This is a genomic window from Vibrio sp. 1F255, from assembly GCF_041439145.1.
GTDB classification, from domain to species: domain Bacteria; phylum Pseudomonadota; class Gammaproteobacteria; order Enterobacterales; family Vibrionaceae; genus Vibrio; species Vibrio crassostreae_C.
The window spans coordinates 1-57,671 of sequence record NZ_JBGONQ010000002.1 but is presented as its reverse complement, the minus strand read 5'-3'; the positions used below and the strand labels follow the sequence as shown (position 1 = coordinate 57,671).

At 44.5% G+C, this 57,671-nt stretch carries 42 protein-coding genes and 1 riboswitch (1 of these 43 running past the window's edge); of the genes, 10 read left to right on the top strand and 32 right to left on the bottom strand.

Annotation, left to right across the window (positions count from 1 at the left end; all coding sequences use genetic code 11):
• Both ACED41_RS01835 and ACED41_RS01830 read left to right on the top strand, forming a co-directional pair.
• Nucleotides 1–1,851 carry the 3' portion of a TRAP transporter permease gene (locus ACED41_RS01835; RefSeq protein WP_371724389.1) on the top strand. It extends 729 nt beyond the left edge of the window, so the window shows 1,851 of its 2,580 coding nt (coding positions 730–2,580); its start codon lies beyond the left edge, outside the window; the stop codon is at nt 1,849–1,851.
• Nucleotides 1,852–1,955: 104 nt separating this feature from the next.
• Complete coding sequence (locus ACED41_RS01830; RefSeq protein ID WP_004740830.1) at nt 1,956–2,393, top strand: universal stress protein; 438 nt, start codon at nt 1,956–1,958, stop codon at nt 2,391–2,393.
• A gap of 84 nt (nt 2,394–2,477) precedes the next feature.
• Here ACED41_RS01830 and ACED41_RS01825 read toward each other — a convergent pair whose 3' ends face one another.
• Both ACED41_RS01825 and rluA read right to left on the bottom strand, forming a co-directional pair.
• Entirely contained in the window at nt 2,478–3,440 is a 963-nt protein-coding gene (locus ACED41_RS01825) for a D-2-hydroxyacid dehydrogenase (protein ID WP_371724388.1), read from the bottom strand.
• A gap of 36 nt (nt 3,441–3,476) precedes the next feature.
• Nucleotides 3,477–4,211 carry a bifunctional tRNA pseudouridine(32) synthase/23S rRNA pseudouridine(746) synthase RluA gene (gene rluA / locus ACED41_RS01820; RefSeq protein WP_371724387.1) on the bottom strand — a complete coding sequence of 245 codons (735 nt, stop codon included), beginning with the start codon at nt 4,209–4,211 and terminating at the stop codon, nt 3,477–3,479.
• Between the two features lie 158 nt (nt 4,212–4,369).
• On the opposite strand from rluA, the gene ACED41_RS01815 reads away from it, so the two are divergent.
• Entirely contained in the window at nt 4,370–5,647 is a 1,278-nt protein-coding gene (locus ACED41_RS01815) for an NRAMP family divalent metal transporter (protein ID WP_017061369.1), read from the top strand.
• Between the two features lie 92 nt (nt 5,648–5,739).
• On the opposite strand, the gene rapA is transcribed toward ACED41_RS01815, so the two are convergent.
• The gene (rapA, locus tag ACED41_RS01810; protein ID WP_017062952.1) at nt 5,740–8,649 is read right to left on the bottom strand and encodes an RNA polymerase-associated protein RapA; all 2,910 of its coding nucleotides are present in this window, start codon (nt 8,647–8,649) and stop codon (nt 5,740–5,742) included.
• A gap of 466 nt (nt 8,650–9,115) precedes the next feature.
• Here rapA and ACED41_RS01805 point away from each other — a divergent pair, with 466 nt between their 5' ends.
• On the top strand, nt 9,116–10,495 hold the full coding sequence (locus tag ACED41_RS01805; RefSeq protein ID WP_017062953.1) for a PhoH family protein: 1,380 nt from the start codon (nt 9,116–9,118) through the stop codon (nt 10,493–10,495).
• Nucleotides 10,496–10,603: 108 nt separating this feature from the next.
• On the opposite strand, the gene tldD is transcribed toward ACED41_RS01805, so the two are convergent.
• From tldD to ACED41_RS01675, 26 genes are all read right to left on the bottom strand, one after another.
• Nucleotides 10,604–12,049, bottom strand: coding sequence for a metalloprotease TldD (gene tldD, locus ACED41_RS01800; protein WP_017061366.1), 1,446 nt, complete (start codon nt 12,047–12,049; stop codon nt 10,604–10,606).
• Nucleotides 12,050–12,068: 19 nt separating this feature from the next.
• Nucleotides 12,069–12,881: a carbon-nitrogen hydrolase family protein gene (locus ACED41_RS01795; protein WP_017061365.1), complete on the bottom strand. Its 813-nt coding sequence runs from the start codon at nt 12,879–12,881 to the stop codon at nt 12,069–12,071.
• Nucleotides 12,882–12,975: 94 nt separating this feature from the next.
• Nucleotides 12,976–16,851 carry a YhdP family protein gene (locus tag ACED41_RS01790; protein ID WP_102393505.1) on the bottom strand — a complete coding sequence of 1,292 codons (3,876 nt, stop codon included), beginning with the start codon at nt 16,849–16,851 and terminating at the stop codon, nt 12,976–12,978.
• 10 nt (nt 16,852–16,861) lie between these two features.
• A complete protein-coding gene (gene rng, locus ACED41_RS01785) occupies nt 16,862–18,331 on the bottom strand; it encodes a ribonuclease G (protein ID WP_017061363.1) in 1,470 nt (489 codons plus the stop codon).
• 20 nt (nt 18,332–18,351) lie between these two features.
• Complete coding sequence (locus tag ACED41_RS01780) at nt 18,352–18,975, bottom strand: nucleoside triphosphate pyrophosphatase (RefSeq protein ID WP_017066953.1); 624 nt, start codon at nt 18,973–18,975, stop codon at nt 18,352–18,354.
• A gap of 7 nt (nt 18,976–18,982) precedes the next feature.
• Complete coding sequence (gene mreD / locus ACED41_RS01775; protein WP_017061361.1) at nt 18,983–19,471, bottom strand: rod shape-determining protein MreD; 489 nt, start codon at nt 19,469–19,471, stop codon at nt 18,983–18,985.
• The gene (gene mreC / locus ACED41_RS01770; RefSeq protein WP_004735927.1) at nt 19,461–20,348 is read right to left on the bottom strand and encodes a rod shape-determining protein MreC; all 888 of its coding nucleotides are present in this window, start codon (nt 20,346–20,348) and stop codon (nt 19,461–19,463) included. Before mreC ends, mreD begins: the two co-directional genes overlap by 11 nt.
• A 94-nt stretch (nt 20,349–20,442) precedes the next feature.
• Nucleotides 20,443–21,486, bottom strand: a complete 1,044-nt coding sequence (locus tag ACED41_RS01765) for a rod shape-determining protein (protein WP_017062957.1) — start codon at nt 21,484–21,486, stop codon at nt 20,443–20,445.
• Between the two features lie 150 nt (nt 21,487–21,636).
• Nucleotides 21,637–26,052 (bottom strand): DUF6701 domain-containing protein, encoded by a 4,416-nt coding sequence (locus tag ACED41_RS01760; RefSeq protein WP_371724386.1) that lies wholly within the window; start codon nt 26,050–26,052, stop codon nt 21,637–21,639.
• Nucleotides 26,053–26,054: 2 nt separating this feature from the next.
• The gene (locus ACED41_RS01755) at nt 26,055–26,483 is read right to left on the bottom strand and encodes an MSHA biogenesis protein MshP (protein WP_371724385.1); all 429 of its coding nucleotides are present in this window, start codon (nt 26,481–26,483) and stop codon (nt 26,055–26,057) included.
• Nucleotides 26,473–27,219, bottom strand: coding sequence for a prepilin-type N-terminal cleavage/methylation domain-containing protein (locus ACED41_RS01750; protein ID WP_371724384.1), 747 nt, complete (start codon nt 27,217–27,219; stop codon nt 26,473–26,475). Before ACED41_RS01750 ends, ACED41_RS01755 begins: the two co-directional genes overlap by 11 nt.
• Nucleotides 27,219–27,788: a prepilin-type N-terminal cleavage/methylation domain-containing protein gene (locus ACED41_RS01745; RefSeq protein ID WP_371724383.1), complete on the bottom strand. Its 570-nt coding sequence runs from the start codon at nt 27,786–27,788 to the stop codon at nt 27,219–27,221. Before ACED41_RS01745 ends, ACED41_RS01750 begins: the two co-directional genes overlap by 1 nt.
• Nucleotides 27,785–28,276, bottom strand: a complete 492-nt coding sequence (locus tag ACED41_RS01740) for a prepilin-type N-terminal cleavage/methylation domain-containing protein (RefSeq protein ID WP_371724382.1) — start codon at nt 28,274–28,276, stop codon at nt 27,785–27,787. Before ACED41_RS01740 ends, ACED41_RS01745 begins: the two co-directional genes overlap by 4 nt.
• Nucleotides 28,277–28,418: 142 nt before the next feature.
• Nucleotides 28,419–28,913 (bottom strand): type II secretion system protein, encoded by a 495-nt coding sequence (locus ACED41_RS01735; protein WP_171732390.1) that lies wholly within the window; start codon nt 28,911–28,913, stop codon nt 28,419–28,421.
• Nucleotides 28,914–28,948: 35 nt separating this feature from the next.
• Entirely contained in the window at nt 28,949–29,524 is a 576-nt protein-coding gene (locus ACED41_RS01730; protein ID WP_102332739.1) for a prepilin-type N-terminal cleavage/methylation domain-containing protein, read from the bottom strand.
• Nucleotides 29,525–29,603: 79 nt separating this feature from the next.
• Nucleotides 29,604–30,059 carry an MSHA biogenesis protein MshF gene (locus tag ACED41_RS01725; RefSeq protein ID WP_371724381.1) on the bottom strand — a complete coding sequence of 152 codons (456 nt, stop codon included), beginning with the start codon at nt 30,057–30,059 and terminating at the stop codon, nt 29,604–29,606.
• A gap of 3 nt (nt 30,060–30,062) precedes the next feature.
• The gene (locus ACED41_RS01720; RefSeq protein WP_371724380.1) at nt 30,063–31,286 is read right to left on the bottom strand and encodes a type II secretion system F family protein; all 1,224 of its coding nucleotides are present in this window, start codon (nt 31,284–31,286) and stop codon (nt 30,063–30,065) included.
• A gap of 12 nt (nt 31,287–31,298) precedes the next feature.
• Complete coding sequence (locus tag ACED41_RS01715) at nt 31,299–33,023, bottom strand: GspE/PulE family protein (RefSeq protein ID WP_017061350.1); 1,725 nt, start codon at nt 33,021–33,023, stop codon at nt 31,299–31,301.
• Entirely contained in the window at nt 33,013–34,188 is a 1,176-nt protein-coding gene (locus ACED41_RS01710) for a tetratricopeptide repeat protein (RefSeq protein WP_371724379.1), read from the bottom strand. The genes ACED41_RS01715 and ACED41_RS01710 overlap by 11 nt, the downstream gene beginning before the upstream one ends.
• Nucleotides 34,189–34,190: 2 nt before the next feature.
• On the bottom strand, nt 34,191–35,030 hold the full coding sequence (locus ACED41_RS01705; protein ID WP_017061348.1) for an ExeA family protein: 840 nt from the start codon (nt 35,028–35,030) through the stop codon (nt 34,191–34,193).
• A gap of 53 nt (nt 35,031–35,083) precedes the next feature.
• Nucleotides 35,084–36,730, bottom strand: a complete 1,647-nt coding sequence (mshL, locus tag ACED41_RS01700; RefSeq protein WP_059021616.1) for a pilus (MSHA type) biogenesis protein MshL — start codon at nt 36,728–36,730, stop codon at nt 35,084–35,086.
• A gap of 15 nt (nt 36,731–36,745) precedes the next feature.
• Entirely contained in the window at nt 36,746–37,078 is a 333-nt protein-coding gene (locus ACED41_RS01695; protein WP_017061346.1) for a hypothetical protein, read from the bottom strand.
• Nucleotides 37,071–37,718 (bottom strand): type 4a pilus biogenesis protein PilO, encoded by a 648-nt coding sequence (gene pilO / locus ACED41_RS01690; protein ID WP_017061345.1) that lies wholly within the window; start codon nt 37,716–37,718, stop codon nt 37,071–37,073. Before pilO ends, ACED41_RS01695 begins: the two co-directional genes overlap by 8 nt.
• Nucleotides 37,718–39,160 (bottom strand): MSHA biogenesis protein MshI, encoded by a 1,443-nt coding sequence (locus ACED41_RS01685; protein ID WP_017065934.1) that lies wholly within the window; start codon nt 39,158–39,160, stop codon nt 37,718–37,720. Before ACED41_RS01685 ends, pilO begins: the two co-directional genes overlap by 1 nt.
• A 2-nt stretch (nt 39,161–39,162) precedes the next feature.
• A complete protein-coding gene (gene csrD / locus ACED41_RS01680; RefSeq protein ID WP_371724378.1) occupies nt 39,163–41,178 on the bottom strand; it encodes an RNase E specificity factor CsrD in 2,016 nt (671 codons plus the stop codon).
• A gap of 161 nt (nt 41,179–41,339) precedes the next feature.
• Nucleotides 41,340–41,891 carry a single-stranded DNA-binding protein gene (locus ACED41_RS01675; RefSeq protein WP_371724377.1) on the bottom strand — a complete coding sequence of 184 codons (552 nt, stop codon included), beginning with the start codon at nt 41,889–41,891 and terminating at the stop codon, nt 41,340–41,342.
• 278 nt (nt 41,892–42,169) lie between these two features.
• Between ACED41_RS01675 and ACED41_RS01670 the strand changes: the two genes are divergently transcribed.
• The 4 genes from ACED41_RS01670 (at nt 42,170) to ACED41_RS01655 (ending at nt 48,688) form a co-directional block, all read left to right on the top strand.
• Nucleotides 42,170–42,817: a LuxR C-terminal-related transcriptional regulator gene (locus ACED41_RS01670; protein WP_029235092.1), complete on the top strand. Its 648-nt coding sequence runs from the start codon at nt 42,170–42,172 to the stop codon at nt 42,815–42,817.
• A gap of 157 nt (nt 42,818–42,974) precedes the next feature.
• The gene (gene galU, locus ACED41_RS01665; protein ID WP_048609613.1) at nt 42,975–43,847 is read left to right on the top strand and encodes a UTP--glucose-1-phosphate uridylyltransferase GalU; all 873 of its coding nucleotides are present in this window, start codon (nt 42,975–42,977) and stop codon (nt 43,845–43,847) included.
• Between the two features lie 149 nt (nt 43,848–43,996).
• Nucleotides 43,997–46,828, top strand: coding sequence for an excinuclease ABC subunit UvrA (uvrA, locus tag ACED41_RS01660; protein ID WP_017061339.1), 2,832 nt, complete (start codon nt 43,997–43,999; stop codon nt 46,826–46,828).
• A gap of 96 nt (nt 46,829–46,924) precedes the next feature.
• Complete coding sequence (locus ACED41_RS01655) at nt 46,925–48,688, top strand: PglL family O-oligosaccharyltransferase (protein ID WP_371724376.1); 1,764 nt, start codon at nt 46,925–46,927, stop codon at nt 48,686–48,688.
• 112 nt (nt 48,689–48,800) lie between these two features.
• Here ACED41_RS01655 and ACED41_RS01650 read toward each other — a convergent pair whose 3' ends face one another.
• Nucleotides 48,801–49,940, bottom strand: coding sequence for an alanine--glyoxylate aminotransferase family protein (locus ACED41_RS01650; protein ID WP_017061337.1), 1,140 nt, complete (start codon nt 49,938–49,940; stop codon nt 48,801–48,803).
• 176 nt (nt 49,941–50,116) lie between these two features.
• Nucleotides 50,117–50,294: riboswitch (Lysine riboswitch) on the top strand.
• A 108-nt stretch (nt 50,295–50,402) separates the two neighbouring features.
• On the opposite strand from ACED41_RS01650, the gene lysC reads away from it, so the two are divergent.
• A complete protein-coding gene (gene lysC, locus ACED41_RS01645) occupies nt 50,403–51,770 on the top strand; it encodes a lysine-sensitive aspartokinase 3 (RefSeq protein WP_371724375.1) in 1,368 nt (455 codons plus the stop codon).
• Nucleotides 51,771–51,884: 114 nt separating this feature from the next.
• Here lysC and metH read toward each other — a convergent pair whose 3' ends face one another.
• Nucleotides 51,885–55,562, bottom strand: a complete 3,678-nt coding sequence (gene metH / locus ACED41_RS01640; protein ID WP_371724374.1) for a methionine synthase — start codon at nt 55,560–55,562, stop codon at nt 51,885–51,887.
• Nucleotides 55,563–55,731: 169 nt separating this feature from the next.
• Here metH and ACED41_RS01635 point away from each other — a divergent pair, with 169 nt between their 5' ends.
• Nucleotides 55,732–57,012, top strand: coding sequence for a sodium:proton antiporter (locus tag ACED41_RS01635; RefSeq protein WP_017061334.1), 1,281 nt, complete (start codon nt 55,732–55,734; stop codon nt 57,010–57,012).
• A 514-nt stretch (nt 57,013–57,526) separates the two neighbouring features.
• On the opposite strand, the gene ACED41_RS01630 is transcribed toward ACED41_RS01635, so the two are convergent.
• The coding region (locus ACED41_RS01630; protein ID WP_371724424.1) for a transposase at nt 57,527–57,671 on the bottom strand (145 nt) is incomplete at its 5' end.

Genomic DNA, 57,671 nt, shown 5'->3' with positions numbered 1-57,671 from the left:
GTTGTCGCATCAGGTCTGTCTGGTTTGGTATCAGGTTCATCTATCGCGAACGTGGTAACCACGGGTACCTTTACTATCCCGCTAATGAAGCGTGTTGGTTTCCCGGGCACTAAAGCAGGCGCAGTAGAAGTCGCGGCTTCAACCAATGGTCAATTAACACCACCTATCATGGGTGCAGCAGCCTTCTTGATGGTTGAGTATGTGGGCATTTCGTATGTAGAAGTAATCAAAGCCGCGCTACTGCCCGCTCTGATCTCTTACATCGCTCTGATTTACATTGTTCATCTAGAAGCATGTAAAGCAGGTATGACTGGCCTACCTCGTCGCCACACACCAACTATCGTACAAAGCTTACTGTCTTTCACGGGTACCATTTTAGGTCTGTGTGTTATCAGTGCCGCAGTTTACTACGGTGTCGGTTGGACGAAAGATGTCTTTGGCGATGCTGCAACACCAATCGTAACGGTGGCTCTATTAGTCGCTTATGTCGCTCTGGTTCGTGTATCAGCAAAATACGCATCTGAAGGCGGCATGGAAATCGATGCGGATCTCAAAGAAGTTCCGGATCCAGGTCCAACAATTAAGTCTGGCCTGCACTTCCTATTGCCTATCGTGGTGCTTGTTTGGTGTTTAACAGTTGAACGTTTCTCTCCAGGTCTGTCGGCATTCTGGGCGACCGTGTTCATGATCTTCATTCTGATCACTCAGCGTCCGTTAATGACTCTGATGAACAAATCAGACGATCTTGCAGAGCAAACTAAAGCTGGCTTCGTTGATCTCGCAGAGAGCTTGGTTTCAGGCGCACGTAACATGATTGGTATCGGTGTCGCGACAGCGGCTGCAGGTACGGTTGTAGGCGTGGTGACTCTAACGGGTATCGGTCTAGTAATGACGGACTTCGTTGAGTTTATCTCAGGCGGTAGCATCATTCTTATGTTGCTATTCACTGCAGTAATCAGCTTGATCTTAGGTATGGGCTTGCCAACAACGGCGAACTACATCGTTGTATCAACGCTGATGGCTCCGGTAATCGTGACCCTAGGCGCAGCGCACGGCTTGATCATTCCACTGATTGCGGTTCACTTATTTGTGTTCTACTTCGGTATTCTTGCGGATGATACACCTCCGGTAGGTCTCGCGGCGTTTGCAGCAGCGGCAATTGCGAAATCAGATCCGATTCGTACTGGTATCCAAGGCTTCACCTATGATATCCGTACCGCAATTCTACCTTTCATGTTCATCTTCAATACTCAACTACTACTGATGGGCATTGATTCTTGGTGGCACTTAGCACTAACGATTTTCTCATCTGTGACTGCGGTGCTTATCTTCGCAGCTGCAACACAAGGTTGGTGGTTCACCAAGAACAAGTGGTGGGAAACGGTGCTGCTTATTGCATTAACCTTCACTTTCTTCCGCCCTGGCTTCTGGTGGGACATGATTTACCCAGAGAAAGTTCTTTCACCTGGAGTTGAGATTGCTCAAATCACGGAAAAGCTGGATGTGGGACAATCACTTGAACTTAGAGTGGGTGGCGAAAACTTAGAAGGTGACTATTCTGAAAAGACAGTTCGCCTGCCGTTTGAAGATTCTGCGACCTCAAGTGAAGATCGTATTGCCTCTATGGGTCTAATGCTGACTGAATCAGAAGGCAAGATGATTGTTGATATGGTTGAGTTCGGTAGCCCAGCAGAAGCGGCTGGTATTGATTTCGATTGGGAAATCAAATCCGTTATCCAAGATGCAGATCGACCAATGAAAGAGTGGGTATTCTTACCAGCTCTGATCATTTTGATTGGTTTAGCGATGAACCAAAGAAGACGTGCTCGTAAGGATGAGATTAGCGCGTAATGGATAAGGCTGAGTAGTGCTTAGCGCTATTTGGCTTTATTACATGGAAAGGATAATTACAGTGCTAAGTGAAAGCTTAGCGCTGATTAAAAAGAGACGAATACATGTATAAACAAATCCTTGTTCCTGTTGATCTTAATGACAAAGGCTTTTCTGATAAGGCAGTCGAACTGGCGGTATGGCACGCAAAACACAGCAATGCTGAAATCCACATTCTGAACGTACTACCAGGCATTCACATGTCGATGGTGGCGTCTTACTTCCCGAAAGATGCAGCGAACCAAATGAAGCTTGATGTTAAAAATCAGCTCAAAGAGTTTGCCGACAAACACATCGACGATGAAGTGGTTTACAAAGTTCATGTTGCTGAGGGTAAAACCTACGCGACGATTCTTGATTACGCAGAAAAGCTTGGCGCCGACCTTATCGTGATGCCTAGCCATAAGCGTTCAAAAATCGACAAAGTGGTACTTGGCTCGGTTGCAAGCAAAGTAGTACAGAACTCACCAATCAATGTATTGGTGGTTAAACCGCAAGGTTAAGTCATTTAATCGACACACAATCTAAAAAGGTTGGCCTACAGGCCAACCTTTTTTGTTTTGCGTTCGCACCATTTAATTCTTTAATCAACTCACTAAGTTCTGCGGATTACCCTCAACAAACCCATCAATATTATCGATTAAGATATCAGACAGTTTTTGAATCGAGCTGTCGCTGCCCCACGCCACATGTGGAGTGAGTAATAAGTTCGGTAAGTGGCTATTAGCCAATAGTGGATTTGAGTTGTCGGCTGGCTCTTGTGTAAACACATCCATACCTGCGCCTGCAATCTCATGTTTTTTCAAAGCCTCAACTAGGGCTTGTTCATCTACTAGACCTCCGCGCCCGGCATTAATTAATACCGCGCTCGATTTCATCATTGTGAGCTCTCGCTCTGAAATCAGATTTTGGGTCGCATCAGTCAATGGGCAATGTAGACTGATCGCATCCGCTTGCTTCAATACCGTATCAAAAGGTAGATACCCTTCTCGACAAGACTCTGCTCCTTTTCGCTCGGCAAACATCACCTTCATACCAATCGCTTTGGCTAACATTGCGTTGGCTTGACCTAAGCTGCCACTCCCCATCAACCCCAGTGTGCTGCCAGCCACATCTTGAATCTGATGAGTAAAGAAGCAGAACTGCTTGTCCTTTTGCCACTCGCCCGCCTCAATGTCTTTATGATAACCAACAAGGTTTCGTTTAAGTGCAAACAGCATTGCGATGACATGTTCAGGAACCGATTGAATCGCATAGCCTTGCACGTTTGTCACTGCAATGTTTTTAGATTTGCAGTATTCCACATCGACATTATTGACACCGGTCGCTGAAACCGCGATCAACTTGAGTTTTTTCGCACCAGCGAGATTCGACTCATTGAGCACTACCTTGTTAGTGATCACCACATCAGCTTCTTCAACTCGCTCTGATACTTGCTCAGGAGCTGTGAAATCATACTCTACCCATTCATGCTCAAAGCTCAGAGGCTTTAAATGAATTTGAGATGGGATAGTCGCTCTATCGAGAAACACAACATTCAGCGTTGGCATTCTTCTTCCTTGGTTAGATCTATGAATCAGTCCATTCTAAGCTTTTAGCTTACTGTAGTCTGGAAGCTCAAGCGCAATTTCAAAGTGCTGTTCGATTTGTGGGGATGCTTGAGGATAAAAGTCACAGGGAACAAAGGCTTTAAACAATTGATTATTCGCTGGATGATAAAAGCTCAGCTCACACGCATGCAAAGCCAACCTATCACTGTATTCAAATGCTTCTGATGTTGCGTAAAACTCGTCGCCTACAATTGGATTCCCTAGCGCCATGCAGTGCACGCGTAACTGATGGGAACGACCCGTAATAGGAAGTAACTTCAACAGTGTGGTTTGAGGCTCTTGTTGTTCGACGATATAACGAGTCTGAGAGGGTTTTCCATCCTCGAAGCACACTTTTTGTCTCGGTCGATTTGGCCAATCACAAATGAGTGGCAGATCAATCAAACCTTCTGCTTTTTCCAATCGGCCCCATACTCGCGCGTAATAGAGTTTGTGTGTCAGTCGATATTGAAACTGCTTCTTCAAATGACGCTCAGCTTGTTTGTGTTTAGCGAGCAGCATCAAGCCTGATGTCGACATATCCAAGCGATGCACCACCTGAATATCTGAAAAATCCACGACTAGGCGACTCCACATACTGTCGTAATGCTCTGGTAACCTCCCAGGAACTGAAAGTAAGCCAGCAGGTTTATTCACCACAAGAATATCGTCATCTTGATACACAATATCAATCCACGGTTCACGTGGTGGTGTGTACTGTTCTAACGCCATTGAAGCCTCTTAATTGCTAGTGAACAAATAATTCACGGTTGATTCGTTTATAAATAAATACAATTTTCAATATTTTCGTACATAAAAGTTGACGGCTTTACAAAACATGGTATTGATAGGGTAACAGATAATAAGAAGTCAGCATCAAAGGAAAAACGATGGACAGTACGGTTAAAACCACCAACACAAAAACACCAACCTCAGCTCCCCTATCAAGTTTAATTAAGTCTCTTGGCCCAGGCATTATGATGGCCGCAGCGGCTGTAGGTGGTTCTCACTTAGTCGCCTCAACCAAGGCGGGTGCGATTTATGGTTGGCAGCTTGCCGCTCTCATTATCCTCGTTAACGTATTTAAATATCCATTCTTCAGAGCCGGCATCCAATACACGCTAGGAACGGGTCAAAGCTTGGTGGAAGGTTACTCTAACCTAGGCCGCCCATACCTTGTGATCTTTTCGATCTTGAGTGCCATATCTGCGGTCGTGAATACCGCTGCCCTGCTATTATTCAGTGCAAGCCTACTCAGTTACTTTGTTCCTTTCGATTTAGCCACTAGCACCTTGTGCATGATCGTTTTAGCGACCTGTTTGATCATTCTGTTTGCTGGCCATTATCGTGCTCTAGATACACTATCTAAAGCGATCATGGCGATCTTAACCATCACAACCTTAGCTGCAGTCGCCATTGCTATCGGCTCTCCAGTCGAACCTGATGCTGCTTTTGTTCCACCGTCGCCTTGGTCATTGGCTGCTATTGGTTTTATCGTGGTGACCATGGGTTGGATGCCTGCGCCTATCGAAATATCAAGCATCACCTCTATGTGGCTAAAAAGCCAAAAAGAGAAGCAGGAAGTGACCGCACAATCAGCGCTGTTCGACTTTAACGTTGGCTACATTGGTACGGCGCTGCTTGCTTTAGTATTCGTTGCGTTAGGCGCGCTAGTACTTCACGGTTCGGGAGTTGAACTGTCTCGCTCCGGTGTTGGCTTTACTCATCAATTGGTCGGCATCTACGCTTCGACAATTGGTGAATGGTCTCGCCCGTTAATCGCTCTTATCGCTTTCTTCTGTATCTTTGGTAGCACCATTACCGTTATCGATGGCTACTCACGCGTGCTTGCTGAATCACAACGTCTATTATTCAAAAAAGATTCAAGCCCAAGAATGCTGCAAGGCTGGATAATCATTGTCTCTATCGCGGCACTCGCGATTGTGATGTTCTTTAGCGCAGCACTGATGCCTATGCTCGATTTCGCAATGGTACTCGCGTTTGCAACAACGCCATTCTTCGCTCTGCTTAATTTCATCTTGGTCAACAAAGCTAAGCTTCCAGAAGCGCTAGCCATTGGCAGCAAACTAAAATGGTTGTCTGTAGCAGGTCTTGTTTACCTATTTGGTTTCCTAGCGGTATTTGTTTGGTGGAAGTGGTTAATGTAACCAGCTACTTGAATTGTTAATTAAGCTACAGATACAAATAAGGCCTTCATAATGAAGGCCTTATTTCGTTGAAGCATTTCGCTAATTCAAAACTAGTTGTGAGAAACCACAATCAAGCGTAATGAATCTAGCTGAACCTGAGCTTTGCTGATGTAACCGGTCAGTTCATTGATTTGAGCTTCGATTACCTCTAGCTCTTCATCACGAATATTAGGATTCACGGCTTTAAGCGCTTGTAGACGCTCTAATTCACCGTTCAGGTTAGTCTGCATATCTCGTTGAGCTTGTTCACGCACTTCTTCCACTTTAGGAAGTACGTGCGTCTCACCCGCTTCGATTAGCTTGTGAATTTCACCTTGTACCGAGTTAACTAGCTTGCTCGCTAGGTGACGGTTTACAGGGCTTAATTGACGGTTAAAGCTGTCGAACTCAACCTGAGCTGATAAGTCATTACCACGGCCATCCATCATCAAACGAATTGGCGTCTTAGGCAAGAACTGGCTGATACCGCTGCGTTTCGGCGCTTGCGCATCCACAAGGTAAACCAGCTCAAGCAGGATAGTACCCACTGGCAGCGCTTTGTTTTTCAGTAGTGATACCGCTGATGCACCAACACCTTCACTCAGTAGCAGATCGATACCGCCCTGAATCATTGGGTGTTCCCAGCTAATGAAGTTCATGTCTTCACGAGAAAGCGCAGTATCACGATCAAACGTGATGGTTGCGCCTTCGTATGGTAAGCCTGGGTAGCTTGGCACCATCATGTGCTCAGACGGCGTTACAACCAGAGCATTCTCACCCTTGTCGTCTTGGTTCAAGCCAATCGTATCGAACAGGCTTAGTGCAAACGTTACTAGGTTAGTGTCGCCGTCAGTCGAGGCAATCTTCTCTGCAATTTCATGCGCTTTGTCGCCGCCGTTTGAGTGCATTTCTAATAGGCGATCACGGCCTTTTTCTAGATCTGATTTCAGGCTTTGATTTAGCTTGGCAGACTCTTCAATCACTTCATCAAGTTGCTCAGTGTTACCAGAAGCCAGCATCTCGATAAGAACATCTGAGTACTTATCGTAAACCGTGCGACCCGTTGGACAAGTTTCCGCAAATGCATTCAGACCTTCATCGAACCAACGCGCAAGGATCGCCTGTGATGTGCCTTTTAGGTAAGGAACATGAATGTCGATATCACGCAGCTGACCGATACGGTCCAAACGGCCAATACGTTGCTCAAGCAAGTCTGGGTTGAATGGAAGATCGAACATCACAAGTTGGTTAGCGAACTGGAAGTTACGACCTTCAGAGCCGATTTCACTACAGATAAGAACCTGAGCGCCGCCCTCTTCTTGAGCAAAGTAAGCCGCAGCTTTATCACGCTCTAGAATCGACATGCCTTCGTGAAATACGGTTGCACGCACACCTTCACGCTCACGCAGTGCTTGCTCTAATTGAAGAGCCGTACTTGCACGAGAGGCGATCACTAGGATTTTCTCGCTGCGCTTGTCTTGGATCTTTTCAATCAACCAGTTAACGCGTGAGTCGAACTGCCACCAGCTTGAATCTTCACCTTCAAACTCTTGGAAGATCTCTTCTGGATACAGCATCTTCATTGCACGAGCTTCGGGAGCCATTTTGCCACCGATCATGCCAGATACACGCATTGAGGTTGTGTACTGCGTTGGAATCTCCATCGGCAGTAGGTTTACATTACGCTTAGGGAAGCCTTTGATTGCAGCACGTGTGTTTCTGAAAAGAACACGGCCGGTACCATGGCGATCCATAAGGTTATCAATCAGTTCTTGGCGAGCTAACGCTTGCTCTTCTTCGCTGCTATCACCTTCAATCACACGGAACAGAGGCTCAACATCTTGCTCAGAAAGCAGTTCCGTAATCTGGTTCTTCGCGCTGTTTTCAAGCTTCACTCCAGAGAACAGAGCCGTTACTGCATCAGCAACCGGTGCGTATTGGTCTTCTTCTTCAACGAATGCTTCGTAATCGTAGAAGCGATCAGGATCAAGCAGACGCAGACGTGCAAAGTGGCTCTCACGACCAAGCTGTTCAGGCGTTGCTGTTAGTAGTAGCACACCAGACGTATTTTCCGCTAAGCCTTCAACCACTTGGTATTCACGGCTTGGTTTGTCTTGGCTCCACTCAAGGTGGTGCGCTTCATCGACAACCAACAAGTCCCACTCGCCTTCAAGTGCTTGCTCGTAGCGTTTACGGCTCTTACGTAGGAAGTCCAAAGAACACAGAACGTACTGCTGGGTATCAAACGGGTTGTCTGATTCAGCAAACGCTTCAATACAACGCTCTTCATCGAAGATAGAAAAATGCAGGTTGAAACGGCGCATCATCTCTACTAACCATTGGTGTTGTAGAGTTTCAGGAACCACAATCAGAATGCGTTCAGCACGGCCAGACAGCACCTGTTGGTGGATGATCATGCCCGCTTCGATGGTTTTACCTAGACCCACTTCATCAGCCAGTAAAACGCGCGGAGCGTGACGACGACCCACTTCATGAGCGATGTATAGCTGATGAGGGATCAAGCCAGCACGCATACCACACAAGCCACGCATCGGGCTCTTGTGTTGTTGGTACTGGTTGCTTAGCGCACGGTAACGCAACACAAAGTTATCCATACGGTCGATTTGACCTGCGTATAGCTTATCTTGTGGCTTGTTAAAGCGGATCTGGTTGCTTAAGAAGATTTCACGCAGAGTGACTTCTGTTTCTTGGGTATCTTCGCGAGTACCTAAGTAGGTTAGCAGCCCTTTGTCTTCGATAACTTCTTCGACAGACAGAGACCAACCTTCTTGGCATTCGATGACATCGCCTACATTAAACGTTACTCGGGTTACGGGAGCATCAGTACGTGCATAAACACGGTTTTCTTCTGACGCTGCAAACATTAGTGTCACTGTGCGAGCATCCATTGCTACAACGGTACCTAAACCTAAATCGCTCTCCGTATCGCTTATCCAGCGTTGCCCCAAAGCAAATGTCATGAATCGACTACCTCAATCTTATAGTTGGAATTTGGTCTTCTTAACTGCAGTTTTAAACAAGAACATTATCGCTCCTGAACTAAAAATATAGCCAAAAATGTCTAGTTTGCAGCCACTTTTTAAGTGCGCTCTCAATAATAAATATCTCGAGAAAATGGTGCAGAAAAAGGTCGCTAATCTTACTCGATGCTGTGATTTAGGTCACGCCTAAAGGAGATGATTTCATGCTTTTTTTCTGTTTTCGCCAGTGCAATCAAACTGTCAAAAATTCATGGTTAATCTATAGGTAGCAGATTGCTGCTCTCAAACGAATACACCATATTCACTCGTAACGATATGGTGCTGTTCCTCTAGATGAAGTTTAGGTGAGTAGTTGACTATCACCAGAATCAGATACTAATCTTTATATGAGCTTTATCTACGTTCAATGAATGCAAGGCAAGCCGCACGTCGGCAAGGAGATGCTATGGGCGAGACCAACCGGAAGCTATTTGTTTTAGACACCAATATCCTACTTCACGAACCCTTCGCTATATTTTCTTTCCAAGAGCACGATGTCGTTATCCCCATGACAGTGCTAGAAGAACTCGACAGAATCAAAGACAGTAAAAGAGACGTTGCTCGAGATGCGAGAATTGCGATTCGAACGCTCGAAGACCTGTTCAGGGAAGCCACACCAGACCAAATATCGGAAGGCATCCCTTTTTCTAAAGACATAAATGCATCTGGCAGTATTTCAATACTCGCTGACTACGAACTTCAAGAAAGCATCAAAGCCTTTGCCGATGACAAGGCGGGCGATAACCGAATCCTCAACGCTGTCCTCTATCTTCAAAATAAACGCGCACCACGCGAAGTGGTTCTCATCACCAAAGACATCAATATGCGTTTACGAGCAAAAGGCGCCGGTGTACGTTTTGTTGAAGACTATCAAACTGACCAACTGATTGATGATATCCAATACCTCACCAAAGGCTTCCAACAACTGGAAGGCTCATTTTGGGATGGTATCGATAATGTCGAGAGCAGAAGTTTAGGCGGCAAGACGCTGCACACCTTAGCAAGAGCGCCGTTCGAGCCAACCTTCCTCAACCAATATGTGATTGACGAAGAAAGTGACTTTGCCGCTCGAGTCGAGGAGATTGAGCCGGAAAGCATTACCCTGAGAGACCTCAGCCGCGAAAGATTGATGAATCGCAGAGCATGGGACATCACACCAAAGAACGTCTATCAAGGCATGGCGATTGATGCGCTGCTCGACCCTGATATTGATCTTGTGATTCTCACTGGCGCCGCAGGTAGTGGTAAGACACTGCTTGCTATGGCTGCTGCACTTGAACAAACCATTGAACGTAAGCAATTCGATAAGATCATCGTAACCCGCAACACCCCTGATATTGGTGAGTCGATAGGTTTCCTTCCGGGTACAGAGGAAGAGAAAATGTTGCCTTGGTTAGCCGCAGTGACCGATACACTGGAAGCGCTGCACAAGAACGACCACTGCACAGAAGGCTCGATGAAGTACATCTGTGACAAAGCCAATATCCAGTTCAAATCAATCAACTTCATGCGTGGCCGCTCGATTCAAAATGCCTTTGTGCTTTTGGATGAGTGTCAGAACCTCACCGCTTCACAGATAAAAACCATCATCACCCGTTGTGGTGAAGGTACTAAGATCGTCTGCTCAGGTAACTTAGCGCAGATAGATTCTTCTTACCTAACCCCTGTGACTTCAGGCTTAACCTACATGGTTGAGCGTTTTAAAAACTTCGAAGGCAGTGCCAACATCCACCTCAATGGTGTGGTGCGTAGCCGACTAGCTGAGTTTGCGGAAGAGAACATGTAGTGACTCTATACGCTCACTGAATCAGTAATCTAAAAACAAAAAGCGCCTCACATTGGAGGCGCTTTTCAATTTAATATTTTGAAGTAAGTCGGCAGAGGTTAGTCTGAATTACTCAGTACCACCAACGGTTAGCGAGTCTAGTTTCAATGTTGGTTGACCAACACCCACTGGCACACTTTGACCAGCCTTACCACACACACCCACACCACGGTCGATGCTTAGGTCGTTACCCACCATAGACACCTGCTGCATCGCTTCGATACCAGAACCGATTAGCGTCGCGCCTTTCACTGGGTGAGTGATCTTACCGTTTTCAATCATGTACGCTTCAGACGCTGAGAATACGAACTTACCTGATGTGATATCGACCTGACCGCCACCGAAGTTCGGTGCGTAGATACCTTTCTCAACCGTCGCGATGATCTCTTCCGGTGTGTGTTCGCCCGGTAGCATGTATGTATTCGTCATACGTGGCATTGGAAGATGCGCGTATGACTCACGACGACCATTACCTGTCGGTGCTACACCCATTAGACGAGCGTTCAGCTTATCTTGCATGTAACCTTTTAGGATGCCGTTTTCGATTAACGTATTGTACTGACCGTTAACACCTTCATCATCGACGTTCAATGAACCGCGTAGATCCGTTAATGTACCGTCATCGACAATCGTACATAGGCTTGAAGTTACTTGCTCACCAACTTTGCCAGAGAATACTGACGACTCTTTACGGTTGAAGTCGCCTTCTAAACCGTGGCCTACCGCTTCATGCAGCAGAACGCCCGGCCAACCAGAACCAAGAACCACAGGCATGGCACCAGCAGGCGCTGCAACCGCTTCAAGGTTAACTAATGCTTGGCGAATCGCTTCATCCGCAAATTGGTAAGCAACTTGAGTGCCTTTGTCATCACTTAAGAAGAAGTCGTAACCAAAACGGCCACCACCACCAGCGCTACCACGCTCACGACGATCACCCTTCTGTGCAAGTACGCTAATAGACAAGCGAACCAGCGGACGAATATCACCAGCGTAAGTGCCATCAGTCGCAGCAACCAGCATCTGCTCATGCACACCACTTAAACTCACCGATACTTCAGTCACCATCGGCTCTTTAGTGCGAATGTAAGCATCTAATGATTTTAGTAATTCTGTTTTCTGCTGTTTTTCCCAACTCGCAAGCGGGTTAACTGCATCATAGTAAGCTTGATTAGAGTTGCGTTTGAACGCTTGAACCTTGCCGTTTTGACCTTGTTTAGCAATACCACGAGCCGCAATTGCGCTCTGCTTAAGACCATCCAATTGGATTTGGTCAGAGTAAGCAAAACCAGTCTTTTCACCAGATACTGCACGAACGCCAACACCGCAATCGATATTGAAAGAGCCGTCTTTAATAATGCTGTCTTCTAGCACTAAAGATTCGTGCCAGCTTGACTGAAAGTAGATATCAGCATAATCAATTTGGCGGGTAGCAATACTCGCCAATGTATCTGCGATATTTTGCTCCGTAAGCCCTGTCGGGTTCAGTAGCGCTTCTTCAATTTGATTAATGCTCATAGATGGCTCTTGTTTGTAATTAAAATTGATTGGTAAATCGAGAGTGTTGCGCGATGGGCATATTTTGCCTAATGGACTCGCAACTGGATGTGTCTATCTCAACCACCATACTTTTAGGATCTTGGTCTAACTGTGCGACCACTCGTCCCCATGGATCAACCACCATTGAGTGTCCCCATGTTTCTCTTTGGCAAGGGTGTTTTCCGCCTTGACCTACCGCGACAATCCACGACTGTGTTTCAACCGCGCGGCATCTTAATAGTACTTCCCAGTGCGCTTGACCCGTTACCGCTGTAAAAGCCGCAGGCACCACAATGATTTGTGCCCCTTGCTTACGTAACTCTGAATACAAGTGTGGAAAGCGCACATCATAACAAATACTCAAACCTAAGCGACCAAAAGGCGTTTCCGCTGTCACAACTTGGTTGCCCGGAGTGAAAATATCCGACTCTCGATAGCACTTATGGGCGTCAGCGACATCCACATCAAACATGTGTAGCTTGTCGTAATGAGCAACGAGGCAACCAAAATCATCAATCACCAAGGTGGTGGTCGTCACTCCGTTAGTTGTGCTTATCGGCATACTGCCAATGACGATCCAAATTCTGTGAAGCTTTGCTAGCTCAGAGATTTTCTTTTGCAGTGGGCCATCATTAAAAGGCTCAGCACACTGGTGATAGTCGGCTTTACTGCCAAAAACTAACGCGTTTTCAGGGCAAACAACCCACTTAGCCCCCAACTCTTTGCACTTTGCAACTTCTTGAGCAAGGTACTCAAAGTTCAATTCAGGGCTGGGGCCAGATGTCATTTGAATCAACCCAACACAATCCATGTGTATCGCTCCTCCATTCATTATGATTCAGAAATCAGCATTTCACCGTATATTCGCTGACTCGGGCATAAGGTCTTTTCGGCTAATTTAAGGCCTATTCGGCTAATTTTCTCAGCTTCTCTGGCAGCTGAAACTCGCCAGAGCTACGAGAAAGTTCGCTCACCGTTGGTGAATCCAATGGTCCTTTCACCGAATAATTTACTTGGGTAAAGACTTCCACAACTGGCGAGATAACCGTGGTCACCGCCAATACGTACAGCGCCGTTTGAGGGGTTACCGCAAAGGCCGTTAATACGGGAATACCCGAGGTAATATCTGGGGTAAAGTTCACCTCAGCATCAACCTGACGCGTGTTGAGGTTAGCGATACCTTTGATTTTCATCTCACCTGCGACCGCATCCATGTTCAGATCATTGGTCAGGAAGATACCATTTTGAATCTCGCCCGTTCCGGTGATGCTGTTGAAGGCCATACCTTTATCAAACACATCTGAGAAATCGAGCTGCATCTTACGGATGATCGAATCTAGGCTAAACAGGCCAAGTAATCGAGCTGCGCCGCTCACATCCGAGATAATGCCTTTACCAAACTTGGTTTTAACGTTGCCATCAAGGGTATCCATTTTGATTCCCCAAGGCGAACCATCCCAATTTAGTTGACCTTCCAACGCGAATGGCGCTTTTTGAATCCCGGAAGTAATACCAAAGCGCTCCATGAGCTCGCTGTTGTTTTCACCTTCAACATCAACGGTTAACGATGAATGACTCTTGTCACCTTGCAGTTCCCACCAGCCACTCACATCCGCTTTGTTACCGCCGCTTCGCACCTGGATTTTGTTCCACTCGATACGATCTTCGTTCCTCGTCATTTCAACATCGACCTTACCCACCTTGTAGCCTTGCAGCCAAAAGTCGTTCAGCGTCAGGGTCAGGTTTGGCATCGCATCGTGGATCTCTCTATCCAATTTGGATATCAATGGCGCAGCTTGTTCTTTACGTTGCAGCAGTTGCTGATCTTGGTTGTTCTTATCACTCCACTCAGGAACAAACAGATGCAGACGATCCAGTGAAACTGTCAAATCATAAGGAGGCAGGTAGTTAATATCCCCTTCTAGCTCTTGGCTAGACACTTCCATTTGCCACGCCTGTTTGTTCTTACGAGCACTAAAATCGACGTCATTCCAAGAGATACCACCCAAGATCAGCTCTTTACTCTCAAAGGTAATACGGCTTGGCGCAGGTATGGTTGGCGTGTTCATTTGACTAAGTACAGCCGTTGAAGGCTTTACCGGTTCCATTACAACCGATAACCAATCATCGGCATTGAATTTGTCTGTACGAATCAGTGCGTGATGGCCCACCACCGGGCTAATTTTGTAGCCACCGCGACCAAGCACTAAGTTGGTCGCCGTTAACTCAGGCACGTCGCCTGTGATATCAATCTCAGCTTGGTACTTGGTGTTTGGCAATTGCAGGCGCGCGGTAATCGTCTCTTGGTTACCCGATGCCTGTAGCCTTGCAGAACCACTTTCTAGTGATTTTTTCGCCAATGGATATGGGTAATCACTCGCCAAGTATTTTAGGTCTGACTGTAAGTCTAGTTGGTAGGTAAAGCCGATATCATTCAGCTGGATATCAATCTGGCTTTGCCATTGCGCATGACCTGATAAGCGGCTTAACCATTGCTCACCGATGTAAGGTTCTAGAGGCTTGACGTCCCAATCACCTAACACATCAATATCAACTGCATAGCCAGGACCATCATTAAGGCCCTTAAAATCAAGCGAGATACCTTGGTTAAGCAGATCCGCAGCGAGGCCATTTGCCGTCACTACGTCATTATCAAATTCAATTCGACCCGTGGTGTTCTCGAGCACCATTGGCGGCGCTTCAATCTCAACATGGTTGCCACTTAAGTCGGCGTAACCCCATGCTCTTGCTTCTTTTTCAGAATCAAACGGAATATTCAGCTGGAACTCAGAAGAGACATCACCACTCACTTGAAGTGCGGTTAAGGCTGCGCCTACCGAGCCCACCAGTGGCGAAGACGTCATGTAATCGCGTACTGCGTTGCCAGACGCCGTCGCTTTAGCTTCAATTTCAATATGGCCGCCTTCCCCTAAATAAGGAATGCGTCCTGTGATTCGATCTGCCGTCACATCCATCAGTTGAGCTGAGCGAGAATCCAGATGCATCGCATCATTTTCAAACAACAGATCAAGCTGAAGATCAGTAATCAGTGGCCACGCGGTATCAAAGCTGAATTTCGCATCTTCTAAGCCAACCCAAACCTGGAAAATACCATCGTGGTTAGTGTATGGATATTGAGACAAATCACCATGCCACAGCAGTTTTACGGTATCCGCTTTACCGGCTTGAATCGCAGTTGAAAGGTAGTCTGTTAGATCTTGCCCAAGAGCCAGTGTAGGTAAGTAGCGCCATGTTTCACCGACATTGTAAGCGTCCGCTTCGCCGTAGAACGATAAAAACGGGCTCGCATCTTTTGGGAAGTCTAAGCGGAATGCGCCTAGTACTTGTAAATCGGGCGTGGCAGCTGTGATTTTGTCTGACCACAGCTTCCAGCCGTTTTCATCTTGCTGCCAAACAATATCAACCTGACCTTGTTTGATATTCAAAGGCGCTTGGAATACGTCACCATAAGGGAACACATCGTCAATAACATGCAGGCTAGCTTTCGCTTCCGAGGCCGAACCAAACACACTACCAGACACTTGGCTAAAGCCAGGGACGAGTTCCCACTGCTCGATAGCAAGATCAGAAAAACTGGCTGAATAACGTAAACTGTCAATTCCCGAACCCATGGAAACACGGATATCAGAAACAGAGCCGCCCGGCGCCAATACGTTAATCATTTTGGTTGATTGTTCAGAGTCAGGCAGCAGCTTAATCAACGGAGTAATAGTCGCAATATCCAGCTCAGAAATGTTGAGTTGCCATGGACCTTGATTCCACTTGAACGCTACGTCGAGTTCCGGCCAAGGTGTGTCATCCGTTCTAAGGTTTAGTGAGTGACCATTTACTTGCCAACCATCATCAGTCGGCGACAACTTAAAGACACCGGACTCAAGCATGAGGTCATGCTCGCCATCTTCGTTCCACGCCAGTTCTGAGGGTAAAACCTCAACATAAGCGCTCACTGGCTTGCTATTTCGCAGCGTAAGCCAGCTATTCAAGCTCACAGTACCCGTTTCAATGCCGGATTCCGCCTGCATATAATGCGTAAGCCATGGCTTAACAGAAATGCTGTCGGCACTGACATAAAACTCACCAGTCACATCAGTCAGTGACCCACCATCAATAAAGTTAGCACTCACTGACAGAGAGTTTAGATTGGCATCTTTGATACTCACCACACCTTCAGCAAGGTGATGTTTGTCTGAATTTTGCCATTTTAAGGTTTCTATATCGAGCTGACGTTCTTCACCCGAAACAGAGTGATAAAGAATAGAAGAATCTTTTGCAGTTACATCGACGAGTGTTTTTAGCAGTAAATTATCGAGCTCTTGTATCACTCGCTTGGAAGACTCGGGATCTGTAGGTTCGTCTTTGCCATTTTGTCCGGCAAACAGATCAATTGAGCGGATATCAAGATACATTTGATTCATGACTAGATCGGCCACAACCGGGCGCATCTGCACGAGCGATTGAATCAAGTCAAACTCGACTTCAACACGCTCAACAGAGAAGGTCACATCTTCTGCATTGGGGAGGCTAGCTTTAACGCCTTGCAGAGCAATAGAGGGGTGAGTGTTACGCCAAAAACCGCCCACATCTTGAATCGAAAAATCAAAACCGGAGTGTTGGTTTACCCAAAGCTCAATTTCAGATTGATACTTGTTTAAATTGGGCAAGGCTACACGCAGTGTAGTAACGGCAATGGCTAGCGTTACTAAGAGAGTAACCACTAACCATAAACATGCACGTAGAATCAGAGTAACGCTTGAGCTCACAAAATTTCCATTACATCATAACAACATCAAACTGCTCTTGTATGTACAGAGGCTCAGCCTGGATTTTAACTTGCTTACCAATAAAGACTTCAAGCTCCGCAAGCGCATGAGATTCATCGCCCTCTAACGCCTCAGCTACGGCAGCTGCCGCATAGACCACAAATTTATCGGCGTCGTACGCACGATTCACTCGCGTGATCTCTCGAAGAATTTCATAACAAACGGTTTCAACTGTCTTCACACTGCCGCGGCCTTCACAAGCAGGACAGCTCGAACATAGGATATGCTCAATACTTTCACGAGTACGTTTACGAGTCATCTCAACCAACCCAAGCTGCGTGAAGCCATTAATATTGGTTTTCACACGGTCTTTGTCGAGCGCAGCCTCTAAAGAAGTTAGTACTCGCTTACGATGTTCCTCAGACAACATATCAATAAAGTCGATAATGATGATGCCACCTAAGTTACGTAGACGCAGCTGACGAGCAATCGCTTGAGTCGCTTCTACATTGGTGTTGAAAATCGTCTCTTCTAGATTACGGCGACCAACAAACGCGCCAGTGTTGATATCAACCGTGGTCATCGCTTCAGTTTGGTCAATAATCAAATATCCACCAGACTTTAATTCGACTTTACGATCCAATGAACGCTGAATTTCGTTCTCGGTATCGTACATATCAAAGATAGGTTTATCACCTTCATACAGCTCAAGCTTGTCTGTCAGCTCTGGCACGTATTCAGAGGTAAACTCTTTTAGGTTTTCATACTCTAGACGAGAATCGACCTGAATCTTACTCAGCTCAGTACCGACAAAATCACGCAAGATACGTTGGCTTAGGCAAAGTTCACCATACAAGCGAGTGCGCGCTTTGTGTTTACCACGACGCTCAAGAACCTTTAGCCAAAGTCGCTTCAAGAAAGCGGCATCTTGTGCAAGTTCATTCGAGTCAGCGCCTTCAGCCGCAGTACGGATGATGAAGCCACCGTGTTCGTCACAGTAACGAGACACGACTTTTTTAAGACGGTTACGCTCAGACTCGCTGTCGATTCGTTGGGAAACGCCGACATGACTTGCGCCCGGCATAAACACCAGATAACGAGACGGTAGAGTGATATCCGTGGTTAGGCGGGCACCTTTAGTTCCAAGAGGATCTTTGACCACTTGCACCACAATGTCTTGCCCTTGACGGACAAGCTCTGAAATATCACGAACCTGAAATTGTTTCTTTTCGTTTTCAGCGACACATTCAGTGTGTGGAACAATATCAGAGGCGTGTAAAAAAGCTGCTTTCTCAAGGCCTATATCCACAAAAGCCGCCTGCATTCCCGGAAGAACACGGCTTACACGTCCTTTATAGATATTTCCTACGATACCGCGTCGAGCATCTCGTTCGACATGGATCTCTTGAAGAGCCCCCCCTTCAATCATGGCCACACGAGTTTCACTCGGGGTCACGTTCAGCAACAATTCAGCACTCATGGTGCACCTCAGGTTAGTAATTATAAGAATTCTTGCAGTAGCTGGTCCGTTTCAAATAAAGGTAAGCCGACAACGGCGTAATAACTACCTTCGATTCGGGTGACAAAGCGTCCGCCCAAACCTTGGATCCCATAGCTACCGGCTTTATCGCATGGCTCCCCTGTTTGCCAGTATTGTTCTATTTCTTTTTCACTGAGGGGTTTAAACCATACGTCGGTAATAATGATTTCTGTTCTTTGTTTTTCTTCTGAAACCACAGAAACCGCCGTCATCACTTGGTGACGTTCATTCGCTAACTGAGTAAGCATGCGCTTAGAGTCAGCAAAATCGGTGGGTTTCTCAAGCACTTGCCCTTGGCTTACGACGACTGTGTCAGAACCAAGAACGACTATATCAGAGCCATGATCTACAGTATCAGAACTAGGAACGACATGCTGCCTTTCAGAAGGGTTATCTTTCAATAAAGACAACGCAGCTAAAGCTTTATCTAAAGATAGTCGCTTAACATATTCTTCGGCGGTTTCTTGAGCGTGTTTACACTCTTCAACATCGGTTACGAGGACAGAAAACTCATAACCGAGTTGAGATAGCAATTCTTTGCGGCGTGGAGAGCCGGATGCCAAAACTAAATGTTTCTTTTCCATCGTCACGCTACCTCACATGCCAATGGCGACGCACGCGTCTCATTAATAAAAACATCCAAGGCCAAAGTATACAGTTTATCAATGCGCTCCATAACGATAACGGATTGAAAACAACATCTTGGATCAAATATTCACCAAAGAAGATCAACACCTCAAACAAGACCGTTAACGCGGCAATGATCATCGCTTGCTGCCATAACGCCATGTTACGAATGACGAGGAAGTTCATCGCAATAATGTACATCACTATTGCCATCATCATGCCTCGAATACCCAGAGTAGAGCCGATCAAAAGGTCCCACAATAAGCCTAAAATCAAAGCACTACCCACGTTAACACGATGCGGTAGAGCCAAAACCCAGTAACACGTAACCAGCAGTAACCAAGATGGTCTAAATAAATCTAAGCTACCAGGCCAAGGGATCGTCTGCAGAATCAGTGCTATTAAAAATGAGCAGAAAATTACTACCTTGCTTCTCAAAACGCTATTGGCCATCTTCGCCCTCTAACAATGCTTGTTCTATGCTCGATTGATCCGCTTGCATCTGTTTGTTTTCATCAGGCCATACAAGCAGCAGGTATCTGAGCTTATCGAACTCAACCACAGGCTCTGCTTTAATCACAGCGAACTCACGTTTCGGGTCGTAATCAACGGCCGTAACATAGGCGACTGGATAACCTTCTGGATATACCCCACCAAGACCTGATGTCACCAACAGATCTTCTTCTTGTATATCGGTACTGGTTGGAATGTGCTCTAGCTGGATCTCATCAATCATGCCATTGCCCGAAGCAATCACACGGATGTCATTACGAATAACCTGAACAGGAATCGCATTGTTTGCATCAGTGAGTAGTAATACACGACTATTATGAGCAGCAACGAAAGTGACTTGGCCGACAATGCCTTTTTCGTTGATCACCGGCTGACCTTCATACACCCCATCAATCTGACCTTTGTCGATCACGACTTGATGGCGATATGGTGAAGTGTCTACCGCCATAACTTCTGTGACGACTTTCTTCTCATCACGGATAAACGGCGAGCCTAACAGCTTACGAAGGCGCTTGTTTTCTTCTTGATATTGCTCAAGCAGAATCAGCTCGCTCTTCAGACGCAAGACTTCTCGTTTAATATTATGGTTAGATTCAATTAACCCTTTGCGAGTGCTAAAACGGTCGTAAACACCATCGAACATAGTGCGAGGCAAGTTGGCTGCATATTGAATAGGCGCAACCATGCTGTTTAATAGATAGCGAACATTTGAGAAAGCATCTAAACGACTATCAGCCAGCATAAGGCTGGCTGATAAAATTACAGCAAAAAACAGGCGCAATTGTAGAGAGGGACCTCTACCAAAAATTGGCTTCATTCTATATTTGGTCCTAGAGCTACATTTGATCCTATAGACAAGGTCCTAGGCTCTTTACATAAAACTAGATAAGAAAAGAGCCTAACACTAGATATTATTCTTCGCTGAACAGATCGCCGCCGTGCATGTCGATCATCTCTAGAGCTTTACCGCCACCTAGAGCAACACACGTTAATGGCTCTTCTGCAACAACAACAGGGATACCTGTTTCTTCTGTTAACAGGCGATCAAGGTCTTTAAGCAGTGCACCACCACCTGTTAGTACCATACCGTTTTCTGAGATATCAGAAGCTAGCTCTGGCGGACACTGCTCTAGTGCAACCATTACTGCAGATACGATGCCAGATAGAGGCTCTTGAAGTGCTTCAAGGATTTCGTTTGAGTTTAGGCTAAAGCTACGAGGCACACCTTCAGCAAGGTTACGACCACGTACTTCGATCTCTTCGACTTCATCGCCAGGGTAAGCTGAACCGATTTCGTGTTTGATCTTTTCTGCCGTTGCTTCACCGATCAAGCTGCCGTAGTTACGACGAACGTAGTTGATGATCGCTTCATCAAAACGGTCACCACCAATGCGAACAGAAGACGAGTAAACCACACCGTTCAGTGAGATAACCGCAACTTCAGTAGTACCACCACCGATATCAACAACCATTGAACCTGTTGGCTCAGAGACACGTAGGCCAGCACCAATCGCAGCAGCCATAGGCTCATCGATTAGGTAAACCTCACGAGCACCAGCACCTAGCGCAGATTCACGGATAGCACGACGCTCAACTTGCGTTGAACCACAAGGTACACAAACCAAAACGCGAGGGCTTGGTTTAAGCACACTGTTGTCATGCACTTGTTTAATGAAGTGCTGAAGCATTTTTTCCGTTACGTAGAAATCAGCAATTACGCCATCTTTCATTGGGCGGATCGCTGAAATGTTACCAGGCGTACGACCAAGCATTTGCTTAGCAGCGTGGCCAACAGCAGCGACACTCTTTGCAGAACCCGCACGATCTTGGCGAATAGCTACAACTGAAGGCTCATCAAGAACAATGCCTTGGCCTTTTACATAAATAAGGGTATTGGCTGTACCTAAATCAATCGATAGGTCGTTTGAAAACATGCCACGAAGTTTTTTAAACATATTCTTCGCTCATCCTGCAAGAATTAGAAGACAAAAATTGCACTAAATGTACCAATGCCTTGCTGTTACGGCAAGGCATTGAAGTACAAACATGGACTGAAACCCGCAATTTCTTACAGATTCCTAACTTAAGGGGCAAAAATTATATTATTACTGACCTGTTAAGCCACTTTCACCTCGGTAGATCACACGATCGTTACCACGGTATATACCAAATGTGACGACGGTGGATGGATCTTCATCACCCAGTTGGCGCCAGTTGTAACGTAGCCATGGTTGATCTTGATCACTGCCACTACATGAGATGTTATTTCCGCCATCGCTATCAGGCTCAGAGTCATCCATTCTTAACCACAGACGAACTTGCTCACGTGGCGCGTCTGTTCCTGCTGGCGTATTTTGATTTGCTGTGACCTCTTCTTCTCCATCATCCACATTTCCACTACCGTTAAGTGAAACTAAAGTGGTTGCCGCCCCTTCACTGTGCCAAATAACTTGTTTACAAGTATTAGCCCCATTGAAGGTACTGCGGTCATCATCCTCGTTAACAATAAACTCGCTGCCATCCCAGAACTCAGCGCGCAATGGAATAGTTAGAGTAGTATCAGAATTGCCACCAATATCATCTAGCACCATTCGACCATAACGAGCTGGAGGCTGGACCGGAAACTCGACAGAATCAGTCAAAATATCAGAGTCAGTAAATGAAACAGGATCAACTCCTGCAACAGTCAAGCCAAAGTGGGTAATAGTGGAGTTAGCATCTGAAGTATTAAACGGTGCATCTCTGCGGCTAACGTCATCCAAATCCGTAACTCGCTGAAGAACAGCGGCACTATCGTTCAACAACCAATGCTCACGATCATTAGACCAAGACCCAGCATCCGTATCTAGCAAGAAGCCGTTATCTATATTGCTATCATCTAGAACACCAAACTTTGCTTGTAGTTCTGTATTAAAGAATCGGTAATTATTAAGCGCATTATCCGTATCACCTTCACCTGATGCCATTGGATACACTAGATGAACAGCAGAGTCATAAGGCTGACCTAAATAAGCAATGTCGTTTTGATTAGCGACATTCCATTCAGGGTTCTCTTGCAGGAAGTACTTCGGATAGAAGCGGCCAATTGATTTACTTCCAGAGAAGCCACCAAGAATCTTGCCATAAAAACTATTCGAGTCTTCGGTCACTTCAAAATTTATACTACCAACTTCTGAATAATTTAAACTTTTGAATTTATAACCATTATCATCAAGACTAATATCGGAACTAGACTGAGTCAATTGGCTACCAGGCTCTAAGCTACCAAGCACTGCACCATTATTGCTAGGAGTATCCAGAGTATGAGTTGCAACGACAGCACCAGAGGACAGCAAATAGTTTTGTGTTACTAAGCTATTATTACACGAAGGGTTAGCGTTACTCGAGAATCTAATTGGTTTAGCAAACACGTCAAACTCTTCCCCCGCTGCAACAAACGCATTCCCACCACTGCTGTTACCATCAGAATTGCTGCCCGTACAAATAGCAAATTGCCAAGGACGAGAATTCACCAAAAAACTACCAGAAAGTTTATCAATACCACTCTCAGGGCAACCCGACATCTCACTACAATCAAAGGTGCTGTCGGTCAGAGTTACTTTGAACTGACCTGACTCTTGAATCGAAAGTGTATCGGTTGTTTCACCGTTATCACTCACCTCAAAATCAGGCGTATAATCTAATAAGGTTATCGCACTATTTCCGTTCGCAGGTTGAACGATACCTAAACTAACTTTAGGGGTGCCTACATAATCTTGTGATAAAGAAGAATCTTGCGAATTACAAGAGGATACCTTTGCCGTCACGAGGTAATCATCCCCAGCCACAACAAACTGTTCATCAACATCGAACTTATAAGGTACAAAGTTAATTTTTGATGCAGCCGTTTCTAAATCACCATTCCAAGTACCACTGGCATCATAACTCTCTAACTTAGATGAAGATAAGTACAAAGTTTTTTGCCCATTAACAAAGTGACTTTGGTAATCCCCCGAAGATGTAGAGCAACTGTTTCCATTCTCATCTTCACACCACTTCCCAGTAGAATTTGGTGAATGTGATGCAGTGAAGTTATCTTGAACGGTGCTAATCACGTTGCCATCATCATCTACGACTTTAAACTCAACCTCAGCGACCTCACAAGTTAGAACATGAGAATATTTTGGGGTAACGACAAGAGAACCAGTTGGAAGTGGAGGAAGTGGACAGCTATAGTCAGGTTTATTAATAACTAAACCACTCTGCGAAACAACGCTCGCAGCAGTAACTGCGCCTTCCACTGTAAGTAAGTTTGGCAGGTTAAGTGTTTTCGCTAAAATAAAGCCTCTAAAGTTTCCTTTCAACTGTACAGTTGCATCTGGAGCATAAATGATTGGGTATGCGTTCTCATTAACAATATTGACGCTATTATTAAATTTAAAGCTTGTAACTACATTTATTTTAGAGCTATTTTCAAATATAAAATCACTTCGGCTTGTATCCGAAGCCAAAAAGTTATTAAAAGTTACTGATGATTGTTCAGGGATAATTAATACTAAACCACTACCATTTGATATTTCGAAATCATCAATATATAAACCATCTTTAAGGTGTACCCTTATTTCTGGATACTCATTGCCTAAATCATTTATATATAGTCGTTTCAAGTCTTCATTGATATACACATTAGCATTAGCTCCTGCTAACTCAAATGAACACAAGTTTGACGCATCACATCTAGACTTGATGTTTTTATCAATAGCTAGGCTCTCTGTTACAGAACGACTCGGAACATTAGGCAACAAACTATGGTCAATCTTTCGTCGGTTTAGTTGACCATCCTCATTCCCTACAGCACAACCTAAATCATCTCCACAGACATCATGGTTGTACATTTGATTTGTACCTCCCTCTAAATCAAATCCGACTAAAAGCAAACTCTCGGGATCAGGATTAGATGGACTCCAAGATCGATCATTGTCAATTGAAAAAGCATCAAGATAATCGGGAGACCAGCCATTGAAAGTTGTGCCCCACCCATTATTAATAATCAATGAACTCTCAACCCCAGTCCAACTTTGGATAGGCTCAGGAAACAAGTTACATACGTTAACCGGAATCTCGACCTCGGGAATTTCAAATGCGAAATAGCCTACTGATTCATAAGCTCCATGTTTACGAGTACTAAGAGAAGTAGCATCTTCATCAAATGCGAATGTAAATTGCGACTCTCCTCCACTCACATACTGCTTACAATAACGTAGCCAACCACCATCACCACCATTTCGGGTTTGCTTATTAGCAATAACACCAAACTTATTAAAGTTTTGATGTAGTGATATTTCGTTATTCAGACATGACCAGCCTATAGATTTACCTGGCTCTATTTCAGTTTTTTGGTTGTAGGTACCAGGCGCTTGGAAAAACTCTATTTTTGATGTTTTAGACTCATCTTGCCCTGAAAAAGTAGGGACAGCTAAATAAGCGATTTGCTTAGCTGAAGAAGTTGGCCCTTGTCGACCACGCTCTAGAGCAAGCTTAAATTTTTGGTTAGTTAAACCAGAGATAGCTGTTGTGGCCCAATCTCGGTCCTTGCCCTGAACTTGAGCCATGATCACGGGGTTTGTAATATCACCTCCCTGATATGAGACCGTTTCCCAATCAGAACTGCCACAGGCATTGCCTTTACATTGAGCCTTAGAAGTTATGATGTTTCCAGCTTCACCATAAACCTTGGAACCATTATGATCGTAAAATGTTAACCTTCCGGGATCGGTAACAAAATAATAAATAGGTGACATTCGATCGGTTGAACTATAACTCTCAGCCGATTCACTTTCTATTGTTGCGCCTTTCTTTGAGTCCCAAATAGTTGTAACACTAGCCTTTGTTGGCACACTATTCACGATATCATCAGGATCGATAGTCGACATTAAGAATACAATTGGATTGTCATATTGCTTCTGGAACAACAAGTTACAACCATAAGTACAATCCATACCTTCAATAGAACCAAACTCATATTGAACATCCTCCAAATCAGGGACTGGTTCTTTTTCTCCATCGGCACACTCAACTACAACGGTATCACCTGACACTTCTAAAGTACCATTACCACCGTTTATCACAATTGAAGTAGTCTGTTTCTGTTCATATCCAGAGCCTGTATCAAGCTTGTAAATGAGACTGCCGTTTTTACCATTATTAGAAGTCGGTCTATAAATTAGGAGAACTCTTTCTCCTGGATTCACGTTCTGATCGGTTATCTTAGCGTTACTACCACTAACGCTGGACCACAATTTAACTACAGAGTTATTTGACGTAAAAGTGATCGTGACAGGAGTTGGGTTTGGAATAGTAAAAGCAACAGAAAAGCCATCTTGTCTTTTTAGATCATTACATTGTTCAGGAGAAAATTCGTCAGCTATCGAAACGAAAGATGTCCCACATAAAACAATCATGACTGCAGTGAGCTTCAAAAAGTTCGCGTAACAACGAGGAAGATTTTTAATGGCTCTAAAAAGACCAACCCATAATTTCATACTCACTCCCTCACCCAAACTTCTTGAATACGCTGTACTTGGTTGATACCTGAACCACAAATGGCAGTAGATTCTATTTTGAAAAAGCCAACACCATCTAACACTCCGATCTGACTGCAAGTTAACTCATCGACGGTACAGATAGTCGACATACCACTACTCACTTGGTTTGAATTTAAGTTACCACAGACGGTGCTCACACTGGTTGAAACCGCAGGCGAAACCGTTAATGGATAAACTTGAGTGAGTGCCCACTCATTAGCGGAATGTGCTAATAGCCAAGCCTGTGTTCCAAGTTGTTTACGCGTCAATGTATCGTGGTTTGACCATTGTACTTGCACTAAAGAAGTCGCAAGAAAGCCCATCACCACAATAACAAATATTGCAACGACCAAAACACTGCCTTTTTGGGATGATTTACTATGGCGCATTAAGTACCTGCACATCTTGTTGATAAACACTGATTTCGTTGTTTTGCTCAAGCACAAGTTCGATATGAATCACACCACCGCGCTGTAAGCTTGGCTCTTCGTAACGGAAGTTACTTTTTGTATAGTTAACGCTATCTGTGACCCTTACGCCATTACGCTCAATGACACCTTGTCCTTCGATAGTATTGTTCACTATACAGAAGCTGACATGATTGTTTTTTTCATAAATATAGTGTCGTTTTGCAATAGACTCACTCACAAGACTCAAAGCTGTAACACTGAAAGAGTTGGTATTCTGAACTGCACCCGAGACGTCAATTCGTTTATTGGACTCCACTGCCAAATCATTAAAACTACTTGGATTTATAATAAGATAATCTCCTACAGAGAGACTTGGGGCATCTTGACCAACAATGAAGTCCAATTGATTGCCTGGTTCATCGAAGTGATAAAAACCGGAATATTTGATCGAATAGAATGAAAGACACTTTCTATCAAAAGCAAGTGTAGGTAAAAAAGTCTGAACTTCAGTGAAGCTATTGGGAACTGCGTGGCTTATCTCTCGCGACATTTTCTCAACAACAAATTGCCCTTTCACTTGCACCTTTTGCCGGTCAATACTCTCAACATACCCTTTCATGCCATATTCAACAAAGCCTGCGATAGCGAGACCGATGACGGCAACCACAACAATGGTTACGATCATTTCTATAAGAGTAAAACCACGTTGTTTCATTAGTAGTTCCCCTTGTAAGCAACCAAGCTATAACGGTTATTACCACCAAAGATCTGTACTTCAACGCGCTTCATCGTACCAATAGTATTATCGTTAACACCGTCCATGTTTTGATCATAAAACACGGAAACCTCAACACGAAAATTGGCATAACTGTCTTCAATATTTTCGTCTAGGATATTAGCGAGCGGGTACTTCGTTGATGAGACACACGCTGACTCTGTTGTATCGGTGTACCAACAACCGATATAGTCATCAACATCATTGAAAGCTGCGGGGGTTGCCTCTGAACCATCCACTCCGAGTTCATTGGGAGCAGAACAAGCGGTCGCACCTGCATCGCCACAGCGCACCAGACCACCATCAAAATCACTGTGTTCATCAAAACCACGTGCCAACATTTGGTTCATCAAACTCTGACCTAAGGCCACGGAACGGTTTTGATACTGTGGGTCTGCTGAACTTGCCACTTGTGGTGCTAAAAAACTGGTAATCGTGACCATCGCAATACCCAAAACGATAATCACAACAATACTTTCAATCAGAGTAAAGCCACGTGAGCGAATCATAGGCACGCTCCCTCACGCACGTAACCTTGAGAATTAATACAAACTTGAGCGCTATTATTTGAAGTGGTGGAGTTAATAGTAATATTAACCCCAGCGCTCACCGAAGGATTACCCAATAAATCAAAATCGATAATTGTATTCGCTGGAGAAAATGAAATATCGGACTCACGTACATAGTCACTACGCGCATCAGCTTGTGATTTTTGAGCGCTATTCGATAGATTTAGACTGCATGCCGTAACTGAACCTAGACAATCACTATTGATAGCAAGACGAAAGCTGTCATTAGCAGCGGAAACGTTTGATTGCATTCGATTAACTTGGATTTGACGGATAACAGAGATGACCTGCTCTTGGGCAGCAAAGGTAGAAAAACTAGAGGTTCCAGCGAAGCGACTCGCGGCAAAAGTTGAAATAATACCGAGGATAATGATAACGATGATCAGCTCTACCAGAGTAAAGCCTTTGGATATGGGGCTGTTATCCATAATGAGCCTCTAACTGCCTAGCGAATACTGATTATACAAGATAACGAAACTTACGATCTTATGTATATGAATAGTTTTGATATTTTTGTGTAGTAGATAGAAAAAAGGCCAGCAGGTGCTGGCCTTAAACAATGCAGACTAATTAGTCACACGCAGTGTTTGGTTCGCTATCTTCACCAGGAACCACAATAATAGTTGTAGCTGGAACATTGGCCGCTGTCGCTTCTGAGTATCTTACACAGCTACCATTGAAGTTTTGAATACCGTAAACAAGCGTAGCGTCAGTACCAACAGTACCTGTAGAGCTTAATTCTACAAACTCACCTGATTGATCAATGGTAGCGCCAATACCAGCTGAAGTTGCAATAGGGTAACCAAAAGAATGAGCAATCCCGTCGATAGTTGTTGCTGCTGCGCTTGCCGCTACATATTGTTGCCCTTCGATACCTTCAATTGCAGCTTTACCATAAGAAATGCCCATAGCACCAGAAATAGCCCCACGTAAACCTTGCAATGTCGAGTTCTTCGCATCATCTTGCAAGTTTAGGAAACGTGGTGCCGCAGTTACAGCAAGAATACCTAGAATAACAATTACAACCACTAGTTCGATTAGGGTGAAACCGCCTTGTCTTTTCATAGTTAAGCTCTCTCTATGTTTAATTTTACGCAGACTTACTGCAAAGTTACGGTCACACGACCAGTTTTAATTTCGTAAACAAATTCATGCTCGGTACTACCTTCTAATTGAACGTAAGTACAGGTAGCATCACCAGAATTTGCTTGCGCTGAATACTTGTAGTTTGAGTCGTTCGCTACATCTGAAACCGCACCTACTTTAGGTGGATTTTGCAGCAAGTTTTCCATCAACTCAGAACATGTTTGGTCTGAAATATCTTGTGGAGCAGTGCTCGAATTATTGTTCAGAGTCCACGGATAGCCATCACGAAAGTCGGTCTCGACGTTGTTACTGTTTTTTGATCTTGTTAACCAAAAATCAACACCATCATAGTTTACAGTATTGTATGTTTCAACACCAATCTTCTCAGATGGTCTTGCTTCGGCTTCCCACTGTGCTCTTGCCGACAGTACTGCTGTCGCAAAACCGCCAGCAACGCCTTCAATACTTGATTTCTTGGCTTCATCTGTCACATCGAGAAAGCGAGGTAAAGCAGCCACCGCCAATAAACCAACGACCACGATCACTATGACTAATTCGACAAGGGAGAAACCCTTTTGATTCTTAAGCATTTTCTACCTACTCATCTAATTATTAACGCGCATTATACATTCGTGCTCGTATAAAACCATAAAAAAACTGTCAATATTTTCACAAAGCCAAAATATTGGCTTTCACACTAAACCTTTCTCTTTCGAGTAATATATCTATCTGATATTTATCAGCATAATGATAACTACAGTGAAACTGTATGTTATCACTTTTATCTTCAATACTTGGAGAGCTTAGCCCTAAAATACTCCCTTGAGGATATAATTGATCCAGCCAATAGTTACAGTCTCGCTCCGTACCTTGGATAGGCATTACCCATCCAGTTCTGCTATAGATTTTTGGGGGTTCCGAGCCTTCTTCTTGCCCAGCACCCGATAACAAATATTGCTGTTTGAACAAATTGGCTTGCTCTAAAATCCGCTTGCTCGCGACGATAAATGCCGTGTTAGTCGCTTCCTCTTCTACCGTTTTGAATGCAGAAAGCACACCGACAATAAGAAAAAGAATAACCACAGTCCAAATAACAAAACGTGAGCGTTGTAGGTTATTTAGCATTCCCTAGCCTTTGATTGCATCCAACATTCCCCACATCGGCAAAAATATACCTAGCGCCAAAATCAGCACCATGCCCGCAACGATGGTTAACAAAATGGGTTCAATTCTGGCGGTTAAGGTTTTCAGATCGTAATCGACTTCGCGGTCATAAAAATCAGCCACTTCAAGTAATAGCTCATCAATACGACCCGTCTCTTCACCGACGGAGATCATTTGTATCACGAGCGGTGTGAAAATTTCGCTGTTAATCGCGGTCGACGAAACCGTACTACCGGCTTCAATGGCCGATTTCATGGCTTGAACTCGCAACTCTAGAAAACGGTTATCTAAAGCTTCCGCCGAAAGCGCTAGCGACTGGTTCAGTGGAACACCCGCTTTAAGCATCAAAGCAAAAGTACGCGAGAAGCGTGACAACAGTGCTCGATTCACTACCCCGCCAATGACCGGCATTTTTAAGCGTAATCGATCCCACTTTTCCAAGCCTTTGTCTGTCTTCACCCAAGCTTTAAAAGCGAAGATAAGACCAAAGATCACTCCAAGCATTAAGCCCCAGTAATTCACAAAGAACTCAGACATACCAATCAAGATACGAGTAGGCAGCGGCAAGTCGACACCAAAGCGCGCAAACATGCTTGAGAACTGTGGAATAACCTTGATGTTAAGAATGAACATTGCAACCAAGATAAAACTGATCACGAATGTTGGGTAACGCATCGCAGTCTTAATTCGTTTGCGAGTCTCAACTTCTTGTTCGTAATATCCAGCTAATTGCAGTAAAGCCTGATCTAGACGGCCTGTGTTTTCACCAACGCCAATCATCGAGACAAACAACGGACTGAATACCTTTGGGTGCATCTGCATTGACGCCGCTAAGCCGCGACCATTGGTTAGCTCAGCAACCACCTCTTCCAAGGCGGCTTTCAGCTGCTTATTTTCGCAGTTTTGAGTGAGGCCTTTCATCGATCTTAATAGTGGTACACCCGCTTTGGTTAGGCTGTATAACTGTCGACAAAACAGAACCAAGACTTCAAGCGGAACATTCGGCGCAAATAGGCTCGATACATCCATATCTAAGACTGAACCACCACTTTTACCCAGTTTGATCGAGGTTGGAATGATCCCTTTGCTCATCAAGCTTTCAGCAGCAAGATCTTCGTTATTCGCGTCTAATTGCCCACTTACTTGGCTACCATCAGAGCTGCGACCTACATAACGATACGTTGGCATATCATTCTACCCCTACAGATAAATTGGGTCAGTGGCACCGGACGCATCGCCTTCACCAAGATGCATTATCTCATCAAGACTCACGACACCTTGCAGAGCCAATTCCATCGCAGAAGCCAGTAACGGCTTGTAGTTTTCAGACTGTCTCGCCTTTTGAGCAAAACCTACCGCATCATTAGCTCTCAGTGCATCCATCATGTTTTGCTCTAGCTCCAACATTTCAAATACACCAATTCGCCCGCGGTAACCGGTTAAGTTACAGTTCTGGCAACCACGGCCTTTCATAAACGGCACACCTACTTGGTTAGGGAAACGGACGCTCAGCCATTGCTTGCGAGGTTCATCTAACTCATCCTCAACCTTACAATCTGTACACACTTTACGAACTAATCGCTGTGCGACTACTGCTCGAACAGCGCTCGCGACCAAGTAACCCGGAGCACCCATATCCATCATACGCAACGCGCTGTCTACCGCATCATTGGTATGTAACGTACTTAATACTAAGTGGCCGGTCAGTGCAGCTCTCAAGCCTATCTCAACGGTTTCGTGGTCACGCATCTCACCGATAAGAATAATATCGGGATCCTGACGTAGAAAGGTTCTCAAGATAGTAGAGAAATCGAGATTGATCTTAGGGTTTACCTGAACTTGATTCACACGAGGTAGGCGGTATTCCACCGGGTCTTCCGCAGTAATGATCTTTTTACCCGGTTCGTTTAACTCACTTAACGCGCCGTATAAGGTTGTTGTTTTACCTGAGCCGGTTGGGCCGGTAACCAAAATCATGCCATGTGGACGGCGCAATTGTTGACGCAGACGAACCAACAGATCACTCGGTATGCCCGACTCTTCTAGTTTACGTAGGCCTGCTGACTGGTTAAGAAGACGCATAACCACTGATTCACCGTGCTGTACTGGCATGGTCGACATACGAATATCAACCGACTGACCTTTAGCTCGGATATTAAAGCGACCATCTTGAGGAAGACGTTTCTCTGAGATATCGAGGTTTGCCATCAGCTTCAAGCGCAGTACAAGTGCAGAAGCGATATTCACTTCATTCAGCAATGTTTCATGCAGTACGCCATCAATACGCTGACGAAGACGCAATACGTTTGAATCTGGCTCGATATGAATATCCGAAGCACCAACCTGAATAGCATCTTCAAATAGTGAGTTGATCAGCTTAACGACGGTAACTTCATCACTGTCTTCTTCAGCGATATCGAAATCAAAAGCATCATTAACTTGGTGTTCAGCGTGAAGTTGCTCAGCAAACGAGGCAATCTCTTTGGTTCTTCGATAATAGCGATCGAAGCCATCAACCAATTGCCTTTCTTGAGCAACAACGAATTCAAGCGCGTAATCGCCGAGCTGACCAAGCAAAGACTCTTGGGCAAACAGATCCGCAGGGTCACTCATTGCAACACGCAAAGTGTCACCTTGGCGTCCAATCACTAAGGCACGAAGGCGACGAGCATGTACTTCGGGTAAAAGCTGTACTGCTTCAACATCGACAACGGCTCGGCTTAAATCAATAAGAGGAATCGCTAACTGCTGCGACAAAAAGCTCAGCATTTGCTGTTCTGACAAGAAGCCAAGCTCAATTAGCGCATCACCCAGCTTACGCCCAGTACTTTTCTGAGCGGCCAGTGCTTGTTCAACTTGAGCCTCAGTGATAATGCCTTCTTCGACAAGCAAATCACCAAGTCTTTTTCTTAATCTAATTTGCATCGCCGCTCTCCTCTAAAGCATTGAGTATTTTTAACCGGTCACGCACAAAGCTTTGTGATTGAGATGAGATACCGACTCTAGTCAACGCACCTTGATATGATTGTTTTGCTGCAGCGAAGTCTAACTGGCGTTCTTGCTGAATCGCTAAGCCCAACCACCAGCGAGCGTTATCTGAATCGACTTCAACCAACTTTTGATAACTCTCGAGTGCGATTTCTTCTTGCTGTGATTTTTGGCTCAACGCCGCACGCATTGCTAGATACTCTTGAGTTGGATGCGGAGGCATGTGTACTAAAGGGCTCAGCGCCGCTTCTGATTGATTCGCTTTAACCAGCAGTTTAGATAACCCTAATCGCAATTTTTCACTGTTGATGTTGAGCTTAATTCCAGACTGATAGAGCTCATAGGCTTTGCGAGTATCGCCTTTACCAAAATAGAGAATCGCAAGTTTCTGACGGACATCTTCATTTCGTGGCGTGTAGCGTAGAGCTTCAGTGTAGCCCTTCAACGCACCAGTAAGATCGTTCGCATCAAGCGCTTTCTGAGCTCGACCTTGTGCATTCACAGATAGCTGTTCCGGAGTTAACTCAACCTGTTCGATCAACATTCCGCTATTTTCTGAATCACCAGAGGCTACAGGCTCATTAGAGATAGACGCAGGGGCTTTTTTTGCCACACTAGCAACGTAAATCGGTTGGGGAATTTCAGTCTTAGTCGTTTCAGGCACGCTTAGAGCTTTAGCCGGTGTTTGTTGTTTTGTCGCTTTTGGGGCAGACATAACAACTGATTCGGAAACACTAGGCTTAGATTGAGCGCTTTTTGCCATCGCAGTGTTTTCTGTTGAAAGGATCGCAGAGTCTAGTGTCACCAATTTCTTAGTTGGCGATGAGATAGGTTGAGCAACTTCCTGAATGCCATTTGAATCATCAACGACAGAGACTTGAACCTGTAAATCTCGAGTTGAGATTGACTGCTCAACAATAGACTGATCAATCACAGGGCCTTGCGATATCGCCCAGCCGCCCATCGCTAAACTCAAAGTAAAACCCGCAACAACCCAAACTAGGGGGGAACGCGTTTTTACTTTAGGTACGACTGCGGCTTCAATCGAAGTCGCTGACTTTTTCTTTGCCAATTCAGACAAGGCGTTGTTAATGACGCTCATAATTAATTCCAACCCCACAGTATTGGCGTTTTAAATTTAGGCTTACACACATCGTACGTTTCATGCATAGCTGAAAAAAGATGTTGGTTGTCGATACTTTTCTTATCTTCACTGAACGAAAGCAATAGAGCCTTATGGCAAAGTTGGTTTATCAATCTAGGGATACCTAACGACGAACGACAGATCGCCTTTTTTTGATTCAAGCTGAATAACTCAGGGCTGCCACCAGATTTAGCGATTCGATTATCAATATAAGCCACCGTTTCATCGAGATTCAGCGGTCTCAGTGTCGAACTAAATGTGATTCTTTGGCGAAACTGCCTTAGGTGATAAGCCTCTAATCGAGCATCCAATTCTGGCTGACCTAATAGAACAATCTGCAGCAGTTTTTTATCTTCCGTTTCAAGGTTACCAAACAACCTTAATGTTTCGAGCGCTTCATCCGATAGAGCCTGAGCTTCATCAAGAATAGCCACCACTCTTAAACCAGAATTGTGCAATTCAATGAGCTTATGCTGAATGTTATCAACCAAGGTTGCTTCATTATCGACAGCTAAACCAAGCTCTGTTGCAACCGCCTGGCGCAAGTCTGCCCCTGATAACACAGGGTTTGGTAAGTAGATCAGAGCTGTACAGTCATGTAGGTGATTGACCAACATCCGGCAAACCATGGTTTTTCCAGTGCCTACCTCTCCGGTCACCTTAATCACGCCCTCGCCCATTTCCAACGCCGAGATTACCGTCTGAATCGCTTCGAAATGAGGCGCTAAACCATAGAAGAAATCGGTATTCGGCGTTAAGGTAAATGGCAGTTGTTCAAAACCAAAGTGAGCTTGATACATACGACGACCTAGCTTAGTGAGACACTGCCACTCTATATTGAGAAAGTAAGCAATTACTCTTCATCAGGGAACCACTGCTGAAGAAGATCACGTGAACGCTCCAACTCATTTTGCCAAGTATTCACACCCACGATCGTTGGCTTAAGCAAGATCACGAGCTCAGTTTTTTGCGTTAACTGATTGGTATTACGGAACAAATGACCTAAGGCTGGAATATCACCGAGGAATGGAACTTTAGAGGTCACATCACTGGTGTTGGATTTCATCAAACCACCAATAACAACCACATCGCCATCTCGAGCTCGAATCACTGAGTCAGACTCACGAATAGAGCTTTTCGCCAAAGGAAGCTGCACCACACCCGTTGTAGAACCAAGGTTGAGCTCTTTCACTTCTTCCTCGACCTCAATAACGGCTGGGTGAACATGTAAGAATACGCTACCTTTATCATCTATCTGAGGGGTCACATCTAAGGAGATACCCGAAAAGAACGGAGTTAACTCAACCTCAGGTGCGACGTTCGCGTTGTCACCACTGCCTACCGCGCTAGATAAATCCGTCACGTAGTATTCGTCAGTACCCACTTTGATAACCGCTTTCTGGTTGTTTGCCGCTGTGACTCGTGGGCTTGATAGAACGTTCAGGTCACCTTGAGTATCCATAAAGCTCAATACCGCTTCAAAACTGCCATCTGAGATCGTTACGTTGGTTTGCCCGCCTAACAAAGAGCTGATCGCATCTAATGGAGGCAAAGTTCCACCAGGTCGATCAATTACCACACCGCCGCTGCCAATCGACTTAGATAAATTAGACCAGCTAATACCTTGTTGGTAACCATCACTCAAGGTTACTTCCATGATTTTGGCTTCTAGGATAACTTGACGCTGCAGGCGTTTTTGAGAAATACCTAAGAACTCTCGAACCTCACGAATTTCGTCAGGGTAAGCACGCACTGTAATCACACTCGCTTGCGGGGTCACGACAACGCTTTGCCCATCGCCCGATCCAATTAAGTGAGCAACCGCCGCTTCAAGCTGTGGCCAAAAATCACTTTCAGAGGTCGTTTCAATCTCTGTACCACCATTCGATGTCGAGTTTGATGAATTAGAAGAGTTAGATGAATTTGACGAGTTTGACGAGTTTGAGTTCGAGTTTGAAGAGCTCGATGAATTCGAATCTGAGTTAGAGATCGTACCGGTGGTGATCGTCGTTAGTGAGCGACCAGAACGCTTAACTTGTAAGTAATCGACAGGGATCGTTACGGTGCGAAGACCGGCAGGATAAACTTGAATCACTTTGCCACGCTTTTCAATATCGTAGCCATACATATCTTGAGCAACAGCCAGTACCTCATCTAACGTCACGTCCGTTAGATTAAGCGTAAGGTTTCCAGACACACTTGGGTGAATAGCCGCACTATATTCCGTACCTTTCACTAAGCTGGCAAAAAAAGTTCTCGCTTCAACGCCTTTTGCCTGAATACGAAAACGCTTAACCGTTTCCATCCCCGGAGACATCGAGTCAGAATTAAGCTGAGGCATAAGGTCATCTTGAACCGACGAAGGCAGCTCATGAAGCGCTCTGCTATTGGCTTCATTAATTGATTCGTTTAAAGACTCTTTAATCTCAACAGGATCTCTATGCCCCATCGAACAGCCGACTAAAGATGACACTAGGATTGCTACTACAAGTTTACGCATGTCTTCACTCTAACCTTAATTATTCTTAACATCTAAAGAGAACATCTCTAATTTCCACTGCTTAGAGCTTCTCTGCAGAGTGACGTATTCTGGATCTATGTTCTTAACTCGGTACCCTCTGATCGTTTCCCCTTGTCCGAGAATCTGACCATTCATAATCGCATAGCAAGGCGTATCTCCCTTACACACGATGCTTTCTAAAGAAGGCAAGCGATAACGAGTTGGTGCTTTCTTAGCAGGCGCCGTTTTCTGTTGAGGTGAAAGCCAGCCTAATGGCGCCGTGGGATCTTGCTCAGCCCACACAAAAGAGCTACTAAATAGCAAGGACAACAAAAGAGTTCTAACCACCGATAAACTCCTGTCTAGTACCTAATGTGTAAACCTCGAACACCAGTCGAGCTTTAGGATATTCTTCTACTGAGTATTCAAATGTGCGCCAGTAGTAACTCACAGGTAGAGACTCAAGTGCTTGAAGGTAAGCTGAGATATCAAAGTAACTGCCGGTTAGCTCCATTCTTACAGGGTGAAGAAAGTAGCCTGAATATTCGCTGGTCTCTTTATTGTTCGAAATCGCTTCTGGTTTTAATGACTCTAGCGATTCAAGCTTTAGTCCATTACCGGCGTTAAGAACGCTCTCCAGTAACTGCGACATTTGAGAAGGTGTGATTAATCCATCAACAATCTGAGAAAGCTGAAGAGAGAGATCTTGGCTCTCCACCAGCAGCTTTTTGTACTCTCGATTAATTTCTTTGTCTGGGTCTTTGTTTAACTGAGCTTGCAGAACAAGTAACTCACCTTGCTGCCTTTGATTCGATTGAGTCAGGCTGCTCGCCTTGGCATTTTTAGCTTGTAGATCGAGATACGCAGGCTCAACCAATAAGGTGAACAACAACATCGATAGGCCAACAAAACCACACACAAAAAGTAGCCATTTTTCTCTTTGACTTAATGCAAGAAACTTATCGCTCAGCTGGTTCCACTGCTGCATTATTTACTCTCCCGACGAGTACTTAGCTCAAACGTCACCACATCCTGATCATTACGGCCAATTTTTAGTTTTTCAAAAGTGCGTCCGACTAAATTAAGCTCACTTTTAAACTGACCAATCCAGTTCGGAACGACATTTGCGTTACGAGCCAAGCCACTAAGATCTAAAGTATCGTGGGTCATGTAGATGTGCGAAAGAGAAATGTCATTTCGGCCTAATTTAGCTAAGGAATTCATGACGCCAGAATACCCGACTTGTTGGGATTCGTCGTATTGTCCAACAGCCTTCAAAGCCTCTTTTTTAGCCTCAGTCTCACGTTTGAGACGCGCAACCGCCGCGACTTTCTCTGGAGACGGTTTATGCTGAGTTAACTTACTATTCAATTGGTTAACTTGCTTGTTAAGTTGATTCGAGTCTTGTTGCAGGGCTGTTAGCTCTTTATCTAGATTAGAAACTTGATACTGCATTGCGAAGTAACCACCAAGCATCAAAACACAAACTACTCCCCAGCTCGCAACAACATTGGTCAGCGTAAAATATTCTTTTTTAGGCTTAAGGTGTTCAGGGTAAAGATTGACCTTAAACGTCTCTTTTTCAGCTGCAAGTTTAAGCAACAAACTCTCTGAATTATCACGCTCACCTTCAACCAACAGTGAAACTGTCGAGCTCAATGTACTGTTTAAGGCACTTTGTAACTCTGCTTCATCTTCTTCGTCACAACAGATTTTAAGCTGGTGAAGCTGGGTGCCTTTAATTTGAGAAGAAAGGTAATCAATCGAGCGTTGAAGCTCTAAAGCGAGGCCATCTAACTGCAGAGCACTTGACGCAACACCCGTTAAAGGTGGCACAACACTGCGGATGGTTCTTTGAAAACAAACGGTATTTTCGACAAACGCACCCAATTTAAAGTGTGAATTGACGCTACGTTGTAAAAGAATGAAATTAGACAGTTCGCCTGCACTGTAACCCCAGATTTCATCTTCAGGAGCAACACCTATTAATTCAACCTGAGCCGAATTAGTGATATTCAAAAGCTTGTCCAACAGCTTTTTAGGCAGGACATATACTTGCAGCTTGTTCGACGTTGGTAACGCGACCGCACTCGCAGTAATTTCCGTGACTCTTTCTGAAACAAGATCTTTGAGTAAAAAAGGCAGTGCTACCGACCATTCACTCTCTGGAATGTCCGGTTTATCAATTTGGTAGGTTTGGTAGTAGTTAGCACAGACAATCAGTTGGACGCTATTACTGGTAAACGCCTCACTGCTAAGCGATTTTTTTAGCGCACTCTCCCAGTCCCCATTAACCACGGGAATGCTGGCTACTTGAGGATCTTGTTCTGTCGATGAAATATAAATGGCGTCATTGCCCAGCAAGACAACTTGCGAGCTACCTTTATTATTCGTTGGCTTTATTTTGTCTAAAATCGCTTTAAAATTCATTCTTAACTACTACTCTTACGCCATCGATTTCTTCGTCCAACTTTGACAACAGATTCCGCTTTCGCGGCTTTTTCTGCTTGATTAGGCAAAGGGATAATTTGTTGTTCTTCGTCGAAATATCTCCCTTGATAGCCGTTAATGCCTAACTCTATCAAGGTATTCTTTTCTTGTTTTGTCTCGACTCCAACGGCAATAACTTGAGTTGGAGAATCACCACACGCCCCAATTAAGCTTCGAACAAACAGTTGGTTCTCATGCCTTTGGTCGATTTTCTTTATTAGGCTTCGATGAAGCTTAATATAATTAACCTTCAAATCCTTTATATAGTGAGTGCTAACAATGGTTCGCCCAGCTTGGCCAACCACAACTTTACACCCTAAACCTCGCAACATCTTTGCCACCGGTCTCATATAATCAAGATGAGCAATCAAGTGCCTTTCTGAAAATTCAAACGCAAGCTGAGAGCGGTGTTGAGCAGAGAGCTGTAACAACTCACTCCTAAACCACTTAAAGTGCTGTTTATTAGCAAACGGGGTAACATTCAGATTCACTGAATAGTTGATAGGTTGAGTTGATTCTTTCAACGATTTCAACACAACCTTTAGAACCGATTGGTCCATTTGAGCTTGATAACCCACTTGCTCTACCGCAGGCATAAATCGAGACGATTTCAATAAACCTTTGTCAGGATCCTGAATTCTAGTAAATATTTCTCTATGCAATTCATTAACTTGACCAGATTCCGGCATAAGATAACACCGCTGAGCAAAGATTACTAAATTTTCAGGAAGCAGCGCTTTATCAAGTAATGTTCTCCAACGAACACTGCCTCTATCAAGCTCATTCTTATTCTCTTTCGGGTAACGGCTCCAGTTATTAATACGCTCTAACTGAGCACTCTTTAGTGCCGTTTCCGTTTCATCCATGATCTGGCTATGACGCTCACCTTCGGTATACATGGTCACACCAATATGACACCAGTTATCCGACTCTAAAGGCTCTGGCGGAGTTAGCTTATCTAACTGCCTTAAACACTGAGCAGCCAAGGTCGCAATATCTTTTGCGCTCTGATGAGGGATAAATACAGCAAAGTCCGCTTCGTAATAGCGAGAAAAAATGACATCGGGATAGCGTTGAACGATATTCGACAGTACTTCACCGACTTCAATAATAAAGCCGTCTGTGGTTTGCTTATCGTTAGCATCACTAACTTGCTCCCATTCGTCGATACGTATCAGTAACACACCGCCTCGAGCACCACTTTCATGCAGTGCCGATTCCAGCTTATTATCGAATAAAACTCGGTTTGCCGTTCCCGTGAGTTTATCTAGGAAAGTATGGGTACGAATAAAGGTATCAAAGCGACTTCGTTCTTGACGAGCATCTTGTAGCTCTTCAATCAATACATCTAAGGCTTCGCTTGCGGTATAAGGCCACTCTCGCTCATCTCCCTTTGCATGAGCTTCAACCTGACCGGCCAAGATCATTCTTCCTCGCTCTTCCAAGATTTCAGAACCCATGAGTTGTTCTTTCAACCAACGAACACCGCGAGCAAGACAGAACAGAACCAATGCGACAGCCAAAGTAATTGACCACATCGCTTCCATTGAGTAGTTGTAGCCAATATAAGGAGGAAGTGCTTTAAATTCGATTCGGTAGCCTTGATTACGCTCTAAAATGAAGCTTTTCTCATAAAGACGATTGGGATCAATTTGTGGGGAGGTATCTTTGAAACGATAAACGATGCCGGTCTTGTTCGAGAGTTTCATCTCAACAATATTGCTCGCCTGCAACATCTTAGGCATCCAACGCTGCATTGAATACGCGGCGTCAGGGTCTTCCATCTCTTTATCTACAACGTCGACAATGCCAACCAAATAATGGTCTAAATATTCCTGTCCAATACGCTTAAAGGAAAGTGTGCCACCAATAAAAAGAATGAACATCGCGCTGATCACTATCACGGTGACAAATGCGACCAATCGAGTGCTCAATTTTAGTGTCGGGGTATATCTCATGAATAACGAAATCCTTTTCAACTCACATTATACCGTATTGCTACTTATACTATAAATTGACATTGTAAATAAAGCGTTAAGAATTGTAGGTAACAAAAAGCCGCGATGAACGCGGCTTTTTCCAATTTAATACTGTCTTTATAATATATTAAAAACAGGGATTAAAATGGGATGTCATCATCAAAATCCATTGGCGGCTCATTATATTGAGGTTGAGCCTGCTGAGGAGCTTGTTGAGGTGCTTTTGGCTGCTGTTGAACGGGAGCACTGTATTGTTGTTGCTGTGGCTGCTGTGGCTGACCCCAACCACCTTGCTGTTGGTTGTTACCCATGCCACCTTGAGCAGGAGCACCACCTTGAGCACGGCCGCCAAGCATTTGCATTACACCATTGAAGCCTTGAACAACCACTTCAGTTGTGTAGCGATCTTGACCGCTTTGATCTTGCCATTTACGAGTTTGAAGTTGACCTTCAATGTAAACTTGAGAACCTTTACGTAGGTACTCACCAGCAACTTCCGCAAGCTTGCCAAACAGAGCAACACGGTGCCATTCTGTTTTTTCACGCTGCTCGCCAGTTGCTTTATCACGCCATGACTCTGACGTTGCAATGGTAATGTTCGCTACTGCGCCGCCATTTGGCATGTAACGAATTTCAGGGTCATTACCTAGGTTACCCACTAATATAACTTTGTTAACTCCACGGCTAGCCATGATTTGCTCCGTCTAAATTCATAGTCTCAGAAAATTTTAGCGCACAAGAATAGCATGCTTTTCTGCAGTGATAAATCGCATTCCTATTCTCTCCTCACTACAAAGAATAAAAACGTAACAAATCATGATATTCAGAGCGATGTTGCTTTTTTCTCCACTTACAAACCACTCATTTACTTTGATAATTGATATTCAACGCAAGTCACTATCAAGGCGCTAGAGAAGCTAAAGCCTGCATGACAACGTGGAATCTAATCCCACTCAAACAGGACGTTTCAATGAGAAAATCAAGATACGCTCGCACTTTACACTTTCTGTGCATCGACCCAAACGATACCTATCTACATGTAAAAGAGATAGAAAAGCATTTATCTATTGTTCTCTACAAAATGACACCCGACGAATTAATGCTAGTTGATAGAAAGCGGAGTAACCGGATCTTGCTCGTCGATTACAGAGAGGTACCACAACTACTGATTATTTGTCCTAACCTGACTGTTATGTGGAAAAATCACGAAATCATTTTATTCAATGTCCCCCAGCAACTTCCAACCTCAGAGCTTCTTACCTATGGGGTACTAAAAGGACTCTTTTACAACACTGAACAAAAGGACAAGATTGCTCGTGGTCTTCAAGAAGTCATTGATGGCGATAACTGGCTGCCAAGGAAGGTAACCAATCAACTGTTGTTTTATTATCGCAATATGGTCAATACCAACACCACACCAACCAATGTTGATTTAACCATTCGTGAGATCCAGGTGATTCGCTGTCTTCAATCCGGGTCTTCAAACACACAAATCGCCGATGACTTGTTTATTAGTGAGTTCACGGTTAAATCTCACCTCTATCAAATATTCCGTAAGCTTGCGGTAAAAAATAGAGTTCAAGCGATAGCATGGGCAAACCAGAACCTGCTTGCATAATCGACCCACCTCTTAGTCTGACGATAATTTTGAGGGAAGCTCTAGTAAACCATGGCTATTGTTGCTGAATTTTCGACATAACTTATGCTAGAGTTGCCCTCAGAAATATCAACCACTCAGGTTGAATCAATAATTATTATAGATAAAGGGTCTTATCATGATCAAAAAGTGCCTTTTCCCGGCAGCTGGCTACGGTACACGTTTTTTACCTGCAACCAAGTCAATGCCTAAAGAAATGATGCCTGTAGTAAACAAACCTCTGATTGAATACGGTGTTGAAGAAGCTATCGAAGCTGGTATGGACGGTATGTGTATTGTTACCGGTCGTGGTAAGCATTCTCTGATGGATCACTTCGATAAAAACTACGAACTCGAACATCAGATCAGCGGCACGAATAAAGAAGACTTGTTGATCAATATCCGTGAAACAATTGAAGCGGCAAACTTCACTTACATTCGCCAACGTGAAATGAAAGGTCTAGGTCATGCTATCTTGACTGGCCGCGAGCTTGTGGGTGATGAACCGTTTGCAGTCGTGCTTGCTGATGACCTTTGTGTGAACGAGCAACAAGGCGTGCTAGCTCAGATGGTTGCGCTATACAAACAGTTCCGCTGTTCTATTGTTGCTGTACAAGAAGTTCCAGAAGAAGAGACTCACAAGTACGGTGTTATCTCTGGCGAAATGATCAAAGATGACCTTTTCCGAGTTGATGACATGGTAGAGAAGCCAGAGCAAGGTACAGCACCAAGCAACCTAGCGATCATTGGTCGTTATATTCTGACTCCAGATATCTTTGAATTAATCGAGCAGACAGAACCAGGTAAAGGCGGCGAAATCCAGATCACTGATGCATTGCTAAAACAGGCAAAAGCAGGCTGTGTATTGGCTTACAAATTTAAAGGCCAACGTTTTGACTGTGGTAGTGTTGAAGGCTATATCGAAGCAACAAACTACTGCTTCGAAAACCTATACAAGAAAGACCAGCAGCAAATCGAGCTAGGTAAACACTCGACCAAGAAAGAAGCATAACGACTGGTTAATCACTAACGTTACTGATTTTAGAAAGGGCGACTCTTTGAGTCGCCCTTTTTGTTTACTGTTTTTTTATCCAGTAAAACTTTGCACAAATCTCACTCTATGTAATACTTTAGCCACTTAAAATTACATGGTCTATTGAGATGGATAAAATAGAAATTAGAGGCGCTCGTACGCATAACCTCAAAGACGTCAACCTAACCATTCCACGTGACAAACTGACTGTCATCACCGGATTATCGGGTTCAGGAAAGTCGTCACTTGCGTTTGACACACTCTACGCAGAAGGTCAGCGTCGTTATGTTGAATCTCTGTCTGCTTACGCTCGTCAATTTCTATCTCTTATGGAAAAGCCTGATGTCGACCATATTGAAGGTCTGTCTCCAGCTATCTCAATAGAACAAAAATCGACTTCACATAACCCTCGCTCAACCGTCGGTACCATTACCGAAGTCTATGATTACCTCAGATTATTGTATGCGCGAGTAGGCGAACCTCGCTGTCCAGACCACAACATCCCTCTAGCAGCACAAACCATCAGTCAAATGGTCGATAAGGTCTTAGAACTGCCTGAAGGCTCAAAGATGATGTTGATGGCACCGATTGTCAAAGAGCGCAAAGGTGAGCATGTTAAAACACTGGAAAACTTAGCTGCGCAAGGCTTTATCCGAGCCCGAATTGATGGTGAAACCTGTGATCTATCCGATCCACCAGCACTTGAACTTCATAAGAAGCACACCATTGAAGTTGTGGTAGACAGATTCAAGGTTCGTCCTGATCTTCAACAGCGTTTAGCCGAGTCATTCGAGACCACATTAGAGCTCTCTGGCGGTATCGCTGTCGTCGGCTGGATGGACGAAACGGATCAAGAAGAGATCGTATTCTCTGCTAACTTCGCTTGTCCTAAATGTGGTTACAGCATGCAAGAGCTTGAGCCTCGCCTGTTCTCATTTAATAACCCGGCAGGAGCATGTGGTACGTGTGATGGTCTTGGTGTTCAACAGTATTTTGATCCAAGCCGAGTGATTTTAGATGAGAACCTAAGCATTGCTGAAGGTGCGATAAAAGGTTGGGATCAAAAGAACTACTACTATTTCCAAATGCTAACGTCGCTGTCAGAACATTATGGTTTTGATCTGTATGCGCCATTTAATTCTCTACCGAAAAAGACTCAAGAGATCATTCTAAAAGGATCAGGTCGTACTGAAGTGGAATTCAAGTACATCAATGACCGAGGTGATATTCGGGTTAAGCGTCATCCATTTGAGGGCATTTTAAATACCTTGGAGCGCCGTTACCGTGATACTGAATCGAGCGCAGTGCGTGAAGATCTTGCTAAATACATCTCAACCAAATCGTGCTCTAGCTGTGATGGCACTCGCCTGAGATTAGAAGCTCGTAATGTTTTCATTGGTGATACAACACTTCCGGAAATCGTTGAACTTAGCATTGCTGACGCACTACAATTTTTCCAAGAATTGAAGCTAGACGGTCAACGTGGGCAGATCGCAGATAAAGTGATGAAAGAGATCAATGATCGTCTGCATTTCTTAGTCAACGTTGGTTTGAACTACCTTAACCTATCACGCAGTGCTGAAACGCTGTCTGGTGGTGAGGCGCAACGTATTCGTTTGGCGAGCCAAATCGGTGCCGGTTTAGTTGGCGTTATGTATGTACTTGATGAGCCATCAATTGGTCTCCACCAGCGCGATAATGAACGTCTATTGCAAACCTTAATTCACCTGAGAGACTTAGGTAATACGGTACTTGTTGTGGAACATGACGAAGATGCAATTCGTTGTGCTGACCATGTTATCGATATCGGTCCAGGAGCAGGGGTGCACGGTGGTCACGTGGTGGCAGAAGGTACCATGCAAGACATCATCGAAAACCCGAACTCTTTGACAGGCCAATACCTGAGCGGTGCTAAAGAAATTGCAGTGCCTGAAAAGAGAACGCCTATCGACAAGAAAAAGGTCGTCGAGATCGTTGGCGCAACGGGGAACAACCTAAAGAATGTGACCGCGACAATTCCTGTTGGCTTGTTCAGTTGTATTACGGGCGTATCAGGTTCGGGTAAATCAACGCTTATCAACGATACCTTCTTTAAAGTCGCCCACACTCAATTAAACGGTGCCACGACTGCAGTTCCAGCAAAGCACAAAAAGATTAAAGGGTTAGAACATTTTGATAAGGTAATCGACATAGATCAAAGCCCTATCGGTCGTACACCAAGATCAAACCCTGCGACCTACACAGGGATTTTCACCCCTATTCGTGAACTATTCGCGGGCACTCAGGAATCACGTTCTCGTGGTTACAAGCCAGGTCGATTCAGCTTTAACGTTCGTGGTGGTCGTTGTGAGGCTTGTCAGGGAGACGGCGTAATCAAGGTAGAGATGCACTTCTTACCCGATGTGTATGTGCCTTGTGATGTGTGTAAAGGTAAGCGCTATAACCGTGAGACTCTAGAGGTCCGCTACAAAGGTAAAACCATTGACGAAGTTCTAGAGATGACTGTGGAAGATGCTCGTGAATACTTCAACCCGGTACCTGTTATCGCTCGTAAACTGCAAACTTTAATGGACGTTGGCCTCTCTTACATTCGCTTAGGGCAAGCAGCTACAACCTTATCTGGTGGTGAAGCTCAGCGTGTTAAATTAGCGCGTGAACTGTCTAAACGAGACACGGGAAAAACCTTATACATTCTCGATGAGCCAACAACAGGCCTTCATTTCCACGATATCCAGCAGCTACTGACGGTATTACATAGACTGCGTGATCACGGTAATACAGTTGTCGTGATTGAGCACAACCTAGATGTCGTTAAAACAGCAGACTGGATCCTAGATCTTGGCCCAGAAGGTGGGCAAGGTGGTGGTGAGATTGTTGCAGAGGGTACACCTGAAGATGTGGCGTTAGTCGAAGGTTCACACACTGCTCGCTTCCTTAAGCCTATGTTAAATTTGAAGTAGGTGTAAAATAGCGCCCTGCGGGCAGACAGAAAAATGTTAAAGTAACAGAGCTTGTTTCAGAAGGAACAAGCTCTGTTTTTATAAGGTTAGGGATTTATGGCAACAATACACACTAGCGGTACTCAGCTAGAAAATCAGGTCACTCAGCTACCACTCAACAAAGCATTTCTGGCTTCTTTAGCTGTTGTATTCTTGTTAGCTATGCATTTTTTCATGCCGAATCCTGGTGGTTCGGGCCTTGCTCTATCCTTTAACCCTACCACTTGGCTAGCGCTAAGCTTCACGCTAGCGATTGGCTTTTACCAACTCGCGACCAATCGAGTACTCAAGTATTCCAAATTAACAATTGGCTTGTTGATTAGCTGCATCATACTCACGCTACCCATTTTATACAGCAATGCTGCACCTCAAGGAGCGTCAGGACGCTTGCTTGGATTGTGGGCGGGCTTTGCCTTATTTGTGGTGCTGCAGCAATTTAAGTTCAGCAATAAACACAAGCAACGTATGTTGTGGTTCATTGTACTTGCTGTTGTTATACAAGCACTATTTGGCTATGTGCAATATTTCTTATTAGAACCTGGCAACCTATTTGGCTACAACACTGCTGCAAACCGACCATATGGGATATTTCAACAACCGAATGTAATGGCAAGCTTTCTTGCTACTGGTTTTGTGCTGTCCGCTTACCTTTTAGCAAGGCAGCCGGCTAAATATAACCATAAGATCAGCGAATCATTCCTACTGTATTTAACTCCAACCTTAACCGTGCCCTTGCTGATCATCATCGCATCACGTACCGGATGGTTGGCCGCTGTCATTGGGTTTATCTGCATTCTGCCCTATCTATACAAGTTCTCGACCAAGAAACGCTTCTACGGATGGTGCGCATCAGTGCTCGTCGGTGTCGTCGTCGCTTTTTCGGTGATCAGCCTAAGTGCGACTGATAGCCTCGCTAACAAGAAAGCGAACCTAGAAAGCCCGCGCGCTTATACGTTCCCGCAAGCTTTAGATATGATGATCGAAAAGCCATTTACAGGTTATGGTTACGGGAAATTTGAGTCTGAATACACGCTATATACAGCTCGCCAACATCAACTCAACTCGAACTATCATCCAGGTCTTCCTTCAATGGATCACCCGCACAATGAGTTCCTGTTTTGGGGAGTTGAAGGGGGGATTGTACCAATCATCGGAATCTTGATTGCTGCAATATTGGTGATGTCACGCATAACAAGTTCAGCAAAGGGAACACGTCTAGCCCTGCTCGCGTTATTTATCCCAATCCTTTTGCACTCTCAACTTGAGTATCCTTTTTACCACTCGGCGATTCACTGGATAACATTCATTATATTGATTTACTGGGTAGATCAGCGCTCTTCCCGACATTATCAACAGTCGTTCAGTATCATCAGCAAGACCCTATTTAGAGTGTTGAGCTTAGTGCTCCCTATTTTGGTCAGTTTTTATATGTTGAGCGCCCTGCACACCAACTATGTACTGACTAAGTTTGAACTGTCTAAGCCGAAAAATCCGGACATTCTTAAGCAGGTAACGAACCCAGTGGTGTGGAAAGATCGCTACGATTGGGATATATACAGCACTTACCTTAATATCGGCCTCTACAAAGCCGACCCGAGCCTTATACAGCCTTACATCGATTGGTCACTGGAGATCATTAAGAGCAAACCAAGACCGGCTTTCTACAGCAATCTGATTCTGGCGTATCAAGGCCTAGGAGAAGAAAGTAAAGCAGAGCAAATTCGTAGCGAAGCGAACTTTTTATTCCCTAACAGAGACTTTTCAAAGGTTCAGTATAAGAAAGTGTCACAAGCAGAAGATAACGTTTCGTCTGCAGAATAATGTTAAGAATTCGCAACGCAAGCTTCACTTAGTAGGCAGTAGGAGCTTGGGGTAGATACAAAAAAGCGCACGATCTCTCGTGCGCTTTTCTTTTTAATTTCAGTTCATGCAGCTACTTCAAAACATCTTTTAGCGCTTTTAGGCACAACGCGACATTCTCTTTACGAGCACCGTAACCCATTAGGCCGATACGCCATGCCTTACCAGCCAAAGAGCCAAGCCCAGCACCGATTTCAAGATTATATTCTTCTAAAAGCTGCGTTCTGATCTTAGCCTCATCAATTCCTTCTGGGAAATAAAGTGCATTAAGCTGCGGCAGGCGGCTCTCTTCATCAACCACAAACTTTAACCCTAGAGCTTCTACGCCTTCTTTAAGCTCTTGGTGCATCGCATGATGACGAGACCACGCATTATCTAAGCCTTCATTTTTCAACAAAACCAGCGACTCATGCAGAGCATAAAGGCTGTTCACGGGTGCGGTATGGTGGTAGCTACGCTTACCTTCTCCACTCCAGTAACCTAATACTAAACTTTGATCCAAAAACCAGCTTTGCACTGGTGCTTTACGGGCTTTCATTTTATCAACCGCACGCTGAGAGAAAGTCACTGGAGATAGCCCTGGCACACAAGACAGACACTTTTGGCTGCCAGAATAAACCGCATCAAGCTGCCACTCATCAACCAGCAATGGCACACCACCTAATGATGTCACTGCATCAACAATCGTTAACGCATCAAACTGACGAGCGACAGCAGAGATAGCTTGAGCATCAGATAACGCTCCGGTTGATGTCTCTGCATGCACAAATGCAACAGCAACGGCATCGGGGTTTTCTGCCAATGCTTGTTCTACCTTTTCAACTGAAACGGGCTTGCCCCATTCGTCATCAACAAGGATCGCTTCGCCACCACAACGCACCACGTTTTCTCGCATACGCTCACCGAAGACACCGTTACGACAAACAATCACCTTTTCACCAGGCTCAATCAAGTTAACAAAACAGGTCTCCATACCCGCACTGCCCGGTGCAGAAACGGCAATCGTAAATTCGTTTTCAGTCTGAAAAGCGTATTTAAGAAGCTGTTTAAGCTCGTCCATCATCGCAATAAACAGCGGATCTAAGTGACCTATGGTTGGACGGCTCAAAGCCTGTAACACTTGAGGTGAGATATCTGAAGGACCAGGTCCCATTAACGTTCGGTGTGGTGGATAAAAGCTATCGATAGCAGTAGTGAGTGGTAAATTAGACATGTACATCCCTTACGTTAATGTTGTGAACAATCCACCCTAAAGCAAATTGATTACCTCAGCAATTAGCCATAAGTATTGAGGTCAAACCACTGTCACATAATTGTTAAAATTATTTTTCAATTATCTCAAGTTACGGATTGACATTGTTACCACAAAAACGTTCAATGAAACGGCTATCTAGCAGAAGAGGAGCACTGCCCAGGCAGATGTTTTGTGGAACCGCATTTCCAATACAAAACATTTATGGGGAGCAGTGCCGAGATAATAAAAGGATGCAGGACCTTTATTATCGGTTGAGCGGGCTGAATCCCGTCAACTGTCGCCATTTCTATATGGTGAAGAGCTTCTGAGGTTACTATTCTAATAATTCCTCTCTTTTTGCTCTAAAACTCTCTTCGAAAAACATCGGACGTTGGATTACCCAACCGTAATTTTATTTTAGGAAGTCGTGGGAGATATATCGTGAGTGCATCTAATGTAGCTGGTTCTTTTAATGTCGCTAAGTTTGGTGGAACAAGTGTTGCCAACTTTGAAGCAATGAGCCGTTGTGCTGCCATTATTGAAAACAACTCAAACACGAAACTGGTCGTGAGTAGTGCATGCTCTGGTGTCACTAACTTGCTGGTTGAACTAGCAAATGGTGTTCAAGACAAAGCTCGTCGTCAGGAACTAATGGCGCAATTAGCGGACATTCACAACGCAATTCTTGACCAACTCGCAGATCCAATCAGCATCGAAAAAGAAGTCCACAGCATTCTTGATGACATTGCGAGCGCTGCAGAGGCCGCATCATTCCAAACAAGTACTAAACTGACGGATCACCTTGTCGCATGTGGCGAGTTGATGTCGACACACATCTTGGCTCAGATCATCTCTGAACGAGGCACTCCTGCTGTTCGCTTTGATATCAGAGATGTGATGCGTACTAATGATGATTTTGGTAAAGCCGAACCTCAACTAGAAGATATTGCCGCTCTAGCGCAACAGAAACTGATTCCACTTTGCCAACAACAAGTTGTCGTTACCCAAGGTTTTATCGGCGCTGATAGCGAAGGTAACACCACGACTTTAGGCCGCGGTGGCAGTGATTACTCAGCAGCACTGATTGCCGAATCTGTACAGGCGATTGGTCTAGAAATCTGGACGGATGTTCCAGGTATCTACACCACAGATCCTCGTATTGCACCTAAAGCTTCTCCTATCCCAGAGATCAGCTTTAGTGAAGCATCGGAAATGGCAAACTTTGGTGCGAAGATCTTGCACCCATCGACTCTAGTACCTGCACTACGCCACCAAATACCGGTATTTGTCGGCTCTTCTAAAGCGCCAGAGTTAGGTGGTACTTGGATTCGTCAAGAAGTTGAGAGCTCTCCTCTATTTAGAGCGCTTGCCCTACGCTGCAACCAAACCATGGTTACGCTACGTAGCGCTAATATGTTCCATGCCTATGGCTTTTTGGCAAAGGTATTCGAGATCCTTGCTAAACATAAGATCTCGGTCGATCTTATCACCACTTCAGAGATCAGTGTTTCACTGACACTCGATCAAACGGATACCTCTGGTGGTGCCCCTGAGTTACCTGAAGCCGCTCGCATTGAGCTTGAGGAGCTGTGTTCTGTAGATATTGAACACGACCTATGCCTTGTTGCTCTTATTGGTAACAACATGAGTGAAAGCAAAGGCTATGCGAAGCAGGTATTCGGCACTCTTGAAGATTTCAACCTACGCATGATTTGTTACGGAGCAAGCCCACACAACCTGTGTTTCCTGCTGAATGAGTCTGTTTCTAAATTAGCGATTCAGAAACTTCACCAAGAATTGTTTGAGTAAAAATGCGTTTATCACCAACAGATAAATAACTAAATCTCAGATACAAAAAGGGTTGCTATTAAGCAACCCTTTCTCTTTTTTACTATACGAATCAAAGCTCGTCGTAGATTCAAACTAGTTAATGTTTGGACCTAACCACTTCTCAGCTTCCAACATATCCCAGCCCTTACGATCAGCATAGCTTTCTACTTGATCCTGTTGAATCTGTGCAATCGCAAAATATCGCGAATCAGGATGAGAGAAGTACATACCCGACACTGAGGCACCTGGCCACATTGCGTAACTCGTGGTTAGTGACATGTCGATGGCTTTTTCAACGTCCATCAACTCCCACAACGTGCCTTTCTCTGTATGTTCTGGGCAAGCAGGGTAACCCGGAGCTGGACGAATACCTTGGTACTTCTCTCGAATCAAATCGTCGTTAGACAAATCCTCATCAGGCGAGTAACCCCAAATGTCCTTTCTCACTTCTTTGTGTAAATATTCTGCAAACGCTTCAGCCAAACGGTCCGCAACCGCCTGAATCATAATCGCATTGTAATCATCACCATTAGCTTTATATTCATCAGCAAGCTCTCGCTCACCAATACCGCCAGTAACCGCAAAGCCACCAATCCAGTCAGCTTTACCGCTTTCTTTTGGCGCAATGTAATCAGACAAACAGTAGTTAAAGCCTTTTGGTTTCTCTGTTTGTTGACGAAGATTGTGTAGAACTTTTAGAACTTCGGTACGAGATTCATCGGTATACACCTCAATATCATCACCAACACTGTTCGCTGGGAACATGGCACACATACCACGCGCTTCAAGCAGCTTCTCTTTCTCTACGCGATCCAGTAAATCATTAGCATCTTTGAATAAACGTTTTGCCTCTTCACCCACTTCTTCATGATCAAGGATTGCAGGGTATTTACCAACCAATGACCATGTCATAAAGAATGGAGTCCAATCGATGTACTGACGCAAAGTTGCCACATCAAAATCATTGAAGATATGAACTCCCGGCTTAGCGGGTGCCGGTGGCGTATACGCATCCCAATCGATAGCAACTTTATTGGCACGAGCTCTTTCAAGCGTGACAGGCTTGGTACGAGGCTTCTTACGATTGTGCTGATCTCGAACGCGATCGTAATCGATATCCAGCTTCTCAACGAAAGCGGGTTTCAATTCATCAGAAAGTAGTGAAGTACAAACACCCACTGCACGCGAGGCATTATTTACGTATACAACAGGTTCTGAATAATTCTGCTCAATCTTAACTGCTGTGTGAGCTTTAGATGTGGTTGCGCCGCCAATCAGAAGAGGCAGCTTGAAACCCTGTCTCTCCATTTCTTTAGCAACATGTACCATTTCATCAAGAGACGGTGTAATCAGCCCAGACAGGCCAATAATGTCGACATTCTCTTCTTTCGCTACCTTGAGAATCTTCTCGCAAGAAACCATCACACCTAAGTCGATAATTTCGTAGTTATTACACTGTAAAACCACACCAACGATATTTTTACCGATATCGTGAACGTCACCTTTAACGGTCGCTAACAAAATCTTACCGTTAGTTGCGCCCACTTCTTTGGATGCATTAATGAATGGTTCTAAATGGGCAACCGCCTGTTTCATCACACGCGCAGACTTTACAACCTGTGGTAAGAACATCTTACCTTCACCAAACAGGTCACCAACAACGTTCATTCCGTCCATTAGAGGACCTTCAATCACTTCAATAGGACGAGAGGCATTAACACGAGCTTCTTCGGTATCTTCAACAATAAAGTCGGTGATACCTTTTACCAAAGAGTGCTCCAAACGCTTCTCTACAGGCCAAGTTCGCCACTCTAATGCAGATTTATCTTCAACCTTACCAACAGCACGCTCTAGGTATTCGGTCGCCATATCCAGCAATCTTTCAGTCGAATCATCACGACGGTTTAGTACGACATCTTCAACAGCATCACGCAGATCTTCTGGAACATTATCGTAAATTTCCAACTGACCAGCGTTTACAATGCCCATATCCATACCGTTTTTAAAACAGTGATATAGGAATACCGCGTGAATAGCCTCACGGACGTAGTTATTACCACGGAATGAGAATGAAACATTCGACACACCGCCAGAGATCATCGCATGCGGGAGATCGCGTTTGATGTCTCCTACTGCTTCAATGAAATCAACCGCATAGTTATTATGCTCATCGATACCAGTAGCCACTGCGAAAATATTCGGGTCAAAAATAATATCTTCTGGTGGGAAACCGACTTCATCAACAAGAATGTTGTAGGCATTGGTACAGATTTCGACTTTACGCTCTCGAGTATCAGCCTGCCCGACTTCATCAAACGCCATCACGATGACAGCAGCACCATAACGACGAACTAATTTGGCTTGCTCAACAAACTTCTCTTTGCCTTCTTTTAGAGAGATTGAGTTAACGATGCCCTTGCCTTGAATACACTTTAGGCCAGCTTCGATAACTTCCCACTTAGAAGAATCGACCATAACAGGTACTTTCGAGATTTCAGGTTCTGAAGCACATAGATTCAGGAATTTAACCATACACGCCTCGGCGTCTAGCATCCCTTCATCCATGTTGATATCGATAATCTGAGCGCCATTTTCGACTTGCTCACGAGCAACACTCAATGCTTCGTCGTAAAGCTCTTCTTTGATCAAACGCTTGAAACGCGCAGAACCAGTGACATTGGTCCGCTCACCTACATTCACGAACAAAGATTCTTTAGCTATCGTCAGTGGCTCTAGTCCCGAAAGACGACAAGAAACTGGTAAGTCTGGCAATTGACGCGGCGTTACACCTTCAACGGCCTCAGCCATTTCACGGATATGCTCTGGAGTAGTACCACAACACCCACCAATTAGGTTCAAGAAGCCACTTTCAGCCCACTCTTTAACATGTTCAGCCATATCCTCAGGAGAAAGGTCATACTCGCCAAATGCATTAGGCAAACCCGCATTAGGGTGAGCAGAAACATTGCACTCTGAGATACGAGACATCTCACCGACATACTCACGCAGTTCATCAGGGCCCAATGCACAGTTCAATCCAAATGAGATTGGTTTTACATGACGAAGGGCGTTGTAGAATGCTTCTGTCGTCTGTCCTGAAAGGGTACGACCTGATGCGTCAGTGATGGTACCGGAAATCATCACTGGAAGAGCAATACCCACCTCTTCAAAAACAGATTCAACGGCAAAGGCACACGCTTTCGCGTTTAACGTATCAAAGATAGTTTCAATAAGAATTAAATCTGAACCGCCCTTAATGAGCGCGCGAGTCGATTCAGAATAGGCTTCAACCAGTTCGTCAAAGCTAACATTACGGTAACCTGGATCGTTTACATCAGGCGAGATAGAACAAGTTCGGTTGGTTGGACCTAATACACCCGCGACGAAGCGAGGTTTATCTGGGGTCTTTGCAGTCCATTCATCAGCTGCTTCACGAGCAAGCTTGGCAGCAGCAAAGTTAATCTCTTCACTAAGGCTTTCCATATCATAGTCGGCCATAGCGATGGTTGTAGCGTTAAAGGTATTGGTTTCGAGGATGTCAGCCCCAGCTTCCAAATACTCCATATGGATATCTTTGATAAGCTTAGGCTGTGTAAGAACTAAAAGGTCATTGTTGCCCTTCAAGTCACTGTGCCAATCAGCAAAGCGTTCACCACGATAGTCTTGCTCTTCCAATTTATAATCCTGAATCATGGTGCCCATGCCACCATCAATCAGTAAAATTCGTTGCTTCAACAGAGCGTCAATCTTTTGCCTTACATTACTTCCCACGGTACAACCTCATTCCTTTAATTATCCCTCCATCCTATCACACATTAAAAAGGAGTCTAGACGTCTAAAAAAGGAAATTGATTACTGAGTCATGACAAAAAAATGTTTGCTATTTGAGCATGAGACAACGAAAATTCATATTCATACTTTGTTACATGTTGGAATCCCAATGTCGGTCTATTACACCTTATGCTTCTTGTCCGCTGCAGCCATGCTTATTGCTTTCGTGAATACAAAAATTGGTAAAATGCAGACAACCATCGCCATCACAGCTGGCTCAATGATGTTATCTCTATTGATTATCATTGCGGGACAAAATAATTGGTTCCAATTGGCAGACATTGCCTCAGAGACCGTTGCCAGTATCAATTTTGAAGATTTCCTTCTAAAAGGGATATTAGGATTCTTACTATTTGCAGGCGGTTTGGGAATCAAATTACCAAACCTAAAAGACCAGAAATGGGAAATAACAGTACTCGCGTTAGGTGCTACGCTGTTTTCAACATTCTTTATCGGTTTTGTGCTGTACGGGTTTTGCCAGTTCATCGGTATTCAATTTGATCTGATTTACTGCCTACTCTTTGGCTCGCTAATCTCTCCAACCGATCCCATCGCCGTGCTAGCAATAGTAAAGAAACTCGACGCTCCCAGAAGAATCTCTACTCAAATCGAGGGAGAATCTCTATTCAACGATGGTTTTGGCTTAGTTATCTTCGTAACCCTATTTACTATCGCATTCGGCACAGAAGCGCCAACCGTCGGTAGTGTGACCATGCTATTCGTTCAAGAGGCAATTGGCGGCATCGTCTACGGTTTTGTTTTAGGTCTTGTATTCCATTACCTAATCAGCAACACCGACGACCACTCGATGGAGTTGCTATTAACCATCGGCATTCCAACTGCTGGTTATGCGTTTGCTGAAGTTCTACATGTATCAGGACCATTAGCGATGGTGGTCTCAGGTATCATGATTGGTAACTGGACTCGCTTTATCGGATTCTCAAAAGAGAGTGAAGATCACTTAGATCATTTCTGGGAATTGATAGATGAATTCTTAAACGGCGTATTATTCCTACTAATTGGTATGTCGATGCTGTTATTCAAATTCCACCAAGAAGATTGGATCTTAATGGCTTTCGCAGTCCCTCTAGTATTGAGTGCACGTTACTTGAGTGTTTTCTTGTCTTACATCGGATTTAAACGCTTTAGAACTTACAACCCGTGGTCGATTAAGATTCTAACTTGGGGTGGTTTACGCGGTGGCTTAGCACTAGCCATGGCACTTTCAATCCCTTCAGGTATCTGGGTAATTGAAGACAAAGCAATCGATGTTAAAGAGATAATCCTTGTCATGACATACGCCGTTGTTGTGTTCTCTATTCTAGTTCAAGGCTCAACAATCACTCCTATGATAGAGAAAGCAAAACAAGCAGAGAAAGAGCTAGATTAATATCTAAATAGATCAACCAAGGCCGCCTACTTTAGGTGGCCTTTTTTATACCTAATGAAAGTCAAACTCGCCAATTCCCTCACTGAAGTTATAGTTGAAAGGTATGCGTGGAACATAGAGATTATATCGATATTTGATACCGCGAGTATTTGAGTAGTCGAAAGCCTTGTTGTGGGTATCCAGAACTCTTTAAGTAGGTTAAGCCATACAGAGAACTCGTTCTTGTGCGCACTCGCTAGTCTACCCAATAACCCACTCTCAAGTTATATAAGCTTCAATCGAAAGACTTCACCTTTCACCTGGAAACAAAAATAACGGGACTCAACGTCTCGCTAGAATAGCGTTAGTTATTAACAGGACTGTGGAGCTAGATGAGTGGTGAACAGAAAGCTTTAGCTTTGAACTAAGTCATTAAATACAGCAAGGCTGCACTAAATCAGTGTTCGATAGAGATAGCTAAAGGAACACATGGTACTTCAAGTGATACTTGTAAAAATGACAGGAATAAAAAGGTTCATAGCGGCTTTCCGGGGAAAGCCGCTTTTATCTTCAAGAAGAAGTAGTCGGTATCTCGATACCCATACCCCATTCGCTTGATTAGCTTTATCTTGTTGTTTATCCCTTCTAGGGTGCAGGTGTTTAGCGGATAACTTGCCGAT

Bases quoted from the DNA above. Each gene is read 5' to 3' on its own strand.
- ACED41_RS01830 (WP_004740830.1), top strand. From the start codon at position 1,956: ATGTATAAACAAATCCTTGTTCCTGTTGATCTTAATGACAAAGGCTTT.
- ACED41_RS01825 (WP_371724388.1), bottom strand. From the start codon at position 3,440: ATGCCAACGCTGAATGTTGTGTTTCTCGATAGAGCGACTATCCCATCT.
- rluA (WP_371724387.1), bottom strand. From the start codon at position 4,211: ATGGCGTTAGAACAGTACACACCACCACGTGAACCGTGGATTGATATT.
- ACED41_RS01815 (WP_017061369.1), top strand. From the start codon at position 4,370: ATGGACAGTACGGTTAAAACCACCAACACAAAAACACCAACCTCAGCT.
- rapA (WP_017062952.1), bottom strand. From the start codon at position 8,649: ATGACATTTGCTTTGGGGCAACGCTGGATAAGCGATACGGAGAGCGAT.
- ACED41_RS01805 (WP_017062953.1), top strand. From the start codon at position 9,116: ATGGGCGAGACCAACCGGAAGCTATTTGTTTTAGACACCAATATCCTA.
- tldD (WP_017061366.1), bottom strand. From the start codon at position 12,049: ATGAGCATTAATCAAATTGAAGAAGCGCTACTGAACCCGACAGGGCTT.
- ACED41_RS01795 (WP_017061365.1), bottom strand. From the start codon at position 12,881: ATGGATTGTGTTGGGTTGATTCAAATGACATCTGGCCCCAGCCCTGAA.
- rng (WP_017061363.1), bottom strand. From the start codon at position 18,331: ATGAGTGCTGAATTGTTGCTGAACGTGACCCCGAGTGAAACTCGTGTG.
- ACED41_RS01780 (WP_017066953.1), bottom strand. From the start codon at position 18,975: ATGGAAAAGAAACATTTAGTTTTGGCATCCGGCTCTCCACGCCGCAAA.
- mreD (WP_017061361.1), bottom strand. From the start codon at position 19,471: ATGGCCAATAGCGTTTTGAGAAGCAAGGTAGTAATTTTCTGCTCATTT.
- mreC (WP_004735927.1), bottom strand. From the start codon at position 20,348: ATGAAGCCAATTTTTGGTAGAGGTCCCTCTCTACAATTGCGCCTGTTT.
- ACED41_RS01765 (WP_017062957.1), bottom strand. From the start codon at position 21,486: ATGTTTAAAAAACTTCGTGGCATGTTTTCAAACGACCTATCGATTGAT.
- ACED41_RS01760 (WP_371724386.1), bottom strand. From the start codon at position 26,052: ATGAAATTATGGGTTGGTCTTTTTAGAGCCATTAAAAATCTTCCTCGT.
- ACED41_RS01755 (WP_371724385.1), bottom strand. From the start codon at position 26,483: ATGCGCCATAGTAAATCATCCCAAAAAGGCAGTGTTTTGGTCGTTGCA.
- ACED41_RS01750 (WP_371724384.1), bottom strand. From the start codon at position 27,219: ATGAAACAACGTGGTTTTACTCTTATAGAAATGATCGTAACCATTGTT.
- ACED41_RS01745 (WP_371724383.1), bottom strand. From the start codon at position 27,788: ATGATTCGCTCACGTGGCTTTACTCTGATTGAAAGTATTGTTGTGATT.
- ACED41_RS01740 (WP_371724382.1), bottom strand. From the start codon at position 28,276: ATGGATAACAGCCCCATATCCAAAGGCTTTACTCTGGTAGAGCTGATC.
- ACED41_RS01735 (WP_171732390.1), bottom strand. From the start codon at position 28,913: ATGAAAAGACAAGGCGGTTTCACCCTAATCGAACTAGTGGTTGTAATT.
- ACED41_RS01730 (WP_102332739.1), bottom strand. From the start codon at position 29,524: ATGCTTAAGAATCAAAAGGGTTTCTCCCTTGTCGAATTAGTCATAGTG.
- ACED41_RS01725 (WP_371724381.1), bottom strand. From the start codon at position 30,059: ATGCTAAATAACCTACAACGCTCACGTTTTGTTATTTGGACTGTGGTT.
- ACED41_RS01720 (WP_371724380.1), bottom strand. From the start codon at position 31,286: ATGCCAACGTATCGTTATGTAGGTCGCAGCTCTGATGGTAGCCAAGTA.
- ACED41_RS01715 (WP_017061350.1), bottom strand. From the start codon at position 33,023: ATGCAAATTAGATTAAGAAAAAGACTTGGTGATTTGCTTGTCGAAGAA.
- ACED41_RS01710 (WP_371724379.1), bottom strand. From the start codon at position 34,188: ATGAGCGTCATTAACAACGCCTTGTCTGAATTGGCAAAGAAAAAGTCA.
- ACED41_RS01705 (WP_017061348.1), bottom strand. From the start codon at position 35,030: ATGTATCAAGCTCACTTTGGTTTTGAACAACTGCCATTTACCTTAACG.
- mshL (WP_059021616.1), bottom strand. From the start codon at position 36,730: ATGCGTAAACTTGTAGTAGCAATCCTAGTGTCATCTTTAGTCGGCTGT.
- pilO (WP_017061345.1), bottom strand. From the start codon at position 37,718: ATGCAGCAGTGGAACCAGCTGAGCGATAAGTTTCTTGCATTAAGTCAA.
- ACED41_RS01685 (WP_017065934.1), bottom strand. From the start codon at position 39,160: ATGAATTTTAAAGCGATTTTAGACAAAATAAAGCCAACGAATAATAAA.
- csrD (WP_371724378.1), bottom strand. From the start codon at position 41,178: ATGAGATATACCCCGACACTAAAATTGAGCACTCGATTGGTCGCATTT.
- ACED41_RS01675 (WP_371724377.1), bottom strand. From the start codon at position 41,891: ATGGCTAGCCGTGGAGTTAACAAAGTTATATTAGTGGGTAACCTAGGT.
- ACED41_RS01670 (WP_029235092.1), top strand. From the start codon at position 42,170: ATGAGAAAATCAAGATACGCTCGCACTTTACACTTTCTGTGCATCGAC.
- galU (WP_048609613.1), top strand. From the start codon at position 42,975: ATGATCAAAAAGTGCCTTTTCCCGGCAGCTGGCTACGGTACACGTTTT.
- uvrA (WP_017061339.1), top strand. From the start codon at position 43,997: ATGGATAAAATAGAAATTAGAGGCGCTCGTACGCATAACCTCAAAGAC.
- ACED41_RS01655 (WP_371724376.1), top strand. From the start codon at position 46,925: ATGGCAACAATACACACTAGCGGTACTCAGCTAGAAAATCAGGTCACT.
- ACED41_RS01650 (WP_017061337.1), bottom strand. From the start codon at position 49,940: ATGTCTAATTTACCACTCACTACTGCTATCGATAGCTTTTATCCACCA.
- ACED41_RS01635 (WP_017061334.1), top strand. From the start codon at position 55,732: ATGTCGGTCTATTACACCTTATGCTTCTTGTCCGCTGCAGCCATGCTT.